A 57,168-nucleotide genomic window follows, 5' to 3' on the forward strand; every position below is an offset into this window, starting at 1 on the left:
CCAGGCGCTGGGCGGGGTAGGACGGGTCGAGCGGCACGTAGCAGCCGCCGGCCTTGAGGATGCCCAGCAGGGCGACGGTCAGGTCGAGCCCCCGGTGCAGGAAGACACCGATGCGGGACTCGGCGCCCAGGCCCAGCGAGCGCAGGTGGTGCGCGAGCTGGTTGGAGCGAGCCTCCAGCTCCGAATAGGTGAGGGTGTTGCCGTCGAACTCCACGGCCACGGCCGCGGGCGAGCGGCGGGCCTGGGCGGAGAACAGCGAGGCGATGGTGGCATCGGCCGGATAGTCGGCGCGCGTGTCATTCCAGGCCACCACGACCTGCTGGCGCTCCGCCTCGCTCATCAGCGGCAGCTCGCTGAGCCGGCACGCCGCGTTCTCCGCGGCGCCCTGGAGCAGGCGCTGGAGGTGCTCGGCCATGCGCCGCGCGGTGTCCGCGGTGAACAGGTCCAGGCTGTACTCGAGCTGCCCATCCAGGGCCCCGTTGCGCTCCGTCAGCGTCAGCGTGACGTCGAACTTCGCCGTCTCCGTGGCACTCGGGAGGAGCTCCACGCGCACACCCGACAGCGAGGGCGGCTGCATGGGCGCGTTCTGGAGCGTGAAGGCGGCCTGGAAGACCGGCGTCCGGGACAGGTCGCGCTCTCCACCGAGCGCTTCCACCAACCGGTCGAAGGGCACGTCCTGGTGCGCGAAGGCGCCCAGGGACTCCTCGCGCACGCGGTCCACCAGCGTGGTGAAGGCCGGGTCCCCGTCCAGCCGCGAGCGCAGCGCGAGCGTGTTGACGAAGATGCCAATGAGGCCTTCCAGCTCCGGACGCGTGCGGTGGGCCACGGGCGTGCCCACGCAGAAGTCCTTCTGCCCGGAGTAGCGGGACAGCAGCGCCTGCCACCCGGCCATCAGCACCATGAACAGCGTGGCGCCCTGGGCCTGGGCCACCTTCTCCAGGGAGGAGAGCAGCGCCGGAGGGAGGGTGAAGTAGTGCGTGGCCCCGTGCTGGCCGCGCACGGCCGGACGCTGCGAGTCCGTGGGCAGCTCCAGCGCGGGAGCCCCCTGGAGCCGCGAACGCCACCACTCCAACTGCGCCGTCAGCGCCTCGCTCTCCAGCGCCCGGCGCTGCCACACCGCGTAGTCGGCGTACTGCACCGGCAGGGCGGGCAGCGCGGCCTCACGGCCCTGGACCCGCGCCTCGTAGAGCGCGGCCACCTCGCGCACCAGCACGCCCATGGACCAGCCATCCGAGACGATGTGGTGCATGCACAGCACCAGCACGTACCCGTCCGCGGCCGTGCGCAGCAGCACGGTGCGAAGCAGCGGGCCGTGCTCCAGGTCGAAGACGCGGTGGGCTTCCTCGGTGAAGCGCCGCTGCACGGCGGCCTCACGCGCGGACGGCTCCAGCGCGCTCAGGTCCTCCACGGGGAGGAGCCACTCCGCCGGAGCCGGCTGGATGCTCTGCACGGGCCGGCCATCACGGGTGACGAAGGTGGTGCGCAGCGCCTCGTGGCGGCGGACCACCTCCGCGAAGGTGCGGCTCAGCACGCCCACGTCCAGGGCCCCCGTCAGCCGCAGGGCCACGGGGATGTTGTACGCAATCTGTCCCGGCTGGAGCTGCTCCAGGAACCACAGCCGCTGCTGCGCGAAGGACAGCTCCAGCGTGGCCTCGGTATCGGACCCACGCGGCAGCCGCTCCAGCGGCGGCCCCTCGGTGGTGGCCTTGGACGAAGCCCCCTGGATGCGCTCGGCGAGGAGCGCCACGGTGGGGGACTCGAAGAGGGAGCGCAGGGACAGCTCCACCTCGAGCTGGGTGCGCAGCCGCGTCACCACCTGCGTGGCCAGCAGCGAGTGTCCACCCAGGGCGAAGAAGTCGTCATTCGCGCCCACGCGCGTCTGGCCGAGCACCTCCGCGAAGATGCGGGCCACCGTCTCCTCGGCGGGAGTCCGCGGCGCGACGTACTCGTCCTCGATGACGATGCGGTCCGCCTCGGGGGCGGGCAGCGCGCTCCGGGCCACCTTGCCGCTGGGCGTCAGCGGCAGCGAGGGCAGCACCACGAAGGCGGAGGGCACCATGTGCGGCGGCAGCCTCTCCATCAGCGCCTGCCGGATGCGCGCCACCTCGCGGGCGCTCCGGGCCCCGCGCAGCGGGTCATTCGCCAGCCGGTCCAGCGGCACCGCGGACTCGCGGGCCTCCGGCATCAGGTCCACCGCCGCGATCTCACCGGGACGCGTGAAGACCACGTCCACCGAGCCGTCGGCGTACGCGGACGCCCAGCTCACCCGCGTCTCGTACCCGAGCGCCCCGCCGAGCGCGTACAGGTCCTCCGGCTCCACGCCCCGGGGACCCGGCCAGTCGCGAAGGACCTCACGCAGCGCGGCCACGGTGGGCGGCCGGCCCGTGCCGGTGAGCAGCTCGACCAGGCGCGTGTCGTCCAGCACGCGCGCGTTCGGCAGCCGCCGCACCGCCAGCATCGCGGGCCTCGACTCCAGCCGCTCGCGCAGCGCCTCCAGGGTGAGCGTGCTTCCATCCACCCACTCGGGCTGCGCGGGCTTCCGGGCGCTCTCCGCGTTCCCCACGTGGAGGATGACCTCGTAGCGGAAGCGGCTCAGCTCGTTGTCGTAGCGGGCGTGCTTGGGCAGCACCTCCACGCGGGTGATGCCGGGCACGTGCTCCACCAGCGAGGTGAAGAACGTGGGCGAGACGACCAGCTCCTCCTCGGCCAGCACGTCGCGCTGCACGCGGTACAGGAGCTGCGAGGAGGACAGGTTCGACGGCGCCCGGTGCAGGCGGATGGACGCGCGGAAGGCGTTCAGCAGCGCCAGGTTGCGCACGTCGCCCAGGAAGATGCGTCCGCCGGGGCGCAGCACCTTCACGGCCCCGCGAATCACCTGGAGCAGGTAGTCCGCGCTCGGGAAGTACTGGAGCACCGAGTTGCAGATGACGGTGTCGAACGAGCCCGGCTCGATACCGGACAGGTCGTCCACCGGCCGGTGCAGCAGCTTCACGGAGGCGAGCGACTCGCCCAGGCGCTCGCGCTGGCGCTCGATGCGGTCCAGCGCCGGCTTCGCGAAGTCGAGGGCCCAGTACGCCTCGCAGCGCGGGGCCAGCCGGTACAGGAGCAGGCCCGTGCCGCACCCCAGCTCCAGGATCCGCCGGGGCTTCAGCCCGAGGATCTGCCGCACCGTGGTGTCCACCCACTCGCGCATCTGCGCGGCCGGGAGCGCGTCACCCGTGTAGCTGTCGTTCCACCCGGAGATGTCGAACGTCGGGTCCTCGCTGCGCGAGCCCTCCGTGTACGTCTCGTCGTAGACGGCCTTCCACTGCGACAGCTGGTCCACCGGGCCCGTGTCCTTCAGGTCGCCCAGCACCAGGTACGCCGCCAGCCGCTTGTCGCCGGGCGAGTCCTCGCGCGCCATCACCACCGCCTCGCGGACGGACGGGTGCGTGGTGAGCGTGGATTCAATCTCCCCCAGCTCGATGCGGAAGCCGCGGATCTTCACCTGGTTGTCGATGCGGCCCAGGTACTCCAGGTCCCCGTTCGGCAGGCGCCGCGCCAGGTCTCCGGCGCGGTACAGCTTGCGCCCGGGCACCGGCCCGAAGCGGTCCTCCACGAAGCGGGCGGCCGTCAGGTCGGGGCGGCGCAGGTAGCCACGCGCCACGCCTTGGCCACCGACGTGAATCTCTCCGGGCACGCCCACGGGCACCGGCTGGCCGGCGGGGTCCAGCAGGTAGAGCTGCAGGTCCGGAATGGGGCAGCCGATGACGCTGGACCACGGCCGGTCCAGGTCTGCCATCCGCACCGGGCGATACGTGACGTGGACCGTCGTCTCCGTGATGCCGTACATGTTGACGAGCGTCGGGCGCTCGTCGCCGTGCCGCTCGAACCACGGACGCAGGGCGGCCAGGTCCAGCGCCTCGCCGCCGAAGATGACGTAGCGCAGCGCCAGCTCGGGCGCTTCGCCACGGGCCACGCCCTGCTGCTCGGCGTGGATGAGCTGGCGGAACGCGGTGGGCGTCTGGTTGAGGACGGTGACGGCCTCGTCGGCCAGCAGCTTGTGGAACGACTCCGGCGAGCGGCTCACCCAGTAGGGCACCACCACCAGCCGGCCGCCGTAGAGCAGCGCGCCCCACAGCTCCCAGACGGAGAAGTCGAACGCGTACGAGTGGAACAGCGTCCAGACGTCCTGGGGTCCGAAGTGGAACCAGGGGTCCGTGGCGGTGAAGAGGCGCACCACGTTGTCGTGCTGCACCATGCAGCCCTTGGGGCGGCCGGTGGAGCCGGACGTGTAGATGACGTAGGCCAGGTCCGTCGGCGCGTTGCACCGGGGCGGCCTCGGCGCCGTGACGTCGTCCGCCGACGCGAAGACCTCATCGACGCGCACGACGGCGGCGCCGCCGGACTCGGGCACCCGGTCACCGAGCGAGGACTGCGTCACCAGGACGGGGGCCTGGGCGTCCTCCAGCATGAAGGCGAGCTGCTCGCGCGGGTACGACGGGTCGATGGGCAGGTACGCGCCGCCGGCCTTGAGGATGCCGAGCAGGGTGACGACCAGGTCCAGGCTGCGCTCCAGGCACACGCCCACGAGCACGTCCGGGCCCACGCCATGGCGGAGCAGTACGTGCGCCAGCTTGTTGGCGCGCCCGTCCAGCTCCCGGTACGTCAGGTGCCGGCCCTCGTAGGTGACGGCGAGCGCGTCCGGCGTGCGGTCCACCTGCGCCTCGAAGCGTTCCACCAGGGTGCCGTCGCGCGGCGCGTCCATGCGCGGGTTCCAGGCGTGGAGGACCTGCTGGCGCTCGGCCTCGGGCATCAGCGGCAGCTCGGTGATGCGCTGGGACGGTGCCTCCACCATGCCGCCGATGACCACCTCCAGGTGGCCCAGCAGCCGGTCGATGGTCTCCGCGTCGAACAGGTCCGTGGCGTACTTGCAGCCGATGAGCAGACCGTCCGGGCCGTGCTTCGCCTCGAAGGTCAGGTCCAGCTCGGTGGTGCGGTTGTCGAGCAGCGACACGTCCACCGTCAGCCCGCCGCCCGCGGGCATGGCGTGCGGGATGTCGTAGTCATCGAGGACGAAGACGACGTTGTACAGCTCGCGCCGCTGCGAGCCGGGCGCCACGGCCGCGAGCACGTGGTCGAACGGGACGTGGCCGTGCGTCAGCGCGCCCAGCGTGCTCGCCTTCACCGCCGCGAGCAGGCCCGTCACCGTGGCCTCGGACGGCAGGCGCACGCGCAGCGGGACGAAGTTGCTGCAGTCACCCACCAGCGCGCGGGTGCCGGGCACGTCGCGGCCGGAGATGGCCGAGCCGATCACGAAGTCCGCCTGGCCGCTCCAGCGGTGCAGCACGGTGGACAGCGCGGCCACCACGCTCATGAACGGCGTGGCGCCCTCGCGCCGGCCGAGCGCGTGCAGCTTCGTCATCAGCGACGCGGGCAGCAGGCGCGAGCGCCGGGCACCGTGGAAGGAGAGCCGGGGCGGCCGGGGCCTGTCGGTGGGCAGCGCCAGCAGCGACGGCGCGTCCGAGAGCGCCTGCCGCCACCACGTCAGCTCCTTGCCCAGGGCCTTCGGGGTGAGGTGCGCGCGCTGCCACGCGGAGAAGTCCGCGTACTGGAGCTCCGGCTCGGGCAGGGGAGAGGGGCGCCCCTCGGCGAAGGCCGCGTGGAGCGTGGCCAGCTCCCGCACCAGCAGTCCCACGGACCAGCCGTCCGCGACCAGGTGGTGGACGGACATGACGAGCACATGGTCATCCGGCGCGAAGCGCAGCAGGGTGCAGCGCAGCAGCGGGCCGGTGCCCATGTCCATGGGCGTGCGCCCGTCCAGCGCGGCCTGCTCGTCCAGGACGGCCTGGCGCGACCCGGGCGGGGTGCCCGTCACGTCCACCCGGGGCAGGGGCACGGGGGCGGGCGCGTGGACGTGCTGCCGCGGCTCACCATGGTGCGAGGAGAAGGTGGTGCGCAGCACCTCGTGACGCCGCACCAGCTCAGCCAGGGCGCGCTCCAGCGCGGACACATCCAACGGCCCCTTCAGCGAGAGCGCCAGGGGGATGTGGTACGCGGTGGAGGCCGGCTCGAGCTGCTGGATGAACCACAGCCGCTGCTGGGCGAAGGACGCGGGAATCGCGCTGGCCGAATCCTGCCGGCGGCGCAGCGGCGGCAGCGCGGGAGCTCCGGCGCCACCGGAGCGGGCAATCGCTTCCGCGAGCCCCTTCAGGCTCAGGTCCTGGAGCAGCGCGGCGGCGGAGACGCGCACCCCGAGCCGCTTCTCGATGCGGCCCTGGAGGTCCGCGGCGCCGAGCGAGTCCATGCCCAGCAGGGTGAGCGGCGCGTCCGCGTCCTGGCGCGCGGCGTCCGGGCCGAGCACGGCCACCACTTCCTCGCGCAGGGCCTGGACGAGCTCCTCCGTCGCGGCCGAAGGAGCCTCCGGGGCTGCGACAGGCGCGGCCTGCATGGGCTGCATGGGCGCGGCGGGCTGTGACACCGCCGCATCGAAGCGCCACAGCACGGGCAGCTCACCCGAGGCGAGCGCGGCGCGGCAGGCGAAGCGCTGGATCTTCCCGCTCGACGTCTTGGGCACGGAGCCCGGGGGCAGCAGTGCCAGGGTGTGCGGCTGCACCTCCAGCTCGCGGGCAATGGCCTGCCGCAGGGTGTCCGCCACGGCCTCCAGCACCGACGGGTCCGCGGCCTCGGCCAGCTCGCGGCCCACCTCCGCCACCACCGCGAGCGCCTCGCCTCCCGCCGTCTCCATGGCGAAGGCCGCCACACCGCCGGGCCGCACGCGCTTGTGCGCGCGCTCCACCACGGCCTCCACGTCCTGCGGGTACAGGTTGCGGCCGCGCAGGATGATCAGGTCCTTGCGCCGGCCGGTGACGATGAGCTGCCCGTCCTCCAGCAGCAGGCCCAGGTCGCCGGTGCGCAGGTACTTCGGCCCGTCCTCCGCGCCGGCAGGAACGGCCTGGAACGTCTCCACGCTCTGCTCCGGCTTGCGCCAGTAGCCGCGCGCGACGCTCTGCCCGGACACCCAGATCTCACCCACGTGGCCGGGCGCGCACGGCACGCGCGACTCGGGGTCGACCACCAGCAGGCGCTGCTCCTGGAGCGTCGCGCCGCAGCCGACGTGCGCCCGCGTGCCCGCCGCGCCGGGCTCCGCGCGCACGGCACGGCCCTTCGACAGCGCGGCGTCCTCCAGCAGGTGCACGCGCGGGACGCGGCCCTTCTCCTCACCGGTGACGATGAGGGTTCCCTCGGCCAGCCCGTAGCACGGGTAGAAGGCCTCGCGGCGGAACCCCGCGGGAGCGAACACCTCCGCGAAGCGGTCCAGCGTGGCGGCGCGGATGGGCTCGGCGCCGGTGAAGGCCACCTCCCACGCGCTCAGGTCCAGCGCCTGGATTTCCTCGGGCGTGGTCCGGCGCGCGCACAGCTCGTACGCGAAGTTGGGGCCGCCGCTGACGGTTCCACGGAAGCGGGACACGGCCTCCAGCCAGCGCATGGGGCGCTGGAGGAAGGACATGGGAGACATGAGCGCCACGGGGAAGCCCGCGAACAGCGGCGTCAGGATGCCGCCGATGAGGCCCATGTCGTGGTACGGCGGCAGCCAGATGACGCCCACGCTGTCGTCGCGCACCTGGAACGCGTGGGAGATCAGCCCCAGGTTGTGCAGCAGGTTGGCGTGGCTGAGCATCACGCCCTTGGGCGTGCCGGTGGAGCCGGAGGTGTACTGGAGGAATGCCAGCGAGTCCGGGCCCACGTCGGGCGCGCGCCAGTGGCGCTCGTCACCCGCGGGCAGCTCGTCCGTGGCCAGCCACTGGAGCGCGCGGAAGTCCGGCGCCTGCTCGAAGACGAAGTCCGCGAGCGAGAGGATGCCGGACGTGGTGAGCACCACCGTCGCCTCGGCGTCCTGGATGATGGCGCGCAAGCGGGGCAGGGTGCGCTCCAGCCGCACCGGGTCCGGCGGATACGCGGGCACCGCGATGGCGCCCGCATAGAGGCAGCCGAAGAAGCCGGCGACGTAGTCCAGTCCCGGCGGGTACAGCAGCAGCACGCGCTGCCCCACGGCCCCGCGCGCCTGCAATGCGACGGCGATGCGTTGCGCGCGCTCGTGCAATTCGCGCGCGCTGAGCGCTGCTTCCTCGCCCTCGGACTCACCGAGGAACGTGTACTGCCGCTCGCCGGCCTTGGCTCCAGAAGCGCGGTGGATCAGGACGTCGTTGAGGGATCGGAAGGTGTCGGACATGGGGGGCCAGCGCTCTTGCGTCCAGATGAACGAGGCCGGGGCCTATATCAGGCCCCGCCGACGTTTAAAGATTGGACAGAAAGAGCGCAGAGTTACCCCTGCTCTGGATTTGCATCGAGAGCGAAGCAATCCGATTCGCTAGCAGGCGAGGAGGCTCAGGCCCGTCCGAACAAGCCCTTGAGCCAGCTCATGAAACCTTTTTGTTTCGGAGCCGTCGCGGCCGCGTCAGGCACCGCGTGTACGGGCGCCGGTGCCTGGGTGGTTCCGCGTGCGGGCGTGTGCTTCGGCGCCGTGGCATGTGCGGTGGCGACGGCGGAGGTGCCATTCGCGGCGGGCGCCCGCACCGGGGCCGCGGGGCCCGTGGCCATCGCTCCCGCATGAGCCCCCGGGGCGTGCGCGCCTTCCGCTGCGAGCTGAGACAGCTTCGCCTTCACCGCCTCGGGCGTCGCGCGCGTGGTGAAGGTGCTCGACACTTCGCGCCCGGTGGAGGTCTCGCGCGCGGTCACCTTCAACAGCGACTCGTTGTTCACCTCGAAGGTGATGGACACCTGCACGCCACCGCGCGGCCGCTTCGGCAGGCCCGCGAGCTTGATGGTGCCCAGGAACTCGTTGTCCGCTGCCTTGTCCGAGTCACCCTGGAACACCGTCAGCTCCAGCTCCGTCTGCTCATCACGGTGCGTGGAGACGGTGTAGCTCTTGGTGGAGGGCAGCGAGATGTTGCGCTCCAGCACGGGCTTGAAGCGCCCACCCGGCAGGCCCACGCCGATGGCCATGGGCAGCACGTCGATGAGCACCACGCCCTCGAGCTGTCCCAGGCTGTGCGCCAGCAGCGCCGCGCCCAGGGCCACCGCTTCATCCGGGTGCACGCCCTTGCTGGGCGGCTTGCCGAAGAACTTCGTGATCTTCTCGTGCACCAGCGGGAAGCGGCTCTGCCCACCCACGAGGATGACCTCGTCCACGTCCTTCGGGCCCAGCCCCTTCGTCTTCAGCACCTCGTCGCAGACCTGGACCGTGCGGTCCACGAGCCCCCCGGTCAGCTCGATGAGCTTCTGCCGCGTCAGCGTGACGTCCAGGTCGTACGGCTTGTCGTCGATCATCGTCACGAAGGCCACGTGCACCCGCATCTCCGAGCGCTCGGACAGCGCGCACTTGGCGCGCTCCGCCGCGTCGTTGATGCGCTGCATGGCCACGCGGTCCCCCTGGAAGGGCCGGCCCGTCTTCTTCTGGAACTCCTCCAGGAGGTACGCGACGATCGCATTGTCGAAGTCGAGGCCGCCGAGGAACGTGTCACCGCCGGTGGAGATGACCTCGTAGACGTTGTCGCTCAGCTCCAGCACCGACGCGTCGAACGTGCCGCCGCCCAGGTCGTACACCAGCACGCGCTGGTTCAGCTTGCGGCCGTAGCCGTACGCCAGCGCCGCCGCCGTGGGCTCGTTGAGGATGCGCTCCACGTACAGGCCGGCCAGCTTCCCCGCCTCGCGCACCGCCTGGCGCTGGTTGTCGTTGTAGTAGGCGGGGACGGTGATGACCGCGCGCGACACCGGCTGGCCGAGCTGGTTCTGCGCCACCTCGCGGACCTCGCGGAGGATGAGCGCGGAGATCTGCTGCAGCGTGTAGACGTGGTCTCCCAGCTTCACGCCCGCGTCGCCGTTTTCGCCGGGGATGATCTCGTAGTGGAACCGGTCCTTGATGTGCTCCACGACGGGTGACGCATAGGGCCGCCCCACCAGCCGCTTGGCGCCGTACACCGTCTGCCGCGGGTTGGTGAGCATCTGCCCCTTGGCGGGGTGGCCCACCACCAGCTTGCCGCGCGTGTTGACGGCGATGATGGAGGGCACGGTGTTGTGGCCCTCGCGGCTGGGCAGCACCCCGGGGCGTCCGCCGCGCACGTACGCCGCGCAGGAGTTCGTCGTCCCCAGGTCGATGCCGATGACCGGCCCCGCGCGCTTGGGCTCCTCCGTGCTCAGGCCCAGTGCCGCGTCCGTCATCATCACCGGCCCGGAGGCCGGAGCCGCCCGCCCCGGACCACCGCCCGGAGTCCCGGCCCCCGGAGCCGCCGCTTGGGCAAGGGAGGGCGCCGCGACGGGCGGGGCCTCGGGTGGGACGGTGTAGTCCGCTGCTCCCACCCCGTTGGGAACCGGGGGAGCGTCCGACTGGGCGTGGGGCAGGGTGACGACGGCGGAGTCGAGGAACCGGCGGGTCGGCGGGTCCACGTTCAGGAAGCGCAGGCCCATGCCCACGACGCCCTGGCCGCCCTGGCCGGTGACGAAGTGGACGACAGCAGAGGCATAGATGAGCCGCTCTCCGCCCGCCAGGCGGAGGTCCAGGGTGACGGGGGTTCCGGGGGCTTTTACCGCACGGGCGCGCAGGTAGATGCCGCCACGGGTGATGTTGGCCCCATATTTCGCCAGGAACTCCTCGGGGGTCGCGAAGGGCAGCTTCACGACCAGCCCGACCGCCCCCTGATTCGATTCCGTCAAAGCCGGTTCCCTAGACGAGAGGGTAGAGACGTCGGAAGTATCGCCCGAACTCCGAGGGAACGGGCGTCAAAAACACAACCGTTGCGCACTGGAAGCGTACCTCGTATGGAACCGCACCCGCAGGCGCTGGTGCCCGGCGGGTATTTCATGCCCCGGGAGCGCCGCTCATGCTGAACCCCGATATCCGGCTCGCCCTCACCTTCGATGACGTCCTGCTGGTGCCGTCCGAGAGCTCGGTCGTCCCCAAGGACGCCGACCTGACGACCCGGCTTACCCGCAACATCCGCCTCAACATCCCCCTGCTGTCCGCCGCGATGGACACGGTAACGGAATCCCGTACCGCCATCGCCATGGCCCAGGAAGGTGGGATTGGCGTCATCCACAAGAACATGACGCCCGAGCAGCAGGCGCTCGAGGTCCTCAAGGTCAAGAAGTTCGAGAGCGGCATGGTGGTGGATCCGGTCACCATCGATCCGGAGGCACCGCTGGGCCGCGTGCTGGAGCTGATGCGGCAGCACGGCGTGTCCGGCATCCCCGTGGTGAAGGGCCGGCGCCTGGTCGGCATCGTCACCAGCCGCGACGTGCGCTTCGAGACCAACTTCACCCAGAAGGTGGAGGCGGTGATGACGCGCAAGCTCATCACCGGCCGCGAGGGCATCACCCAGGACGAGGCCCAGAAGCTGCTCCACGAGCACCGCATCGAGAAGCTCCTCATCGTCAACGACGAGTTCGAGCTCAAGGGCCTCATCACCATCAAGGACATCGAGAAGCGCAAGACGCACCCGAACGCGGCCAAGGACGCGAAGGGCCGCCTGCTGTGCGCCGCCGCCGTGGGCGTGTCCGCGGACCGTGAGGCCCGCATCGACGCGCTCCTCCGGGCCGGCGTGGACGTCATCGTGGTGGACACCGCGCACGGCCACTCGCGTGGCGTGTTGGACGGCGTGCGCGACACGAAGAAGAACTTCCACGGCTTCGACCTCATCGCCGGCAACGTGGCCACCGCCGAGGCGACCCACGCCCTCATCGAGGCGGGTGTGGACGCGGTGAAGGTGGGCATCGGCCCCGGCTCCATCTGCACCACCCGCGTGGTGGCCGGCGTGGGCGTGCCCCAGGTGACGGCGGTGGACGACTGCGTCCGTGAGGCGGAGAAGCACGGCATCCCCGTCATCTCCGACGGCGGCATCAAGTACTCGGGCGACATCGTCAAGGCGCTCGCCGCGGGTGCCAGCACGGTGATGATCGGCTCGCTCTTCGCGGGCACCGAGGAGTCCCCCGGTGACGTCATCCTGTACCAGGGCCGCAGCTACAAGAGCTACCGCGGCATGGGCAGCCTGGGCGCCATGAAGCAGGGCGCCAAGGACCGCTACTTCCAGTCGGACGTGGAAGCCGTGAAGCTGGTGCCCGAGGGCATCGAGGGCCGCGTCCCCTACAAGGGCACGCTCGCCATGAACGTGCACCAGATGCTGGGCGGCATCCGCAGCGGCATGGGCTACGTGGGCTGCCGCACCATCGACGAGCTCCGCCACAAGGCCACCTTCGTGCGGATCACCTCGGCCGGGCTCAAGGAGAGCCACGTGCACGACGTGATCATCACCGAGGAGGCCCCGAACTACCGCGTGGAGTAGCGGCCCGGCGCGCCCGGAGCGGGGCCCGCCCCATGGGCCCGTTCCGGGCGGGACGCCTGCAGGCCAGACCGGAGGCGCCCCGGAGCCCCGAGGTCCGGCGGCACGAAAAAGGGCCCGCGCCTCGCGGCGGGGCCCTGGGAATCACGGGCGGCGGGGAGGGCGGGGAACTACCGGCTACCCCGCTTCTTGCCCCCGGAGGCCGGCTCCTCGGAGGCGGGCGCGGAGGCGGGCGCCACCTTCTTCTCCGCGTTGGCGACCCGGGTGAGGAGCGCATCCTTGTCGTCCGGCTCCAGCGTCTCGATGGCCTGGCGCAGGGTGTTGAAGTCGAGCCGGGCGATGGTGACGGTGTTGCCGCCCTTGATCTCCTGGACGGTGGGTACGTCCACCAGCTCGCGGATGTAGGTTTCGAACTCCACGCGCACGTCGGCCGTCTGCTGGACGCAGGCGTCCTTGGCGTTGACGATGTGCTGGCTGCCCTCGCGGTAGCTCAGGTCCGGGTTGCGGTTCATCGCCTCCTCGAAGGTGGCGGTGCGCTTGCGGAGCGAGGAGTACAGCTCGATGTAGTCCACCAGCCGGTCCGTCTCTGGCCGGTTCACGTTGCGCGCCTTGCCCAGCGCGTCCGTGGTGTCGTCACAGTTGAGCTTCTGGAGTTCCGCGGCACCGGGCGTGTCCTTCACCGCCAGGTTCTGGGTCTCGCGGTCCAGCCGCTCGTCCGAGGAGATCTCCTTCACGCATCCAGGAGTGCACAGCAACATCAGGGTCGCGGCAGTGGGGGCGGACAGGCGGCGAAGCATCCATACCTCGAACAATTGAGGGTACTTGGGCGTTGATTTCCGGAAGTTTGTAGCGATAAGGGCCCCCAGCCGTCAACGCCGCCCCCCCATTTGGAGACCCCCGGTGGACCTGCACGCCGAGAAGATCCTGATCCTCGATTTCGGGAGCCAGTACACCCAGCTCATCGCGCGTCGCGTGAGGGAGCTGGGTGTGTACTGCGAGATCCACCGCCCGGACCTCCCGGCGGAGGACATCCGCCGCTTCGCTCCGCGCGGCATCATCCTTTCCGGAGGCCCTGCCTCCGTGGAGGCGCCCGACTCCCCCCGCTGCGACCCGTTCGTCTTCGAGGCGGGCGTGCCGGTGCTGGGCATCTGCTACGGTCTCCAGCTCATCTCCAAGCTGCTGGGCGGGCGCATCGACCGTGGCGCGCACCGCGAGTTCGGCAACGCGGAGGTGGAGGTGCTGGACCGCCGCGGGCCCTTCGCCGAGTTCAACACGGGCGACCGGGTCCAGGTGTGGATGAGCCACGGCGACCGGGTGGACGTGCTCCCGCCCGGTTTCAAGGCCATTGGCCGCAGCGGCAACTCGCCCTTCGCGGCGGCCGCGCATGAGAGCAAGCCCTTCTACGGCCTCCAGTTCCACCCGGAGGTGGTCCACACGCCGCAGGGCAAGGCCATGCTGCGCGCCTTCCTCTTCAACGACTGCAAGGTGAGCGGCTCGTGGACGATGAAGGGCTTCATCGACGAGGCCGTGGAGACCCTCCGCCGCCAGGTGGGTGAGCACGGCCGGGTCATCTGCGCGCTGTCCGGCGGCGTGGACAGCTCCGTGGCCGCGCTGCTGCTGCACCGGGCCATCGGTCCGCGCCTGCAGTGCATCTTCGTGGACAACGGCGTGCTGCGGCAGGGCGAGCGCGCCCAGGTGGAGGCGCTCTTCGTGGACCGCTTCCACGTGCCGCTGCGGACGGTGGACGCGCGGGCGCGCTTCCTGGAGAAGCTCGCCGGCGTCACGGACCCGGAGAAGAAGCGGAAGATCATCGGCCGCGAGTTCATCGCCGTGTTCGAGGAGGCCTCCCGCGACGTGCAGGACGCCGGGTTCCTCGCGCAGGGCACGCTCTACCCGGACGTCATCGAGTCCGTCTCGTACAAGGGCCCGTCCGTCACCATCAAGAGCCACCACAACGTGGGCGGCCTGCCGGAGACGATGAAGCTCAAGCTGGTGGAGCCGCTGCGCGAGCTGTTCAAGGACGAGGTCCGCGCCCTGGGCCGCGAGCTGGGCCTGCCGGAGGAGATGGTGTCCCGGCAGCCGTTCCCCGGCCCGGGCCTGGCCATCCGCGTGCTGGGCGAGGTGACGGAGGCCCGCCTGGAGCTGGTGCGGCGCGCGGACGCCATCGTCCAGGAGGAGGTCCGCAACGCCGGCCTCTACAAGGAGGTCTGGCAGGCCTTCGCCGTGCTGCTGCCCGTGCAGAGCGTGGGCGTCATGGGCGACGAGCGCACCTACGAGTCCACCTGCGTGCTGCGCGCCGTCACCAGCGTGGACGGCATGACGGCGGACTGGGCCCGGCTGCCATTCCCCCTGCTGGAGCGCATCTCCAGCCGCATCACCAACGAGGTGCGCGGCATCAACCGCGTCGTCTACGACATCTCCTCCAAGCCGCCCGCCACCATCGAGTGGGAGTGAGGCGGTAGGGAAGGGCGGGGCCCTCCGCTTCGAGGGCCCCGTGTGTGGCGGTGACGACTACCCCGCCGGGTTGGCCTTCACGGGCGGCACCTTGGTGCTGCCGGGGCGCAGCTCCTCGAGCACGCGGGTGGCGCCGTAGATCTTCCGCAGCGACTCGATGATGGCCTCGCTGTGGACGGCCACGGTGCGGTTCACGCTCTCGTCGAAGCCGTACTCGCCGCCGAGCGACTGGATGTTGCCGTCGAACACCAGGCCGACGATCTCGCCGTCCTTGTTGATCATGGGCGAGCCGGAGTTGCCGCCGATGATGTCGTTGGTGGTGACGAAGTTCATCGGCGTGGTGCCGGTGATGACGTTCTGGGACTTCAGCCAGGACTTCGGCAGGGCGAACGGATCCTCACCCGTGTGGCGCTCGAAGGTGCCGGCCATCTGGGTGAGGGGCTCCACCTTCTTGCCGTCCTCCAGGTAGCCCTTCACCGCGCCGTAGGACAGGCGCAGGCTGAAGGTCGCGTCCGGGTACTGGTTGGTGCCGTAGACCTCGAACTTCGCCTTGGCCACCAGCTCGCTGTTCTTGCGCACGACGGACTCGATGTTCTCCTCGACGTGCTTGCGGATGGCGCGGGCGTCCGGGTCCACCAGCTTCGCCAGGGCGATCATCGGGTCCTTGGAGGCGTCCACGGCGGCCTTGCCACCGTCGAAGAGGGACTGGCGCAGCTTCACCTCGCGCAGCTTCGTGCCCTTGATGACGCGGGTGGCCAACGTCTCCGGGGACTCCTTGCCGAGGACCTTCTTCACGAACGGGTGGTCCGCGCCCAGCTCCTCACGCATCTTGGTGAGGCCGAAGGTCAGGCGGGCAATCTCCAGCTCCGGGTAGATGGGGGCCGGGCTGAAGAGCCGGGCCTTGAGGGCGGGAAGGCCCGCCTGGCTGAACTCGCGCAGGCGCTGGCCGTTCTCCTTCGGCAGCTCCTCGGCGCCGCGCACCAGCGTGCGGGCGATGCCGAACAGCTCGGAGGACTGGGCCAGGATGTGCTCCTGGAAGACGAGCTCCGTGCGGACGTTGCGGAACTCCTCCTGGGCCTTGGTGATGGCGTCCCAGGCCGCGCCGTACTTCTTCTTCATCTCCGGGTTGGACTCGACCTTCTTGCGCAGCTCCTGCTCGGCGGCGGCCTTCTGCGCGAAGAACTTCTTGTCCAGCAGCGCCTCGTGGCGGCCCTTGGAGGCCTTCAGCGCGTTCTCCACGCCGAAGAGGATGTTGTTGGAGATGCGCTTCTGCTCGGGGCCTCGCTTCTGGAACTCCGCGAGCATGCCGCGCATCTCGGAGAGCTGCATGAGCGTCTTCGGAAGGACGAAGTCGCGCTGGAACTCCAGCTCCGCGATGGTCAGCCCGCGCGAGGTGCGGCCGGGGTGGCCGGAGACGAAGGTGAGGTCGCCCTCCTTGGCGCCCTTCTCGGACCACTTGAAGTAGTTCTTCGACGTGTCCGCCGGCTTGCCGTCCACGTAGACGCGGAGGAACGTCATGTCCAGGTCGTAGCGGGGGAACTCGAAGTTGTCCGGGTCGCCGCCGAAGAAGGCGATGGCGTGCTCGGGGGCCATCACCAGGCGCACGTCCTGGAAGCGGCGGTACTTGTACAGGTTGTACTGGCCGCCCTGGTACAGGGTGACGATGTCACAGCGCACCTTGGCGTCGCCGGCGGAGCAGGCCTGCTCCAGCTCGGACATCTTCGCCTTGAGGGTGTCCGCGTACTGCTTGCCCGACAGGCCCTGCGTCGCCTTGTTCAGCTCCGCGGTGACGTCGGTGATGCTCTCGAGCTGGTTGATCTCCATGGCCGGGCACTGCGTCTCCTCGGCCTGCGTCTTGGCGTAGAAGCCGTTGGCGATGTAGTCCTTCTTCGCCGTGGAGAGCTGCTCGATGCAGCCGCGGGCGCAGTGGTGGTTGGTCATCACCAGGCCCTCGGGGGACACGAAGCTCGCCGAGCACCCGCCCGCGAGCCGCGCCGAGGACAGCCGCACCTTGTCCAGCCACTGCTGGGTCGGCTCGAAGCCGTACTTCTCCTTCACCTTGGCGGAGGGGAAGTTGTTGTACGTCCACATACCCTCATCGGCCAGCGCGGGCGCCGCACCGAGCAGGGTGGCAATCACGAACAAGCGCTTCATGAACAGGTCCTTTCCAGGGCCAGGGGATGCGCAGGGTTCTGCGGGAACCCCCTGTCTGGGTCAAGCCGCTAAAAAGCCGGGAAGAATTCCCGGCGCACGGAACATGCGAGCGGCCCTTCGATTCCTCGCCGCCGCACCGTGCTTCACGTCGTTTTCCCTCGGTAATTGCAGGTAATTGCGTGGAGTGCGGCGCGAATTCCGGACCTCGAAAAGAGGTAACGGAGGCAGGTGAAAGAAGTCGCATTACGCCGGGCCGGAAGTGCGCCGACGAGCGACCTGTCAGGGGCTGGCGCGGCGCGTCGTGAGCCGTGGAACGGGCCCCGTGATGGCGCTACCGGATTCCGGACGAACTCGGCTAACGCTCCCGGCTCACGGCTCGATCCACTGGACTGGAGACTCGCGATGGATGCGACGAAGCGCCCCTACGTCATCTGCCACATGGTTCCGTCGGTGGACGGGCGCATCGTGACGAAGCACTGGAAGCTCCCGAAGGGCGCCCTGGACGAGTACGAGCGGACGGCGGAGACCTTCGACGCGGATGCGTGGATCATCGGCCGCGTCTCCATGGAGCCGTATGCCGGGAAGTCGAAGGTGCCCGCGCGGAAGCGCCCGCAGCCGATTCCGCGGAAGGACTTCATCGCGCGGCGGGACGCGGACTCGTACGCCATCGCGTTGGACCCGTCCGGGAAGCGGCCTTCGGCATCAAGACGCTGCTGCTGGAGGGCGGCGGGCTCATCAACGGCTCGTTCCTCGCGGCCGGCCTGATTGACGAGCTGAGCCTCCTCTTCGCGCCCATTGCCGATGGCGGCACCGGGCTCCCCTCGCTGTTCGATGCGAAACCGGGCAGGGGGCCCACTCGAAATCTGAAGCTGCTTTCCGCGGAAAAGCGTAAAGGGGACCTGCTCTGGGTGCGCTACAGGGTGGCACAGGGAGGCTGAGTGGCGTTGCATGCTGTGACTCAGGAGGTGCGGCAGGCCCTGGCCGCTGCGGAGTCTCGCGCCTTCCTGCGCCGTGGCCCGGGATTTGCCCGGCGCGCCGAGGCCATCGAGTTCCTCGACACCCATGTTCTGGACCGCCTGGAGTTTCTTGGGGAAAACACGAGTCTTCCTGAGGACTTGCGGGTACTCGTGGCTCAGGCGCAGGGGTTGCGCCAGCGGCTCGAGACCGCCAACGGGCGGGTGATCCGGCGGCTCCGCGAACAGGTTGCCGCGGGCCGATACACGCCCGAAGCGCTCCGAAGCACGATGATCCGCCATGCCGGGCCGCCCGGGAGCCCCGGGAGCTACGACGGCCTGGACCTGATGATGGGTGGGCTGCTGGGGGGCAGCGCGCCGGCCGAACCGAGCGTCGAACGCGAGCCGGAGATGGTCGGGTACCAGCCGACGCCAGCCCGGGCCATCCTGGACCTGGTCGAGCGGGCGGAAATCCGCCGGGACGACGTTTTCTGCGACCTGGGCTCGGGGCTGGGCCAGGTGGTCATCCTGGTGGCGCTGCTGAGCGGGGCCCGTGGATGGGGCGTGGAGCTCGAACCGGCGTATTGCGAGTACGCGCGGCTGTCCGCGGGCCGCCTGGAGGTTCCGGGCGTCGAGTTCATCCAGGCCGATGCGCGCGTGGGGCCGCTGGCGGGGGGGAACGGTGTACTTCCTGTACACGCCGTTCCGCCGGGCGCTGCTGCGGCAGGTCCTGGGGCGGTTGGAAGCGGAGGCGAGGTCTCGGCCGAGCCGGGTCTGCACGTTGGGGCCATGTACGGCCGAGGTCGCCGGAACGCACTGGCTGGTGCAGGCGGACGGGCGCGAGCTCCACGAGCACCAGGTGGCCGTTTTCCGGAGCCGCTGAGGCCGCGCCGAGGGCAGCGGAGGAGGCCGCTGGAGGCCCAGGAACCGGGTCCGAAAACGACCCCAAAGTCCCCAGAGGTTTAGTTTACATAACGCATGTTATCGGACGTTATGTGCCCGTAATCACTAGGGATTTCGGGCGTTTGGTCGGCTGCTCGACACTGCCTGTCCGTTCACTGCGGCCAGTGCTTTCGCCTGGACCTTCCACGTTCATTCCGGCCGCCGCTGGAGCCTCCGAGCTCGCGCGCCGCTTCCGTCTCACCAGGCCCCGGGCGACAATCCGCGCGGGTCGCTCGGGCCTGTCGCGTCCCCCACGTGGTGCGCCTCCATTCAGGCGGCCACGTGGGGGCGCGGCGCAGTCCCACCCGCCGCGCGGGACCCGAGCCACGCCATGAGCCGCAAGCCCCATCGGCCCGTCCACCAGGACGGCGCCACGCAGTCCCCATCCACGCCCACGCGAGCGAACCCGCTGGAGCATGACGCCCCGTGCACGTGCGGACACTCCCCGGCTTGGCACTCGCCGACCTGGCCGGGGTCCTCGAAGTGCACGCACAACACCTGTCCCTGTGAGCGCTACAGGCCCGCCACGGGCCAGCAGGCGCCCAACCGCGCGGCCCTCGCCGTCGTGCGCTTCGCGGCCCTGCGCGCCGCTATCGCGCACGAGCGCCAGGCCGCGCTGATGTGCCTGCCCGGCGCGCGTCCGGACCTCCCCGAGGACCTCTGCCGCTCGCTCACGGCCTGCCACGGCGCCGTGGAGCGCGTGGGCCAAACCATGGCGTCTTACGCCGCGTGGCCCCGTTCGTTCGTCGCCGCGGTGGGCCATGCCATCCGGGCAGCGTTGGAGCTGCTGCCGGACGGCGCCGCCGTGGGCGTGTCGCAGGACCTCCGGGACGCGCTCCGGGGCACGCGGGATGCTCTGTCCCGCGCGGGCACGCTGCTCGCCACGGAGGGCGCCGCAATCCTCGACGGCCTCACGGGTGCTCACCCGGACCTGTCCACCGCGGCGCACCTGGGCGACGCGGTGAAGGCCCGCACGCGCAAGGCGTCGCCTCCGCCCACCTCGCACCCCCTCGCGGTCCCGTCGTTCCCCGACGTGCCGGCGGGCCTGGTTGCACAGCTCGTGTTCGCAGAGCGCGCACTCGGGCGCGCGTTGGACGCGCTGGAGCACGCTGTTTTTGAGGCGCAGGAGCTGCCCGGGCTGCCCCCGGACGTGGGGCCTCTCGCGGAACGCCTCGCCGCGCTCACTACCAAGGTCAACAGGCTTCGCCGCGAGACGCTCGCGGAGGCGCTGACCCTGGCGCCGCTGGAGCGCGCTGGCTTCTTCCGCTCGTCTGTGGCGGAGGAAGCGATTGCAGAGACGCTCGGGGGCCTGGGGGACTCCGAGGAAGCGGCGGAGGACGGGAACGCGAAGCCCGCCGGGGAGACCCTCGCGGCGCGTGGCAAGGGGGTGCACTGATGCTCGCCGCTGCTGCCTGCATGTTGGCGGCGCGGGCGTGTTCTCGCGTCATCCGCCGCGACCTGTACGAAGGAAGCCCGCTGCTCGCGTGTTCCTTCCGTGGGGAGGACCTCGCCGCCATCCGCACGTGGATGGAGCGCGTAGCCGCGGCCCTCGACGCGGTGGCCGTGGGCGCCGCGCCGCGCCTGCTGCCCGGCGCCCTGCTGGAGCGGCTGCGCGCGCTCCAGGACGCCGCGAAGCGCGGGGTGCCCCATGCGTAGGCCGTCCGTCCTGGAGTTGCCCCCGCGTGGTGCGCACCTGCCGCGTCACTGGCGGCACTTCACGCCGCGTCAACGCGAGGTGTTCGCGCAGCCGCGGACGGTGGCCACGCTGCTGGAGCTGCTGCGCGAGAGGCCCCGCGGCACGTGCGTTGTGTGCTGGCGGGACGTGCACGCGAGCAGCCTCGCCGAGTCGCTCGCGTGCAGCCGGCTCGACGTGCCCGGCCTGAAGGCGTCAGCGTGCTCCAGTTTTGTCCGCGCAATCGTCGTGAGCCGGGAGCGCAGCACGGAGAGGGCTAAGGCGTCGCTGCTCGCGGAGCTGCACGCGGCGGAGGTGCACCGTGCTGCCGCGTGACGGAATCGCGAAGGTGCGGAAGCACGTGGCGCACCTTGAGGCGGAACTCTCCCACGCAGACGAGCGGGAGCGCGCCACACGTGCGCACGTGCGGGACGCGTGGGCATCTCGCGCGGCCCGCTTGCGATACGAGCTGGCGATTGCGCGTGAGGCCCTCCGGCTCGTGCGTTTGCGCGCGGTGCACTCGCGGCTGGAGCAAATCCGCCAGCCGCGGCTGACGGCGCGGGAGCCGGTACAGGTGCCGTTGCTCGACGTGCTGCACCCAAACGCGGTGAGGTGCCAGCGCTGCGGCGGCCGCTGGTCGTCCGTGCGCTGGCTTCCGAAGCCGCGGGCGTTCCTGTGTGAAAGCTGCCTCGTGCGCTGCGGGCCCACGGTGCCCAAGGTGGGGCAGGTGCGTGTCAACCTGCGCACGCGGGCGCCGTCTGCGCGCGTGGCGGCCGCGGACCGTGAGGAGCTGACGCACGGGCCGGATGAATACCACCTGGAACCGGACGGCTTCCGCGTGGTGCTGCTCCCCCGCCCCACGTGCCCGGCGGAAACCCGGCCGCACCTGGTCGCCGCGCGAGGTGCCGCGTGACTCCGGCACAGGCGGCACAGCTCAAGGCGGCCACCCGGCACGCGACTGCTACCGTCAACCTCTGGCAGGCGCAGAGAGACGAGCTGGCGAGCAGCGAGGCGTGGGCGGGCGAGGTTGCGCGGCATGGCCCGGGCTCGCCCCACGCGGAGAGCGCGCGCGTTGCGTTCATGGCGCGCGCCTCTGACCGGGAGCTGCGCGCGAGGGAGCTGGACGAGGCGAGCCATGCCCTTTCCGCCGCTATGCTCGCCGTCCACCAGGAGGCGCGGCGATGAGCGTGCCGGCGCACCTGTTGTTGCCCGGTGGGGCTACATCCGCATGGGGCGGCCGGCCGGCTCGCACGCCGGCAGAGGTGGAGTACCTGCGCGCAGTGCTGGCGCACGCTCGGCACCGCTCGGAGCTGGGCACCGCGGCGAAAGCCGATGCGGAGGCTCGGCAAGCGCTGCTCGCGGCCACGGCGGAACACGGGCCGTGCCACCCGGTGACGGATGCTGCCTCTCGCCGCTGGGACGCGGCGCGGAAGGCCACGCAGACGGCCTCGGTGCTGGTGGCGAAAGCCGCGGAACGCCTCGCACGCGCGCACGCCGCGTGGGCGGCGGAAGCGGCGGCAGCAAGCGCGGCGGAGGCGGTTTCGCCATGAGCGCGAACCTCGACGAACACGGCGGGTGGTGCGAGAGCTGCCGTAAGAGGCGAGCCTCGGTGAGGCTGCTGTTCCGCCAGGGTCAGCCGGTTTGGCTGTGCGCCGCGGCACCGTGCCGGAGCGTGCCGGGCTGGTTTCGCGTGCAGTTGCGCCGCGAGAAGGACGCACGCGCGAGGCTGCTGGTGCCCGCCGACACCGTAGGTGGAGTGCAACCCCATGGCCTGGCCGGCGAAAATCGCCGGCTCCCTGTCATGGGCCCGTGACGGCGGCGCGGCCCGGCCGCTACCCGCGCTGTGAGCGCCTCCCCTGCCCCGCTGGCGAAACCTCCGCCAGTGCTTGGCACGGGAGGCGTGCGCGTTTCGCCATTGCGCCCACGGGGGCCGCCGCGCCGCCCGCGGTGCGCGAAACCCGCGCGGCGGAACGGAGCTGCGGCAGGTGGCGAGGAAGCCGAAGGCGGAGGAGCAAGGCACGCACGCGGTGCGCGTGCTCCGGGGGCAGTTGGACGGCGAGGGCTACCGGCTGCGGGCTGACGAGTTGCAGCGCGCGGTTGTCGCGGCCTCCCCGGGCCTGTGGGCCCCTGGAGTGCGGCGGGACTTGGCGCAAGCGGTGTTGTTGCTGCACCAGCTCGCAGACCTGCTCGACGGGTCCGCGGAGTGGCTCGACGCGGAGCCTCGCAACGGCTGACCTTTCGCCCGGGGGCGCGAAACCGGAGGCCCCCCACGGTGCGGCCGGCACGGCGGAACGTCGCCAGAGGCCCGCCCGCGCGGCTGTATCGCGCGAGGACGGGCCGATGCGGGGCACCACTGCCCCGGCCGGCAGGCGGCAGCAGCAGAGGGCTCGGCCGGAGCTGGTGCGCGCGGTGCCGGGGGCCTGGCGCCAGGCCCCCGCCGGCAATGTGGGTGGAAGTGCGCAACCCTTCCCCTCCGGTGGCCCCGAGGGCACGGCCCTGCGGGCTGCTGCTCGGCCCCGTGGGCGTGGTGGCGCTGGGGGTGGCCGGTGAGGGCTGCCCCCGTGAAACAGGCGCCAGAGGCCAAGGGCGCGCGTCCTGGAGGCCACGCCGAAACCGGGCACGGCGCGAGGGGTCCAGGGGGCGTCAGCCCCCGGCTTGTCTGGAGTAACGTTAAGTCGGACAACGGGGGGGCAGGCACGGCCCCCCCAGGCCCTGCGGCGCCGCGTCCCTACACCCCCCGTAGCTGTCAGGCGTGCGAGGCCCGGGAATGGCGGATTGCGCTGTGGCCGAAAGCGTCGCCAGGGGAGCGGAAGTTCCAGCGGTACGAGTGCCGAAACTGGCGCCACGCGGGGGAGTGCGCGCGGTTCGTTTCGCAGCGGGATTACGCGCGCATCTCGAAGGCGCTGGAGCCGTGCGCGCTGGATGACCTGGTGCTCATGGTGTTGACGCTGGACCCGGAGACGGCACCAGCGGGGCTGGACGACCAATATCGGCACATAGAGCCGCTATGGGGCGTGCTCCAGAAGTACCTCGTGCGGGGCTGGGTAGAGGGCAACGTACCGCCCATGCGCCGCTTTGATTACGTGACGGTGCTGGAGCAGCACGCGACGGGGAGGCCCCACGTCAACGTCATCGTGCACAGCCCCGCGCTTGCGGACCATCTGCGCTGCAACCCACCTACGGAAAACGACGTGCGGCGCGGGTGGGGCCCGCGGTGGTTCCGAACCCTCGTAGCTCACGTGGGATGGGGCCCCATGAGCTACATCGGCCACGCCAAGAGCAAAGATGACGTGGCCTCGTACGTGACGAAGTTCGACAAGGGCCGCGTGTCACACCCAACGCTCGTGGGCGAGGTGGTGAAATCGGCTCAGCTCCCCATCATGGCGCCGCGGCGCACGCGGAGGTTGCGCAGCTCCAAGAGATTCTTGCCCCCTGCGCGGCTGCCCACCCACCCGGACTGGACCGGGACCATGGAGCAGCTCCCCACGCCAGAGGACATGAAGGCGGTACAGGGCGAGCGACACGCGGAACTTGAGGCCCACTTGGGGGAGCCGTTGCCGGTGCGCCCCGTGGAATACGAGTGGCTCGGCCGGAGAGAGGTGAGGCTCTCTCACGTGGAGCGGCGAACGCTGCGGCGTGGCGTGCTCGGCTGGGCGGAAGAGACAACGACGCATCGCGCGGGCACGTGGCACGGGTGGCAGACGGCGAAGCGCAATGCAGCCGTGGCGCGCCCCTGGCGCGGCCGCGAACTACAGGCATACGCGCGTGCCCTGGGGCGACTGCGCGCGCACGAGTGGCGGCGCGCAGTCGCAGAGGAGAAACCGGAGTTGCGCGCGTGGCGCGAGGCGTGGTGCACGTGGCCTCACTTGCCGGCGCCTGAGTGGATGCGTCCCGTGCGGCAGCTTGACGGGCTCGCTTCACTGGAGCCGGTGACGTTGAGCACGGAGGACCGCTTCCAGCTCGCGCGATACCTTGCCGCGAAACGACGCGCGGAGACGCCGGAAGCGTGGGCCGCGGCGGACGCACTCCGCCCGAGTGCGGAGGTGCTGGAGCTGTGGCACGCGGAGGAGGACGACAGGGAGCGCGCCGAAGCTGCCGCGGGGCTGCCTGCGGTAGACGTGGGGACGGCGCAGTACCAGCCGCCGGAGCCACCGCGCACGAGCGACGATGACGGGCGTTACCTCTTCGGGAAGGACCTCACCGCGCGGTTTGAATACTTCCAGGCCGTTTCGGAGGCGATGGCGCGCGGTGAGGACCCGGCCAAGGTGAAGGCGCCGCGCGGCTGGCGTCTGCGAATGCCGCTGGCGTGAATCTCAGGCGTGTTGCGCGTCCGGCCTGAAAGGCTTTAACGAAATCGGCTTGGAGTGGGCGTTCAGGGCAATCAACCACTGCCCCACTCCAGACGCGAGCCGGTCCCCGAGAATGAGCCCCTCTTGCGCCCACCGGCTCAGCGTGCGTGCGGGAATCCCTGTCTTGAACGCAGCCTCTTTGATGCTCAGCCACTCCACCGCGGGGCCCGCGGTGGGAAGCGAATCAGCGAAGGGCGAGGCAGGAGGGCGCGGCGGTGGAGGGCAGCTCATCGCAGGAGATCGTAGAGCCAGGGCCTGACGGATTGCACGGCGTGGCGAGTCGTGGCGAGGCCCCCGGGGTGTTTGGCGAGGGGGCAGGGTCGAACCGCACCGCGTGGCGCAACCCCTACGTGTCGCGCGCCGCGTGGCGGGTGCTGGCGGCGGACCCCGATGCATGGCGGGCCCGAAAGCGTGACAACCACTCGCGTTGACGGCGGCGCGCATCCTGGAGCGAGCCACCAGCGCAAGGGCACCGTGCAAGGTAAGTCCGGCAGGAGCACCGCCGGCCCCCATAGACCGGCCTAGTGGACCCCGGATGCCCGATGCGCGCCGCCGTCTCAGTAGTTCTCGCAGCACCTGGTGAGTGAGGCCCGCGTGTCCCTGAGTGCCGACCATCCGAGCGTGGACGAGGCCCCCGTGGACGAGCTGCGCGACGACAGCAGCGAGGCACTCAGACCCGGCAATGCGCGCAAGGCGGGACGTGCGCGGAAGCCCGGAAGGAGGCGCGAGGCGGGCCGCGGCGCGAAGGGCGGCAGGCCCGCGACGAACCCGGGCCGCTGGCCCCGCACCTACCGGGAAATGCTCCGAAAGGCAGGCAGCGACGTGGCAGCCATCGTGAAGGCCAACGCATGGGGCCGCGCGCACGGCGTGGCGCTGGAGGGCGCGGCGGAGCTGGTGGAGCGCAACGCGCCCCACGCGCTGACCCCGGCCGCGGACGAGGACCCGGCCGCGACTGGCCCCGTGGTGGACGTGCCCTTCTCCCGCGTCGATGCCCCTCCGGCGGAGGACGGCACGCCCCCCACGCCCCCGGCGGATGCGGGGGCACCTGGTGCCGCGGCCCCGGAGCTGGTGGAGGTGGTTGACCCCAGCGTGTTCCCCGACCTCGCGCCGCCGGGCTCCCCTCCCCCGGACGTTGGCGCCGGCACCAGCTCCAGCACGAGCGAGGCCCCGGCCGCGAGCGAGGCGCCGCCGAAGCCGGCGGACAGCTTCATGGGCGAGCCGGCGGACCTCGTAGAGGGGTGCGCGAGGGGCCCGCTGTTCATCCTGGGGGCCATCGCGGAGATGACCCGAGGCTCCGTCATCGACCTGACGCGCCCCGTGGAACGCACGCTGTTCAAGGGCACGCCGGTTGAACGCACCGTGACGGCGGACCCGGTAACGCGAATGGGCGAGCTTGCCGGAGTGGCCATCGCCCGGCGCGTGCAGGCGGCCGCCGCGCTCGCCGCGGAGAAGGGAGACGCCGCCGGCGGCAAGCCCTCCGTCACGTGGGAGCTGGTGCCGCTCGGCCTCGCGTTCGGCGCGGCCGTCGTGGTGCCCTCCGCCGGCAAGCTCAAGGGGGCGGCCGCCGCGGTGGGCGGGTGGTTCATGCGCGGCGCCGCTGGCGCGGCCGCGGGCGTGTCGCGGCTGGTGAGGAGGGGCGCGCGGTGAGCGAGGCCACGTGTTGCCGCACCTGTCACAGGCCCTTCCCGCGCGGCGTGGCGCGGTTCGTCCGTCCGTGGCTCCCGAGGCCCTACGAGGTCCTCATGTTGCTGGGCATGACGGGGAGCGGGAAGTCTTTCCTCTTCAAGCAGTGGCTCGCGATGCTGATGGGGGCAAACCGCGCGGTGTTCGTCCTCGACGTGGGAGACGAGTACGCGGCCACGGGGAACAACCGCGGCGGCACGCTCCAGCTCGGCCCGCTCCGGACGCGCCTCACGGTGCCGGAATTCCTCGCGCAGTGGCGCAAGTCGAGCGCTTTCATTCGAGACCCGCGCGCCGCGGTGGCCATCGTCCCCACCGTGACGGACGCTGGCGAGGCCCTCGCCGAGCACATCCGCCCCGTGCTGCGCGTCCTCTACGGCCGCGGCCGGTGCGTCATCGGCTTTGACGAGCTCCAGAAGTACGGCGCTTGGCTGGAGTCGGACCTGTACCGCGCCGCGGGCGAGCTGGGGAAGGACGGGGTGACTCCCTTCTTCCTCTCGCAGTACCCGGGAGGCGTGCCCGAAATCGTGCGCAAGCAGGTGTCCACGTGCCTGTGTGCGGACATGGGGAAGGCGTCTGACCGCCGAATGCTCGCGTCGGACTTCGGCGAGGACTTCGGGCGCTCGCTCCAGGACCTCCCCGCGCGCACCTTCCACATTGGTTTCTCCCGCTCGCAGTTCGCGAGCATCCCCACGCGGTGACACCGCGGACAGAAAGGCGGCAGCACATGAGCGGCAGCGACAACCCCGAGAAGGACGGCAAGAGCTGGGGGCGCGACCTGGCCATCTTCGGCGCGGGCATGGTGACGGGCGCCGTGGGCACCGTGGTGGCCGGCCACTTCTTCCCGGCCGTGCCGGTGCCGAAGGTGGCGGCGGACGTGCTCAACGGCCCGGGGAACGACCCCGCGGCGAAGAAGTAGTCCGCGGCCCTCCCCCCTTCAACCACCACACGACAGAGGCAACCACGTGGCCACCGAATCGACCCTCAACACCCTCGTGCCCTTCAAGAAGGGTAAGCAGACCCTGGAGCGTGACGCCGGCTTCATCCAGGGCCAGATGATTGCGCCGGCCGGCACCGTCACGGATGCCATCGTGATGGAGGTGGAGTGCACCATCTCCAGCACGGGAGCAATCGGAGCCCTGACGCTCGCTCAGCGGCTCTCGGTGCTCGGGCTCTTCTCCGCGAGCCTGAAGCAGTACGCGGGGGAGAACGGAGCGGTCATCTTCGAGAGCTACCAGGATGTTTCGCTCGACAAGGTGCGGCTCGACGCGCTGCGGCTCCTGGAGCAGGAGGTGGAGGGCCTCGACGACGCCACGACGGGCCTGGCCCGCTCCTACGTCCTCGGAAACAACCAGGTGGTGTTCCGGGCGTACCTGCCCACGGGCCACATCGCGAAGGTGCGCGAGTCGGTGCTCTTCACGGGTCTCAGCCCGGAGCAGCTGCTTGACTGCGAATTCACACTCAAGAGGGGAGAGGGAGACCCGTTCACGACGGCGAATGTCGGCCTGGCGCTCGGCACCGTCAAGGTGACGTTCTCGCCGGGCACGAAGAAGGCGGAGGCGCGGCGCATCGGCATTCCGCCCTTCACCCGTCGAGTGGTGAACGCGGAAAGCGATACCATCACCACCCCCCAGGGGCTGGTGTTCGACCTCAGTCACGAGGGGCCGCTGCTGGGGACCGCGCTCGGCATCCTCACCGTCAAGGCGGGCGGCATCACCGTGACGGACGACCCGAGCACGCCGGCCAAGGTCTACGCGGACTTCCTGCGCAAGTACCCGTCCGCGAGCGACGCGGAGAAGACCATCACCTCGCACCGGACGCCCGTCTACCTGGCCGCGCCCAATGCGCTGACCCGGCACTTCTCCGGCGCGGTGGAGGCGAAGCAGAAGGACAGGACGGTGGAGTGGGCCGGGCGCGTGCTCTACCTGCCGCTGCTCAAGCACGAGGAAATCCTCGCGTTGGTGGAGGCGTACGCCGCGCGCATCGAGCCGGGGCGCCAGCTCCTGGCCGTCAATACCGCGCTCTACGAGGGCATGAACCTGGATGACAGGCTCCTGCCCTACGCGGGCATCACCGTGCTGCTCGACAACGAGGAAGGATTCGCGGACTACCCCGGCCTGTTCTGCGAGCGGAACGGGCGCGCGTACGTCCACATCCCCGAGCACCGCCAGCGCCAGGTCGTGGCGAAGGTGGCGGAGGCGATGCGCCCGGGGCAACGCCAGTTCCCGAGCGGCAACCTTCGCCTGGTGCGGTCCGCGGTGCTGGATGAGGTGCGCTGGATTCCGGGCGCGGTGACGGACCCGTCCGGGTTCCGCGTCATGTCCAAGGTCCGCCAGGACGCGACCACCATCCTGCGCGACGCGGCGCACGCCCTGCGGCCGGAGCTGGCGGCCGCGTTCTGACGCACCGGAAGCGGGGGCGCCACCGTGCGCCCCTCCCCTCCATCAACAGGTGACACCGTGATTGAGCTGCTTCTCTTTCTCGCAGTGCCCGCGGGCGCGGCGGCCGTTGGCCGGCGCGTGGTGCGCGCTTCCCCGCGGGGCACCACGCCGAAGGCGCAGGACGAGGAAGCCGCGGCCGGTGCTCACCAGGGGCCCGCGGCGGCCGAAAAGCCGCGGCCGCCCGACGAGGCGCCCCCGCTTCCACCCCCAGCACCAACCCCGGAGCCGGAGCCGGCCGCGCCACCTCCTGCGCAAGAGCCGGCGCTACCAGCTCCACCACCTCCGCCCCCTCCCCCGCCCCCACCAGCTCCACCGAAGCCGGCGCCGCCCGCGGCCGCGTCTGCGGTGGCCAACGGCGGCAAGCTGCTCGCGGCGGCACTCGCGGCCACGCCGGCCGCGCCTCTGGCGCCATTCGTGGGCCTCCTGTCGTCCATCTTCGGCGGGTGGATGACTGACCATGAGATGGCGAAGGTGGCGCAGCGCTACCTGCGCGACACGCGGAACGGGGCCCTGGCGCAGGGTTATTACGAGGCGTACACCGCGCTCTATAACCAGGGCGTCAACATCCACAACGCGGGCGGTGACGCGCAATGGCCTGCGCGCCTCAAGGCCGCGGACGAGGCCGGCAAGGCCGCGCGCCACAAGGTTGCCGAGCACCTCGACAACCTGGAGCGCGACTCGTACCGCGCATGGATGGCCAAGGGGCGCGGCCTCATGGGCAACGATGACGACCACCTCTGGGAAGGGTGGTTGCTCGGTAAGGCCGGCATCACCGGCCACCCGAAGACTTCCGAGTTCAACGACGGTAGCCCCGGCGGCTGGCTCCAGATTCGCGCCACGGACGGAATGTGTGTGCGGTGGAACTGGAAGCAGGGCCACCCGGACTATGAGGGCACCGTCCTCCCTCCAGTCTCCGATGACTATGCAGCGATGGTGGCCGCGCGCGCGGAGCAGCGGAACCGCGACAGGGTGCTCGACGAGCAGCTCGGGCGCGGCCCGGGACAGCGCAACGCGGCCATCAAGGACGACAAGCGCACGGGGACCCACTTCGAAGATGACTTTGACGGGATTCCCGAGCCTCCGCCGCGGCCGCGCGAGACGCCTCCGCCTGCCCCTCCGCCTGCCCCGCCGCCGCCGCCAACACCGCCGCCGTCTCTCCCCTTGCCGGCGCCGGACACCGCGCCGAAGCCCCCTCCCGTGGAGAAGGTGCCGCGCGGCGTCCCACCTGGCCGTAAGGGACGCAATTTCGAAGTCTGACAGGAGCCGCACGGATGAATTTCTCTCTCGTGATGACCGGCGCCGCGTCCCTCGTGCTGGGCGCGGGGCTTGCGCTGGCCGTGGACGCGCGCCGCGCACGCAACGGCCAGTGTGCGGCGCACGCGCCGCGGGCAGCCGCGCAGCCCCCGGCGCCCCCTCCGGCCCCGAGCACTCCGCAGCTCCCCGCGGTGGAGCCGCGCGCCTCGCTCCCCCCGCCCGGGGCTCCCGTGCTGTGGCGTGGCGGGCTCGCCGTGGAGGAAATCGAGGCGGCAACGCCGCGGAGCCCCCCGCCCGCGCCGCCGCTGGAGCTGGAGCGAGAAACACACCTCGCGCGGCTGGGCGCGCCGCCCGTGCGCGCGGCCCGGGACGTGGACCGTCCCCCCGCGCGCCCCTTCGACCTGAGAGAGCAGGACGCGCCCATTCTCGTCGCACTGCCCGAGTGGAGCTGAACCGACATGAGCGAGACGAAACAGACGAATTGGCTTCCGTGGGTGGTGGGCTTGGGGGGCGCGGCCGCGGTGGCCGTCACTGGCGGACTGCTCTGGAAGGGCGCCGCGGACAAGGCGGAAGCCGCGGAGAAGCAGCTGGAGGAGGAGAAGGCCGCCCGGTACGAGGAGCAGCTCCGGAAGCTCGACGAGGCGCGGAGGGAGGCGGAAGCCTCGCGCAACGCGGACGCCGCGCGGCGCGCGGAAGAGGAAGCCGCGGCGCTGCGGGACTACTTGCGCCAGCTCCAACAGGGGCAGGCGGCCGCGAAGCCCGCCGCGCAGCAGCCGCCCGCGCAGTACGCGCCGCCCGCTCCCCAGGCGCAGCCCCCCGCGCAGCAGCAGGGCGGCGGCATCTGGGACGACGTGAACGGGTTCCTGGGTGTCCTGGGGACGGGTATCGGCATCTATCAGTCGCTGTGGGAGTGAGGCCCGCGCCATGGCAGTGACGCGAGAGCAACAGCGGGTGATGGACGGGCTCCAAGCCAAGGTGCGCGCACTCGTGGCGCGTGCTGAGGCCGCGGCTCGGCCCGTGGAAGCGGCACAGAAATACCTCGGGTGGGTGCCGGACTGGAGCGGCACCATCGGCAACCCGGTGCTTGGAGTGCTATCCGCCGCGCGTGAGCTGCTCGGCAACGAAGAGCAGCAGAAGATTGCGGGCGCCCTGCGCGGCGTGGCCGACCTGGTGCCCCGGTGGATGGGGCCTGATGGTGCCCACTACCGCTGGGTGCAGCAGGGCAAGAGTGACGACGGCTCGGATTACACGCTGGCTGGGTGGCTGGACGAGGGCAACGCGATTGCCTCGGGGCTCGCGTATGTGCTCGGAGAGGTACACGAGGCGTCCACGGTGGCCGTCCTCGCCGACACACTTGACGCGACCTCGGAGGAATTGGCGGCGGCCGGCCGCGCCGTTGCGGAGGCGGCCGCGTCCATCCCCGAAGCCGTCACGGGCCCGTGGAGCTGGAAGGTCAAGGCGGCGCTGTGGGTCGGCGGGGGAATCGTCGGGCTCGGGGCGGCCTCCCTTGCGTGGCAGGCCGTGAGAGCTACGCCGGTGGGCCTCGCGCTGCGCGGTGTCGCCGTCGCGGCCAAGGTGGGCGCGCGTCCGTTGGGCGCGGCCGCGGAGAAGGTGGGCACGTCCCTGCGCGAGGGAATCGAGCGAGCGGAGAAGGGCACCACGCGCAAGGCCACGAGGCCGGCTCGGGGGAAAGCGTGAAGCCCGCGCGTCTACTCGGCGCGGTGCTGCTCACCGGCGGGGCCACTGCGGGCGCCGTGGCGCTTGCACGGCGAGCGGCGCGGCCTCCCCAGGTTGTCACGCTCCCGGAGCTGCGGCAGCTCACCCCGCGACTCACGGAGGCGCAACGCGCGCAGTACCTGCCGCACCTCAACGCGGCACTCTGGCGGTGGGACATCACCACGTTGCCCCGCGTGGCGGCGGCGCTCGGGCAGTGGTTGCATGAGTCGTGGCAGTTCTCCGCGCTCGTGGAGATTGCTCCCAACGTGGACGCCTACGCGGCGAACGCGCGCCTGGGGAACGTGGGCGCCACGGACGCGGCCCGCTACGTCGGACGTGGCGTTACACAGCTCACCGGGGCGTACAACTACAAGCGCGCCGCGGAAGCCCTCGGGATTGACCTGGTGAGCCGCCCGGAGCTGGCGGCCGACCCGCGCCACACCTTCGAGGTTGCCGCGTGGTTCTGGCGCAAGGGCACGTCTGCGGACCTCAACACGCTGGCAGACGGAAGCGACTTCGACGGCATCACCCGACGCATCAACGGCGGCATGAACGGCGCCGAGGATAGGCGGAAGTACCACGCGCAGGCGCTGGCCGTGCTCGGCCCCCGCCTGGGGAAAGGCACCACGTGAACCCGGAGACGATGAAGGCCCTCGAAATCCTCGTGACGGCGATTGCGAGCGGCGCCGCGGCCGCGCTGGGCAACAGCCGCGCCGCGCGCCGCGCCCTGCGCAAGCTCCGCGCGCGGGTGGCCACGCTGGAGAAGGGGCACCGTGAGTTGTCGGTGCGCACCGCGGCGAGCGAGACGCAGCACGCGAGGACGCGCGGCGCGCTCGCCCACCTCGCCGGCGCCGTCCACATCGTGGGCCAGCAGCTCGGCCTGAAGTTTGGCGCGCGCAACCGCGCGGCCACCGCGAAGGCCCCCTGAGGGGGAGAAAGAGAAAGTAAGGTGCCCATCTACACAAAGGAAGTAACGGCAAGCACGGCACAGCCGGTGCCCGCTGGAAGCGCCGGAGCGGGATTTCGAGTGAGGCCGGACCCTGCTGGGTTCAAGACGTGGCCGCCTGCAAACTACCCCGTCACGATTCGCGCCTTTCTGGATGACGTGACGTATCGCGACCACCTCATTCTGGATTCAGGCTGCCGATTCCCGTCGGAAGGATTCATGCGCCTGGAGCTGCTCGGCGCCACTGGCGCGATGTGGCTGGTCACGACCTTTTCGACCGTGAACGACTGGGAGGAGCCGACCGCGCCGCCCCACGCGACCTATGCAGACGGAGGCAGTTTCCCCGGCAACGGGCGAGTGCCCATCGTCCTGCCCACAATGGTGCCCTCGAACGCGGACGGCTCGACTGTGCCCGGGGTGCGTGTGCCCCTGTGCACGCTGACGAACGTCCCGAAGCTCGCGGAGAGCAGCGCCGGGTTTCCGTCGCCTCTGGCGCTCGACTCTGGCGGGCGTCTCCGCGTGGCGGTGGAGTCAACGTCGGGGACCGCGCAAAGCGTGTACGTGGCGACAACAGGAGTCGGGACCTCCCTGCTGCGACTCGACAGCAATCAGCGCCTGCGCGTGACGGAAGAGAGCGGCCTCGTGAAGCTCGCGAGTGGAACGCTGACGAGGGAGAGCGGGGGGCTGTCTGAGGAGCTGCTGGGGGCCGCGCTCGATACGTCGGCCTACCGCTTCCTGTGTCTGCGCATCGGGAACGTGACCTTCACGGGCGGCACGGGCCCCACCGCGACGCCGGCCCTCCGGAGCGTCACGCCGTCCACGCTGGGTGGGGCCGCGGGGGACCTGACTCTGCACTCGTACCTGGGGGGCACCAGCTCTGCCGGCGGCGCGGCGGAGGTGATGGTGGGACAGTGGCTCATCAACACCGCTGTCACGGGCTCGACGCGGGGCTACTGCGGCCGCATCCTCCGCGCGCAGTGCGTGGTGACGTTCGGCGGGACGCCCACGGGCTACAGCGTGCCGTGGGAGCTGTGGGGCGAGCCGTGAGCGGCCTTTCGCGCGTGGCTGCCTTCCTGTGTGGCCTGGTGCTGCTCGCGGTGGGGGCGGACCTCATGGCGACGGGCCTTGTCCCCGAGCCTGCTACGCCGGACTGCGACAGGTGCGGCCGGAGGCGGTGTTCCCGGCTTCGCGTCGCGGAGCTGTGTGTCTCGTGCTGCCTCACGCACGCGGACAACGCGGGCGCGGCGGAGCTGCACGAGCACGCGCTCCCGGGCACGTGCGCCGGCTGCGGCAAGGTCGCGGAGGTGGTGCCGGTGCGAATGCAGGCGTGTGACTCCTGCGCGGTGGACGTGCGCGAGGAAATGCGCGCGCACGCGGCGGCGAAGGACGCCGCGGAGAAGCCGCCGGAGAAGCCGGCGGAGAGCTGACGGAGTGCGCGGCGCGCGGTGGACGGCCGCGCGTCGCACTCCCCTCCCCTTCAACGAATGCAGTGGTGTCCCCCGCGCTGGCGTGCACGTGCACGCGGTGACGGGGGACGTGTTGCCGCAAACAGCCCGACTCCACCGCGGGGCGTGGAGAGCGGGCCCTCACGAGCCCCGGACGAAGGACACAGCGACATGGCGAGCAGAAACGGAATCGTGGCGTGGGTGCTGGCGGGCGTGTGCGCGGTGGCGGGCACGCTGGCGACGTACCTCCCCGAGGGCCAGGTGCAGCAGGGCGCGGACACGGCCGCGCAGGTGTGCGAGGCCAGCGGCTTCACGGCGTACCCGCGCCAGCCGGACGGCGGCATCGTTCCGCGCCCCGAGGCGGAGGACGACGGCCGGCGCGTGGGCCTCGTGCGCCAGGGCAACGGCTTCGCCCCGGTGCTGGTGCCCGCCGGCAGCGGCCCGCGGGCGTCCTCCACCGTGGAGGACGTGGGCGAGGCGCAGTGAGTGACGCGCACGCGGCCGGTGCCCTCGTCCTGCTCGTGTGGGCCGCGGGCCTGGCCGCGTTGCGCTGGTGGCCGGTGCGCGAGGACCTCGAAGAGCGCAGGTGAGGAAGAGCGGAGCCACGCGCCCCCGTGCTACGTAGGCGTCATGTCCACGCACGCCGCACCCTGGGGACTCTGGTTTGAGTGGTTCCGCGCCTCCGAGCGAGTTGGCGCGGCCCGCATTGCGATGACGGATTTTGTCATGCAGCCGCGCACGGTGTGCGTGGTGCTGGAGCCCCTCCCCGTCCCCTGTCCCCATTGCGCGGTTGGCTGGGCATGGCTCGCGGCGCGGTTGGCGGCGGCCCGCACCGCGGAGAGGTTCGCCCGCTGGCGGCTGGAGCGCAGCAGCGCCGCCGCGTGAGGTAGCGTCTCCATGACCTGCCCCCAGCCACCACGCCGGCCGTATCGCCCCCAGCGCGAGGACCTCGACGCGCACCCGCCCGCGCGGAAGCTGCGGCGCGGCGCGGTGCTGCGCGACCTGGCCAGCAGGCCCGGCCCGTGGGGCGCGCTGCTCGCGCTGGTGATGCTGCTCGCCGGCACCGCACTGCTACACGTGGAGCCCTCCCCGGAGCTGGAGCACGCCGCGGTGGAGCTGCTCGACGCGGGCGAGCCTGACGCGGGCGTGGTGGTGGACGTGCACCAGGACCAGGCCGGCAGCTTGCGAGCCCAACGCATCCCGGAGAAGCCTGACCCACGCTGGGAGCGGGCCCCCTGCCCGGGCGGCTACGTGGAGGTACGCGGGACGTGCTGGGCGCGGCTCGACAACCGGCCCCCCTGCCCCGTTGCGACGTACGAGCACGCGGGCCGCTGCTACGTGCCGCTGCTCAAGGCACCGAAGCTGCCCAACTCCATCAGCGAGTGACCCGCTGGTGCCCGCTCATGGCGGGCAGGGACACGCCGGCCGCTGGATGACGCTTCCCTTGGCACGGCGGAACCGCTCCCCGCACCGCCGACAACGCAGCACGTCCGGGGAGGGCGCGACCTCCGCCAGGTGCCCGGCGGAGTGCCCCTCTTCACCAGGACGCGGGACGACGTAGAGCCCCGCGGCGCGGCGCTCTTCACGGTCCGCGTCGCGGGCCTCGCGGACCATCGCGGCGAGCTGCTCAGCGGGGCACGTGAGGCACCGCCAGAGGTGCCCGCTTCCGGCCCGGTGCGAGCGGCACACCGGGCGAAAGCACACCGCGCAGTGGCGCCAGCACCAGGCGCCGCACGCATCGAACCGGCAACGGCGAGCCTGGGGACGCGGGCAGTAGGCCACGGGGTCAGAGGGGACACAGGCGGGGCGGGATTGCGCCGCTTGCAGAGGAGTGGGCAGGCGCCTTACTCTCACCTCCGCTCGCCCGCAAAAAGGGCGGGCCCGGTGAGTGTTGGAGCACTCGCCCGGGCCCTAGGCACGTCAGGTGTTCTCAGGCACCTGCGGCATGTCGGTGGTTCCGCGTTTCTCAGCGTGGGCCGCGCGGCAGAGGCCCCGGAACCGGAAGCTTTGAGTGTCGCCGCTCCAAGGGCGCGTTGTAGCGACTCGGCCTGACGGCCGGGGCGAAACGGGTGCGCCGTGCGAGTGCGAAACGGACAGCGACGCTACTGCATAAGGCGACAGAACACAACCGTTATCGGACATTCCGACAGAGGGAGGCCAGGGGAGTTCGGGCCACCGCCGGCTCGGTTCCGGAGCTGCTCCTGGCGTGGCCTGCGGAGCCCCACGGCGGCGGTTCGCGGGACCGGACTCCCCTGATGCTGGAACCCTGCTGATGGCTGCCCGCGTTTCGTGCTGGGCAGTTCGCCTGAGGCTCGGTTGCCTGCATGGCAGTCCGTGCTTTCCGGAGCCCCTTCCGGCGCATACCGTGGCCGCCCCATGCGTTTCGTTCGCTTTGGATTCGCCGTGGTCGTCTGCTGTGGAGCCCTCGTCCTGACCGGCTGTCCCGACAAGCCCGCGGCCACGACCGACGCCGGCACGGCCGAGACCGCCCAGGCCCCTACGATGCCTCCGCCCGCGCGGTTCTCGCTCAGTTACCAGGCCCCCGATGCGGGCCTGGTCGAGATCTCACTCGCCCCCGACGAAAAGCCGCTCATCGAGGCTACGTCGGTGCTTGAGCTCCGCAGTACTCCCGGGCTCCGGAACTACCGGGTCCGGCTGTTCGATGAGGCCGAACGCGCGATGGTCTCCGACGATGACGTCGAGGAATCCGAGTCCGGGCTCGTCTACCGCATCAACCTTCCTCAGCCGCTCAAGACCGGCTTCGAATACACCCTGGTCGTCGACGCCCAGACCGGCTCGGCCTTTACCGACTCCTTGGGCCGCGAGGTCGAGGAACTCCGGACCACGTTCCAGATCGCCGGCGAGAAGGAAAAGCCGGCTCCGCCGCCTCCGCCCGCCAAGAAGAAAAAGCGTAAGTAGCTGGCCGGATGCGCCCCTCTGGGCCATTCAGCCGGACTCCCCGCGCGAGTCATCAGAGCGCCCGGGCTCGGGCGACGCCCTCTGGTAAGTCCCCGAAAACGGCCTGCGGACATTCATGAATGTTCCTGGGCGCACTGCTGGGGCCACGGGAATGTTCTTTGGAGGGAAAAGAATATTCTCGGATGTTGGTTGGTCGTGCCGGAATATTCCTGTGTGCCTCCGCAGTCTCCGGAAATGTTCTTTTGATCATGAGAATGTTCTTTGGGGCGAAAAGAATGTTCTTGGGCGCCCTTCCGGATCAGCCCAGGTCTCCTGTGGGCCCTGGGGCATCTATAGCCTGTCGAGCCACGCCCTTTGCGCCAGGGTATCCGGAACGGGGCAACCGCGGACCTTCTCGATCTGGCGCCAGGCCTCATCAGAGGGCACTCCGCTCAGCCGCAGCAACGAGGCGGCGAACAGGCAGGAGCGGCCAATTCCCATCCTGCAATGTGCCGCTACCGCCGCCCCGTCCTCGACACGCTTGGCGAGCCGGGCCAGTACAGGGCGCACCTGCTCCACGTCCGGCACGTCTCGGTCAGGAACCGGGAGTGAGACGAACTCCAGACCGACGCGGGCCGCTGTTTCCGCCTCCCGAGTGAGCTCGAGCGCCTCCTCTTCATCCGCGCAGAGCATCGACGCCAGGACATCGAAGCCGTCTGCGCGGAGGGCGGCGAGTTCATCCGCCAGCCAGTCTCCGCCGCGGGGCCTGCCGACGACAGCAACGCGCCCCCGCCCGATCGGGACGGGGAAGATGCGACGCAACATATGAATTCCCCCTTCGAAGTTGCGCGTCTCCGTGACGCGCTGAAGTCTCTGTCGCGGTAGTGCCATGGCGCCCGCGTCCGCCTCCGAAGGGGCCGCGCTGTCAGCGCTCCGCCACGGGCGGCAGCCCCAGGGCGCTCTGCAGCTCCCGGAGCTTGCCCTGGATGATTCGCATGTTCTGCGGCCCCATGCGCAGCAGGTGCTTCTGGGCGGCGCTCAAGCCCTCCAGTTCCGGCGAGGCATAGGCGTACAGCGCCCCCCGGGGCTCCACCTCCACCGCCCCCTCCTGAACCGGAACGGCCAGCAGGTGCTGGATGGCCCGGCTGAACGTCCCGTCGAACGTCTGTGCCGGCGGCGCAATCTCCCGGTGGGCCTGGTCGATCAGCGGCTTCAGCTCGCGGTACACGCTGCCCGCCGCCTGGGCATCCAGCGACCCGAACACCCGCGCCACCGTGTCGTACCGCGCGTAGCTCCGCGGTTCGATGGTCGTCTTGCCCTTTGCCCCGGCCACCTCGAAGCCCCCGGCCGGAGCCAGGAAACCCAGGACCATTCGCGGGCTGGCGCCTTCCGCGACGTTGTTCACCGCCGCCGTGAAGCGCCGGACCAGGTCCTTCTCCTGCAGCCACTTCGCGAACTCGGGCTCACTCGATAGCCGGCCCACCGAATCCCGCACCCGGCCATCGCTCTCCGGGAGAGAAACCTCCGGCGGCGGCGCCTCGGCCAGTCCCGCGTCCACCACGGGCGTGGCGGTGACCTCGGGCGGACGCGCCTCCTCCTGCCGCCGGAGTCCGAAGTACGAGGCAATCAGGGCCAGTCCCGCGAGGCCCAGGACCACGATCAGCGTCTTCGCGCGGTTGCCTCCCGGAGACGGCGGCGTCGGCGGGACACCTGGGGACGGCGGGTTCATCGGTTCGCTCATGCGTTCCTCCGGTCGTGAACGCTACAAGCTACAAACGGACCCTCGACGCATTCCATGGGCTCACCGCGGATCGGCCCCACGGGTGTTCAACGTCGGAACCCCAGCGCCCTACCCGCTCCTCAGGCGTCCTGCTCCATGGCCCGCACCCTCGCGAGCGTCTCCAAATCCCTCTCGGTGGGGCCCAGCTCCAGGATGATCCGGCTCACGTCGTAGAGCACGTCACCGCGCTCGAACACGGGCAGCCGGGGGACGTCCTGATTCAAATCGTCCGCGCCCCGGTTGTACGCCACGTCCATCAGCGTCCGGAGCTGGAAGGAGTCGTAGAGGTTGTACTCCACCAGGAACCTCAGCGCCTCCACGTCCCCGCGGCGCTGGTAGGCCCGCCACAGCAGCACCGCGTCGTACCCGTTGACGCCCTTCAGGTGCGGCGGCCGCTCGGCGCCAATCTTCGCTTCAATCTCCTTCAGCCCGCCGCCCATCCCCAGCCGCCGCGTCACGAAGCGCAGGTCGATGTGCGCGTCCGGCAGCGGGAAGCGCCCCGGCCCGAAGTAGTCCCGCAGCACCGGTACATCGAAGACCGAGCCGTTGAACGTCACCCACAGCCGCCGCGCCGCCATCGCCTCCGGCAGCGCGTCCATGTTCCGGCCCTGGATGAACACCTGCAGCCCGCCAGCCTGGTCGAACAGGCTCACCACCGTGGGCGCCTGCGCGTCCCTCCCGTCCGTCTCGATGTCGAAGTAGACGGCGTCGTTCTGGAACTCGGGGTACAGCCGCCAGTGCTCCCGGGGCGGAAGCAGCTCCGTCAGCTTGCGCAGATCCCTCCGCGCCAGCGCGTCACGGGCCTGGGCGATGCGCTCGCGGGCGATGTCGTCCGTCTTCTTGCTGATGGCCACCCCGGTGCCGGCGGCCGGGAAGTCGTCCCAGGTCTTGATGCCCCGCGCCCACAGGTCCTTCTCCCTCCAGGGGCCCACGCCGGGGATGTGCTGGAACGTGCGCTGCAGCATCAATCGAGCGAGCCCAGCCTTCCCGCCACCAGGTCGTCCAGCAGCGGGATGTCCGCCTCGCAGAACGGCAGGGCCTGCATCTCCGCCGGCGTGTGGAACGCCAGCGCATTCGCTCCCAGGGGCCTGGGCTCACCGGACACCAGCCGCGCCGCGTAGAGCACCAGCTCCACCGTGAGGTCCGGGTACCTGTGCCGGCCTTCCCACAGCCGCTTGCCCACGGCGAGCTCCACGTCCAGCTCCTCGCGGCACTCGCGGGCCAGGGCGGCCTCGTCCGTCTCGCCCTTCTCCACCTTGCCGCCGGGGAACTCCCACAGCAGGGCCCGGCTTCCGCCGGGGAGCCGCTGCTGCACCAGGAACCGGTTGCCGTCCTCGGGCTTCGGAATCAGTGCCGCGACGACGCGGACCGTTCGGGTCGCCACCACCGTCACCCGCGAATCCCGTTCACGTCCAGGGCGTACAGGTAGCCGTTGTTGGACAGCACGAACACCTGCTTGCCCCGCACGAAGGGCGTGGCGGTGATGCCGTCGCCCGGGTTCCACGCCACCCGGGACTTGCCCGTCTTCGGGTCCAGGAACAGCAGCGAGCGCTGGATGGGCACGAGCAGCATTCCCTGGGCGAACACGGGGGCGAAGGCCGCCCGTTCCCCCAGGGGGAGCGACCAGAGGAGCCGCCCGCTGTCGCTCAGGTAGGCGTCCACCCGGCCATCACCCGAGGCGAAGAGCAACTGCCCCCGCGAGAGCAGCGACGTCACGCCGCCCACGGCCGTGTTCCACACCATGTCGCCCGTCTCCGCCTCCAGGGCGAAGATGCCGCTCTTGTACGAGGCCACGTACAGCCGCCCGGCCTCGTCGATGGCCGGCTGGGTGTCCACGTCCAGGAACTCGGTGCCGCCGCCAGACAGCGACTTCTCCCAGGTGACGCTGCCATCCGACAGGCTCAGCGCCACCACGAAGCCGTCCGAGAAGCCGACGTAGGCGGCGTCCTCGCGCACCAGCGGCGTGGAGGCGCCACGGACGGTGAAGCCCGGCGGCGGGTCCCTCCGGTACTGCCAGGCCCACACGCCATCCGCGGCCTTCACGGCGAAGAGCGTGTCGCTCTCCGAGGCTACCAGCACCAGGCCGTTGGCCAGCACGGGCACCGTCGCCAGCGACTCGCCCGCCGTGTACTTCCACTTCACGTCACCCGTGGCCGAGTCCAGCGCGTACAGCACGCCGTCACCGCCCGGCACGTAGGCGATGCCCTCGCTCACCCGGGCTCCCGCGTTGAAGCGGATGGCCGTGCGGAAGGACCACTTCACCTTGCCGTCCGCCCCCACGGCGCGGACATAGCCGTCCCGCGTGAGCGCGATGACGTGCTTGTTGTCCGCGTCGTAGGCCGGAGTCGCGACCTCGCGCGGCGCGTACTCCAGCAGGCCCGGCGGGGCCAGCGGCGCCCACCAGTTCACCGAGAAGTAGTCCACCGGCGGGTGCGTGGGGCCCCGGGGAATCTCCGGGTTCGTGTAGTACTGCGTCCTACCGCAGCCGCCCAGAAGCCCCACCGACGCGGCGCCGACCAGCCAACGCTTCCAGCTCACGAGCCCCTTCTTCATAACGTGCGTGCCTACCCCGCGTCCTGGCCGGTGGTGGCCGCCGCGGGCTGCGCCGGGGCGGGAACCTTCACGCCCTCGGAGGCGAGCACCGCCAGCCGCTCACTGGCCATCCGCGCCGCCGCGGTGTTGGGATGGTCCGTGGAGATCTTCGAGAGGACCTGCGCCGCCTCCTCCTTCTTGCCCTGGAGGATGAGCATGCGGCCCTTGTGGTAGGCGCCCATGCCGGCCAGGAACTCGCCGCCGCTGGCCGCGTCCATCTGCTCGAAGGCCTTGATGGCGCCGTCGTAGTTCTTCTGGGCCTCGAGCGCGTAGCCCTGCCCCTCCAGCGCGCCGGCGCGGAGCGGCTCGTTCTGGGGCGCGTCCTTCAGGAAGGCCGCGAAGGAAGCCTCGGCCTCCGGGTGCTGGCCGAGCCGGAACTGGGCCTCGCCCAGCGTCAGGGCCGCCGTCGCGGCCGAGCGGGTGCCGCCGTGCTCCTTGCGGAAGTCGGTGAGCGCCTTCACCAGCGCCTCGTCACGCTCCTTCACCGTCTTGAAGGGGGGCTCGGTGTCTCCGGGCTGCGCGGGCTCCACGCCCTCCACCGGGCGCTCCAGGACGGTGAGCGCCTGGCCCAGCGCCTGGGCGGCCTTCTCCTCGCCACGCTTGGACACCTCGTTGGCGATGGCCACGCCCAGGCCGCCGACGATCACCACGGCCACGCCGATGCCGATGATCTTCTGCCGCTGGGCGAGCCAGTCGCTCGCCTCCGCGCCAACCTTCTGGAAGCTGTCCGGCGCACGGAGCTCCTGCTGGCGCATCTTCTCGGTCTTGGTTCCGGCCACGTCTGGCAACCTCTCTCGTCGCTTCGGTGCTGTACCCCGACAAAGGGGGAAAGAGCGGCGCACTGTATGGAGCGCACGCCGCGAGTGTCAACGCACGGACGCTTCAGCGCTTCCCCTGGAGGTGCGGCTTCTTGCGGGCCTCCCGCTTGGCCTTTCCGGGGCGCTCCCGGAAGTGGAGGCGGATGGGCACCCGCAGGTCGAAGGTCTTCCGGATCTGGTTGGTGATGTACCGCTTGTACATGTCCGGGACCTCCTCGGGGTGGTTGCACATCAGCGCGAAGGTCGGAGGCGCCGCGGCCACCTGGGAGATGTAGTACAGGCGCAGGGGCTTGCCCCGGACGATGGGGGCCGGGTGGTTGTCCACCATGTGCTCCAGCAGCCGGTTGAGCTGGGGGGTGGGCGCCCGGAAGCGGAACTGCTGGGCCAGCTCCACCGCCACGTCCACCACCTTCTCCACCTTGGAGCCCGTCAGCGCGGACGTGAAGAGGATGGGCGCGTAGCCCACGAACTTCAGCGCGTACTTGAGGGACTCGCGGTACGTCTCCTGCCGGCGCTGGTCCGCGCCCACCAGGTCCCACTTGTTCACCACGATGACCAGGGCCCGGCCGCGCTCCTCCGCGAGCCCCGCCAGCTTGGCGTCCTGGTCCACCGCCGGCTCCGTGGCGTCCATCAGCAGCACCGCCACGTCGCTGCGCTCCATCACCTTCAGCGCCGCCACCACCGAGTACTGCTCCACGCGGTGGGCAATGGTCTTCTTGCGCCGGATGCCCGCCGTGTCCGTGAGGATCAGCTTGTGGTCCTTGTACGTCAGCGGCGAGTCCACCGGATCCCGCGTGGTGCCCGCCACCTCGCTGGCCACCACCCGCTTCTCCTTCAGGATGGCGTTGACCAGGGTGCTCTTGCCCACGTTGGGCCGGCCGATGATGGCCACGCGGATGACGCCGTCGTCCGGAGGCGCCTCGGCGCCCTCGTCCTCCTCCTTCGGAGGGAGCTTCGCCACGACTTCGTCGAACAGGCCGGGCACGCCCAGGCCGTGCTCGGCGGACATGGGCTGCACCTCGCCCAGGCCCATCTTGTAGAACTCGGCGGCAAGCGCCTGCATCTGCCCGGACGTGTTGTCCAGCTTGTTGGCGGCCACCACCACGGGCTTGCCGCTCTTGCGCAGGTAGGACGCCACCGCGTCGTCCGCGGGGGTGATGCCCTCGCGCCCGTCGACGACGAAGATGATGACGTCGCACTCCTCCACCGCGAGCTGGGCCTGCTCCCTCACCTGCTGGAGCAGCGTGTCCTTCTCGCCGGGGACGAAGCCGCCGGTGTCGATGAACGTGAAGGTCCGGCCCTCCCACTGCGCGTCCGCGTAGTGGCGATCCCGCGTCACGCCCGGCAGGTCCTCCACCAGCGCGAGGCGCTTGCCGACCAGCCGGTTGAACAGCGTGCTCTTGCCCACGTTGGGGCGTCCGACAATCGCTACGAGGGGCTTCATCTCAGTCGTATCCCAGCTTCTTGAGGCCTTCGGGGCGCTCGCTCCAGCGCGGCTCCACGCGCACCCGCAGGTCCAGGTACACGTGCGCGCCCAGCAGGCGTTGCACGGACTTGCGCGCGTCCGTGCCAATGGTCTTCAGCATCTGCCCCTGCTTGCCAATGATGATGGCCTTCTGGCTGTCGCGCTCCACGTAGATGGACGCCGCGATGCGGATGAGCCCGCCCAGCTGGTTCGGCGGCGTGCCCGGCCGGGGCTCCCGCTCGGACTCGTCGAAGATGTCCACCAGCACCGCCGTGGAATAGGGGATTTCCTGGCGGCAGTGACGCAGCACCTGCTCCCGGATGTACTCGGCCACCAGCGCGCGCTCCTGCTGGTCGGTGAGCATGTCCTCGTCGAAGACGTTCTCCCCTTCCGGCAGGTGTCCGAGCACCGCGTGGAACAGCCGCTCCACCCCGTCCTTCTCCCGCGCGGAGATGGGGACCACCTCCGCGAAGGGGAACTCCTTGCGGTACAGGTCGATGAGCGGCAGCAGCGCCGCCTTGGGGATGGAGTCGATCTTGTTGATGACCAGGAAGGTCGGCTTGCCGATCTTCTGCAGCCGCTCGAGGATGGTGCGGTTGCCCGGGCTCACCTCGAGCTTCTCGCCCGCCGGCGGCTCGATGAGGAAGAGGACCAGGTCCACCTCCTCGGCCGCCTGGAGCGCGACCTCGACCATGTAGCGGTTGAGCTCGCCCTTGGCCTGGTGGATGCCCGGCGTGTCGATGAACGCCACCTGCCCCTCCGGGCGGGTGACGACACCGAGGATTCGGTTGCGGGTCGTCTGCGGCTTGGGCGAGACGATGGCGATCTTCTCGCCCGTCAGCGCGTTGAGCAGCGTGCTCTTGCCGACATTGGGGCGCCCGATGAGCGCGGCGAAGCCGCTGCGGTGTGTCTTGGGGGAGGCCATGTGCTTCGAAGGTGATCTGGGAGCCCCAGGAAGTGGGCGCCCCGAAGGAGAAACGTCTGGAATGCCCTATAACAACCCGCCGCCCCGCCATTCAGCATGGCCGGGCGGCGGGCGGGCAGACTACGGCTGGGTCGTCGAGATGGTCAGCTTGTTGATGCGCACTTCCGTGCGGGGGCGGTCGCTGGCGTCGCGCGCCACGTTGCCGATCTTCTCCACCACGTCGTAGCCGCTCACCACCTCGCCGAAGATGGTGTGCTTGTTGTTGAGGTACGTCGGCTTGGACGTGGTGATGAAGAACTGGCTGCCGTTGGTGCCCGGGCCCGCGTTGGCCATGGCCAGCAGGCCGACCTTGTCGAAACCACGGCCGCTCTGGAACTCGTCCTCGAAGCGGTAGCCGGGGCCGCCACGGCCCGTGCCGGTGGGGTCACCGCCCTGAATCATGAAGCCCGGAATCACGCGGTGGAAGATGACACCGTCGTAGAAGGGCCGGCCCTTCACCTTCTCCCGGGTCCGAGCGTCCTCGTACTCCCGCTCACCCGTCGCCAGGCCCACGAAGTTCGCCACCGTCTTCGGCGCGTCCTTCGAGAACAGGCGCACGACAATCTGCCCCTGCGTGGTGTCGAAGGTGGCGTACAGCTCCTTGCCCGCCTGGGCCTCGTCCATCATTCCCATGCTGCCCTCCCGTCTGCTGGGGGCCCGGCCGGATGGACGGGCCCGTGTCAGGTCCTCTGCCCCACGTGCGCGGGGCTCACGGCTTCGGTGTAGCCGGCGCCTTCGCGCCCGTGTCCTTCTTCGTCGCGCCCGGGGCCGTCACGCCCGCGGGGGCCTTGTCGCTCAGCACCACCTGGTTGAGCACCACCGCCGTCCGCGGCCGGTCGCGGTTGTCGCGCGGCACGTTGCCAATCTTCTCCACCACGTCGTAGCCCTTCACCACCTCGCCGAAGATGGTGTGCCGGTTGTTGAGGTGCGCCGGCGCGGAGGTGGTGATGAAGAACTGGCTGCCGTTGGTGTTGGGCCCGGCGTTGGCCATGGCCAGCAGGCCCGGCTTGTCGAAGGCGCGGCCGCTCTGGAACTCGTCCTCGAAGCGGTAGCCCGGGTCACCCATGCCGGTGCCGGTGGGGTCGCCGCCCTGAATCATGAAGCCCGGAATCACGCGGTGGAAGACGGTGCCGGCGTACAGCGGCTTCTTGGACGTCTTCCCCGACTTGGGGTCCCTCCACTCCTTCTCGCCCGTGGCCAGACCCACGAAGTTGGCCACCGTCCTGGGGGCGTCCTTGGAGAAGAGGCGGACGACGATGTCGCCCTCGCTCGTCTTGAGGGTGGCGTAGAGGTCCTTGCCGGCCTCGACCTTCTGGGTCCACTTGCCGGAAGCGGCGGAGGCGGTGCCCGCCAGGAGGCAGGCCACCAGCGCGAACGTCATTCGGAGGGTGGAGGGGCGCATATCGGCCGGGCACCTTATGCGTCACCCCTCCTGCCTCCAAGGGGTTTCACGCCGGGGTGTCGTCCCGGGACGTTTCGGGCGGCGGGGGCGTGTCGGACGTGGGGGCCGCCGGGGCCGGTGTGGGAGCGGCGGCCTGGGCCAGCCGCTGATGGAGCATGTCGAGCGTCATCCGGGCGGCGGCCTGCTCCGCCTCCTTCTTGCTGCGGCCGGTGGCGCGCGCGTAGGCCTCCTCGCCGATGATGACCTCCACCTCGAAGATCTTCGAGTGCTCCGGGCCGGACTCCGACACCACCCGGTAGCGCGGCGGCATCTTCAGCCGCTCGTGGACGAGCTGCCCCAGGGCCGTCTTGTAGTCCTTGTCCAGGCTGGAGGCCGCCTCGTCGATGAGCTCCACGAAGAAGCGGTCCACCAGCTGGAGCACCGGCTCCATGCCCGAGCTCAGGTACACGGCCCCGAAGACGGCCTCCAGGGCATCCGCCAGCAGCGAGTTCTTCTCGCGCCCCTTGTACTTGTCCTCACCCCGCCCCAGCAGGAGCAGGTCCCCGAGCGGAATCCGCCGGGCCACCAGGGCCAGCCCCTCTTCGTGGACGAGGCGGGCGCGGACCTTGGTGAGGAAGCCTTCCGGCACGTCCGGGAAGCGCCGCCACAGCCGGTCGGCGACGCCCAGGTTCACCACCGCGTCGCCGAAGAACTCCAGGCGCTGGTTGTCCTTGAGGCGCAGATCCGGGTTTTCGTTGACGTACGTCTTGTGGGTGAGCGCTTCAATCGCCAGGTCCTGCCGGGAGATGGTGACTCCCAGGCGGGACTCGAGGAGCTGCACGCGCTCGGCGAGGGTGGGCTTCTCCACGGCGTTACTCCCGGAGCTGGCTCGCGAGCTCCTCGGCCAGCGCGTACGGGTCCGCCTGCCGGTCCGCGATGCGGCCGGCCACCTCGTCCAGCCGCCCGCGCTCCCGCTCCAGCCGCTCCAGGGCGCTGCGCAGGAGCCGCTCGCGCAGCAGGGCCACGAACTGCATGGCCGCCCGCGCCCGCTCCTTCTCCTTGCGCTGTCCCGTCTTGTCCAGGAAGGCCTGGTGGTCCTCCACGGCCTTCACCAGCGCGTCCACGCCCTGGTCCTTCGCAGCCACCACCTTGAGGATGGGCGGCTCCCACTCCTGGGGGGCCGGGGCGGTTTCCTCGTGGCGCCCTTCCGCCTTGGCCCGCACCATGCGGTGGTGCGCGTCGTGGTCCATGGGGGGCGCCTTCACCGCGTGGCGCAGCTCCAGCATCATCCGCAGCTCACGCACCGTGCGGTCCGCGCCGTCCAGGTCCGCCTTGTTCACCACGAAGACGTCCGCCACCTCCAGGATGCCCGCCTTGATGGCCTGGATGTCGTCCCCCATGCCGGGCACGGTGACGACGAGCGTGGTGTGCGCCATCTGCGCGATGTCGATCTCGTCCTGCCCCACGCCCACCGTCTCCACGAGGATGACGTCCTGCCCCATGGCGTCCATGACGCGGATGCAGTCGCCGGTGGCGCGGGACAGGCCGCCCAGGTTGCCGCGCGTGGCGAGCGAGCGGATGAAGACGCCCGGGTCCGTCGCGTGGTCCTGCATGCGGATGCGGTCGCCCAGAATCGCGCCGCCGGTGAAGGGACTGGTGGGGTCCACCGCGATGACGCCCACCTTCTTCCCCTGCTTGCGGAACGCGGCGATGAGCCGGTCCGTCAGGGTGGACTTGCCCGCGCCCGGCGAGCCGGTGATGCCGATGATGTAGGCCCGCCCCGTCTTCGGGAACAGCGCGCGCAGGTCCTGGGTGGCGCTCTCCGCGCCGTCGTCGATGTTGCGCATGAGGCGCGACGCGCTGCGCACGTCACCCTCGAGCACCTTCTTGGAAAGACTGCTCACCGTCGTTCACTCCTGTGGCGCGTCCGGACCCACCAGCCTCACGGCCTCGGGGGGGACCTTCAGCAGGTCCGCCACCATCCGGACGATGCCGGGAAATTCATCCAGCTCGAACCGCCCCGCCCACACCTTGCCCCGAGGCCCCGCCAGCAGGCCCCGGAACGTGCGTCCCGCCACCCTCGCGGCGGCGAAGCGGTACGGCCTGCCGTCCACCTGGAGCTGCGCCAGCAGCTCCAGTCCGCTGCGGGGCGGCACCAGGGCCTCCGCCCCGAACTTCTCCACGATGTCCGCGAAGCGCACCAGCCCGGCCCCCACGGGCGCGGGCTGCGGCCGGGCGGCCGGCTCGCCGAACAGCGCCGCCAGGTAGCCCGTGAGCGCCGCCCGCTCGCGGAACTCCGACAGCTCCAGCGTGTGCCCGCCGTTGGTCGGCAGCTCCTCGCGGCCCCGCACCACGCGGGCCACCCGGAAGTTGCCCAGCCGGTCCGCCACCAGCGTGACGGCCAGGTCCCCGTCCACCACCTCGGTGGACAGCTCCAGCGTCTGCGGGTCCACGCGGGGCGTCAGGCCGAGCACCTGCAGCTCCGCGGAGCGCCGCTGCACGTGGAAGATGTGCTCGTTGAACGCGTCCGACAGCAGCGCCTCGATGTCCGAGACGTCGCTGAGCGCGCCCACCAGGATGGGGGCCAGCCCCACCACCGCCGCCGGGGCGATGGGGATGAGCCGATCTCCCATCACCTGGAAGGTCACCTCGGGGATGAAGGCCCGGGTGACGGGATTCACCAGCGGGGACGACTCCAGGTCCAGCACCGCTTCGGTGCCGGCCGCGTCTTCCCTCACCTGCAGCCCGAGTCCCTCCAGCCTCGCGGTGTCCATCACGCCCCTTTGAAGATCTCGCGGGCGATGATCGTGCGCTGGATCTCGCTCGTACCCTCGCCAATCTCGCAGAGCTTGGCGTCGCGGAGGTAGCGCTCGACGGGGAACTCACGGGTGTAGCCGTAGCCGCCGTGGATCTGCACCGCCTTGTTGCAGGCGCGCATGGCCGCCTCGGAGGCATAGAGCTTCGCCATGGAGGCTTCCTTCGAGTACGGCTTGCCCTCGTCCGCGAGCCGGGCCGCGCGGTGCACCAGCAGCCGCGCCGCGTCCATCTCCGTCTTCATGTCCGCCATCATCCAGCGCAGGCCCTGGAACTCGCTGATGGGCTGGCCGAACGCGGTGCGCTCGCGCGAGTAGCGGATGGACTCCTCCAGCGCGCCCCGGCCCAGGCCCACCGCCAGCGCGCCGATGGTGATGCGGCCCTTGTCGAGGATCTTCATCGTGTCGATGAAGCCGTGGTCCACCTCGCCCACGCGGTTGGCGTCGGGCACCTCCACGTTCTCCATCACCAGCTCGGCCGTGTCCGACGAGCGCATGCCCAGCTTGCCGTGGATGGCGCGCTGGCTGAACCCCGGCATCCCCTTCTCCAGCAGGAAGGCGGTGATGCCCTTCTGCCGCTTCTCCGGGGACGTCACCGCCAGCACCACGAAGACGTCGCCCACGGTGCCCTGGGTGATGAACATCTTGGAGCCGTTGAGCACCCACTTGTCGCCGTGGCGCACGGCCGTGGTCTTCATGCCGGAGGCGTCCGAGCCGGAGCCCGGCTCGGTGAGGCCCCAGGCTCCGAGGTACTCGCCGGTGGCCAGCCTGGGCAGGTACTTCTTGCGCTGGGCGTCGTTGCCGAACACGCGCAGGTGGCTGGTACCCAGGCCGTTGTGGCTGGCCACCGTCAGCGCCAGCGAGCCGTCATAGCGGGCGATCTCCTCCACGGCGACCGCCACCGCGAGTGAGTCCATGGCGGCCCCGCCGTACTCCTCGGTGACCAGCATGCCCATGACGCCCAGTTGCCCCAGCTCCCGCACGACCTCCATCGGGAACTTCTCCTCCTTGTCCCACTCGCGGGCATGCGGCTTCACCCGGCGTTCGCAGAAGTCTCGGAGGGAGGACTGGAGGGCGCGGTGGCTTTCAGGAAGTTCGAAATCCATGGTGTCGGCAGGATCTATAGCAGAGCGACCCGGCGCGGGCCGGGCCTTACGAAAGGAGGAAGTTTTCCTACTCAGACGGGATAGACACCGTGCTTCTTCTCGGCACGGGGGGCGTTGCGCTGGGAGTACAGCTTGTAACGCTGGGCCAGCTCCTGACGCAGGCGGTCACCGGGGACGATCTCGTCGATGACCAGCTCGCTGGCCAGCTTGTAGATGTCCACGTCGGCCTTGTACTCGTCGCGGAGCTTCTGGACGAAGGCCGGCCGCTCGGCCTCCGGCAGCTCCTGGATCTTGTTGTAGTAGACGGCATTGACGGCCGCCTCCGGGCCCATGACGGCGATCATCGCCCCCGGCAGGGCCAGGGTGGCGTCCGGGGCGAAGCCCGGGCCGCTCATGGCGTACAGGCCGGCGCCGTACGCCTTGCGCACCACCACGCAGATCCTGGGCACGCTGGCCTCGGACACCGCGGAGATCATCTTCGCGCCGGCGCGGATGATGCCGGCCCGCTCCACCTTGGTGCCGATCATGAAGCCCGGCACGTCCGCCAGGTAGAGCAGCGGGATGTTGAACGCGTCACACAGCCAGATGAAGCGCGCCGCCTTGTCCGCGCTGTCCACGAACAGCACGCCGCCCTTGTACTTGGGCTGGTTGGCGACGATGCCCACCGGCATGCCGTCGATGCGGGCGAGGCCCGTGATGAGCTCCTGGGCGAAGAGCTTCTTCACCTCGAACCAGCTGTCCTCGTCGATGAGCTCCTTGATGAGCGCATGCATGTCGAAGGGCTTGTTCTGGTCCGCGGGGACGATCTCGTCCACGCGCTTGCCGCTGGCCCTGGGCGCGAGCGCGGGCGCCTCGGGGGGGCGCTGGCTGAAGTTCTCCGGGAAGAAGCCGATGTACTTCTTCGCCGCGGCGATGGCCTCCTCCTCCGTCTTCACCAGCACGTCGCCGACGCCGGAGATGGAGCAGTGCATCTTCGCGCCGCCCATCTCCTCCAGCGTCACCTTCTCGCCAATCACCATCTCCGCCATGCGCGGGCTGCCCAGGTACATGGAGGCGTTGCCGTCCACCATGATGACCAGGTCGCAGAACGCGGGGATGTACGCGCCACCGGCGGCGGAGGGCCCGAAGAGCAGGCACACCTGGGGCACGAAGCCGGACATGTGCACTTCGTTGTAGAAGATGCGGCCGGCGCCACGGCGGCCGGGGAACATCTCCACCTGGTCGGTGATGCGGGCCCCGGCGGAGTCCACCAGGTAGAGGAGCGGGCAGCGGAGCGAGCGGGCCGTCTCCTGGATGCGGAGGATCTTCTCCACCGTGCGGGCGCCCCAGCTTCCGGCCTTCACCGTGGAGTCGTTGGCCATGATGGCCACGGTGCGGCCGGCCACCTTGCCGAGGCCGATGATGACGCCGTCCGAGGGCAGCTCGGGGTCCTGGTTGTTGGCGAGCTTCGCGTCCTCGACGAAGGAGCCCTCATCCACCAGCAGGCGGATGCGCTCGCGGGCGAACAGCTTGCCCGCCTCCTTGTTCTTCGCGTGGTACTTCTCCGCACCACCCTTCTCTACCTGGGCGATCTTCTCCAGCAGCTTCGAGTCTTGGGACATGGCCCGGGCGACATAGCAGAAAGGTCCCCGCCTGGCTGCCATCTCGCCGAGGGCGCACCGCGGCATGACGTCCAGCTTACGACGCAGTGTGTGAACGAGGGGGCGCGGGGGGTGCCGCTGATGGCTCCCCTGCCTACCTTGGAGCCTCACGGGGGCGTCACACGCGAGCGAAAACGCCTCCGGCAATCATCTGGCCCTGGAGGGACGCATGTTCGCAGCGAAGAAGACCACGTGGATGGCGAAGGGGTTGGCCAAGAGCGACCTCGCCCGGAAGTTGGTGGCACGGAAGCTGATCAGTGACCTGCCCCGCGCGGCGAAGGAGCGGTGGGAGGACATGGACGCGGATGACGTGCTGCGTCTGGTGGGGCTCACCACCTACAAGCCCGCGCGCGTCGGCCTGGGCGGCATCGGCGTCTTCCTCATCGGAGTGGCCGCCGGCGGCGTGGCCGCGCTGCTCCTGGCCCCGAAGACGGGCACCGAGCTGCGCACCACCGTCAAGGACAAGGCGATGGGCTACATGAGCAAGCAGAACATCGGCATCGGCGGCGAGAAGACCGCCAACGCCTGAGGCGCCTGGAGCTTCCGGCCAAAAGCCTGACGTCAGTGCTTCGGGGCGGGGCCTGGGTCAACCGGGCCACCGCCCCGGGTGTTTTTCCTACCGGCCCTTGTAGACGGGAGGCCGCTTCTCCGCGAAGGCGCGCAGGCCCTCCAGCCGGTCCTCCGTCTTGAGGACCTCCTCGTACTTGCGCAGCTCCAGCGCGAGCGCGTCGTCCAGCTCCAGGCCGGTGCCCTCGTCGATGGAGTGCTTGGCCGTGGCCACGGCGACGGGGGCATTCTCCACCACCGCCTCGGCGAGCCCGAAGGCCACCTCCAGCAGGTGCCCCTCCGGCGCCAGCCGGTTGACCAGCCCCACGCTGAAGGCCTCCGCCGCGTTGATGCGGCGCGCGGTGAGGATGAGGTCCTTGGCCCGGCCCGGGCCAATCAGCCGCGCCAGCCGCTGCGTCCCTCCGCCACCGGGAATGATGCCCAGCTTCACCTCGGTGAGCCCCAGCTCGGCCGCCGGGGCCGCCACGCGCAAGTCACAGGACAGCGCCAGCTCCGTGCCGCCGCCGAAGGCCGCGCCGTTGATGGCGGCGATGAAGACACAGTCGCTCTTCTCGATGGCGCGGAAGGTGCGGCGCAGGCCGTCCAGGAAGGCCCGGACCTCGTCCTCGGCCATGCCGGCGCGCTCCTTCAGGTCCGCGCCCGCGCAGAAGGCCTTGTCGCCCGCGCCGGTGATGATGACGGCGCGCACCTGACGGCCCGAGGACACGCGCGCCACCAGCTCGCCCAGCTCCTTGAGCATGGCCCGGCTGATGGCATTGCGGCGGCCCTCGCCGTCGATGGTCCAGATCTCGATGGCTCCCCGTGCGTCGACCTTGAATTCCGGCATGTGCGCTCCCCTCTCCGGGCCCGTCCGGCGGGCCGCCCTGGGACGCGGCAGAGTGCGGCGGGAAGCCCGGTCTGGCAAGGCGGAAACGGTTACGATTGGGGACATGCTTTCGCGCACCGCGCACCTTCGGCTCTCCCGGTGGACCCCCTGGCTGCCCACCGCCCTCGCCCTGCTGGCCCTGGCCGCTCCCCTGGACGCCCTGGCCCGGGGTGGTGGCGGCGAGCACTACACCCGCCCCTCGTCCGACGACGGGGACGGCGGTGGGGGCCTCCCCCTCTGGCTCATCCACGAGCTGTTCATGCTGGTCATCCGCTACCCGAAGGTGATGCTGCCGCTGATCGCCATCGGCTTCGTGGCGTACTGGCTCTACAAGCGCAACCTGCACCCGGACGCCACCACCCGCCGCGCCCTCGAGCAGCGAGAGGCGGAGCGTCGCACCCAGGTCTCCCAGGGGGACGTGACGGGCTGGGTGAATGCCCTGAAGCTGAGGGACCCCGCGTTCGAGCTCCAGCCGATGCTGGACAAGTCCCGGTGGCTCTTCCTGGAGCTGCAGAAGGCGTGGTTCCAGCGCGACATGACGCCGGTGCGGCCCTTCCTGTCGGACGCCACCTGGCAGCGCTTCAACGTGCAGCTCCAGCTCCTCGCGGCCCAGGGCGTGCGTGACGCGATTGCGGACTTCCAGGTGCTCGACGTCCAGCTCATCGGGCTGGAGCAGAGCCAGTGGTTCGACAGCATCCACGTGCGCATCCACGCGCGGATGCGCGACACCGACGTGCCCGCGTCCTACAGCGATGCGCAGGCCACGGAGGCGGCCCGCCAGGCGCGGCCGGAGTCCTTCACGGAGGTGTGGACCTTCGTGCGCAAGCCCGGCGCGCAGACGCGCGTGGGCGCGGACCTGTACCAGGGCAAGTGCCCCAACTGCGGCGCCCCGTACGCGGGCGGCGCGGCCAACCGCTGCGAGTACTGCGGCGCGGTGGTGAACTCCGGCAACTACGACTGGACGCTGTCCGAGATTACCCAGGGCGTGGAGCACGAGCACTTCCTCAAGCCGGTGGACGGCCTGCTCCAGGCGCGCGAGGCGGACCCCGCGCTCAACCTGGAGATGCTCGAGGACCGCGCCTCGCTGCTGTTCTGGAGGTGGATTGACGCGCAGAGCCGCGGGGACACGAAGCCCCTGGCCAAGGTGGCCAACGCGGAGGCCCTCCAGCGGCTGGGTGGCGAGCTGGAGGACCTGCGCCGCAAGGGCCGTCGCCGCGTGTTCCTGGAGTGCGCCGTGGGCTCGGTGGACGTCCGCACCTTCGAGGTGGACCCGGCGGGCCATGACAGGGCGCACGTGGAGATCCGCTGGAGCGCACGCATGGGCGTGGGGCCCGCCAACGAGAGGCCGCCACAACTGCCCACGGTGCCGCAGCGCTTCGTCTTCACCCTGACGCGCAAGCATGGCGCGCGGACGAACACCGACAACGGCATGTCCACCGACCGCTGCCCGCAGTGCAACGCCACGCTGACCGACAGCGCGGCGAGCACCTGCGACTTCTGCGGCACGCAGCTCGGCAGTGGTGAGCGGGACTGGGTGCTGGAGTCCGCCCTCCCCTACGAGGCGTGGAGCGTGGCGCGAGACCAGCGGTACCAGGCCGTCGTGCTCCGCGAGGCCGTGGCCGCGGAGAAGGCCCTGGAGCATGCCGCCGCCCCTCGCGCCGACGTGGTGATGGACGTGCAGGAGCGCCAGCGGCTGCTCTACATGATGGCCGCCATCGCCGCCGCGGACGGACAGGTCAGCGGCGGCGAGCGCAAGCTGCTCAAGCTGTGCGCGGAGCGCTGGGGCGTGGAGTGGGCCAACGTGGAGATGGCCCTGGGCGCCGGCCCGCAGCTCTTCGAGCGGCTGGTGCCGCGCGGCACCCCCGAGGCCGAGGTCTTCCTCCGCAACATCGTGGAGATGGCCATGGTGGACGGCCGCATCGACCGCAAGGAGCGGCGCATGCTGGAGTCCGCCGCCAGCCACCTGGGCATGCGGGAGCGGCTGGACTCGATGCTGAGTGGGCAGTAGGCCCACTCAGGGGGCGTTGCCCTCTCCCGCCCCATGCGCCGCGAGCTCCAGCGTGAGCTGGGGCCTCTCCTGGCCGAGCAGTGACAGCCGCTCGAGCAACTGGCCGCGGCTCGTCTCGGTGAGGTCCAGGTGCAGGTAGAGCAGGTGCAGCCCCGGGCGGATGGCGTCCTCCACCGTGCGGTCGACGCTGAAGCCCAGGCGTGTGTAGAAGCCCACCGTGTCGCTGCTGGTGTTCAGGTGCACCTCGCGCGCATCGGGAACCTCACACGCCTGGCGGAGCCGGAAGGCGGTGAGGGCCAGTCCAATGCCCTGACGGTGCAGCGCCTGCTCCACCATGCCCCAGCACAGGTCCACCCGCCCGTCCTTCCAGGCGATGCCGCCGCAGGCCACCACGCGCCCCGCCTCCTCGACCACCCAGTACGGACCGGGGGCCGTGTCCACGAAGCGGAGGAACTCCGGCTCCTCGTGCGGCTCGAAGGAGCCGGGGATGTTGCTGCGGAAGACGGCGAGGACCGCGTCACGGTCCTCACGGGTGTAGGGGCGCAGCTTCATGGGGGCTCCTGAAACATCCAGCGCGGTATTCCAGGGCCCCCACGTAACGCGGCGCTCAGGTCCGAGCGCCGCGGGAGGCCTTCTTCTCCCGCTCGCCGAGCGCGGCCTGCAGGTACTTGCCGGCCAGCTTCCGGCCAATGAGCTCCTGGGCGATCTCCCCGGCCTCCACCAGCTTGTCCAGGTTGATGCCCGTCTCCACGCCCATGCCGTGCAGCATGAAGACCGCGTCCTCGGTGGCCAGGTTGCCCGCCGCGCCCGGGGCGTAGGGGCAGCCGCCCAGCCCGCCGATGCTCGCGTCGAAGGTCGTCACCCCGGCGGACAGGCCCACCAGCGCGTTGGCCAGCGCGGTGCCACGCGTGTCGTGCAGGTGCAGCGCCAGCTTCTCCACGGGGATGTGCCGCAGCAGCGCCTCGAGGATCTCCTCCGTCTGGCGCGGAGTGCCCACGCCAATCGTGTCCCCCAGGCTGAGCTGGTAGATGCCCGCGTCCACGAGCTGGCGGCAGATGTCCACCACCCGCTCCACCGGCACGTGGCCCTCGTACGGGCATCCCCACACCGTGGACAGGTAGCCGCGCACGCGCATGCCGGCCTGGAGGGCCGCCGCCGTCACCTCGCGCGCGCCCGCCAGGGCCTCGGCGATGCTCTTGTTGATGTTCTTCTTCGAGTGGGCCTCGGACGCGGAGATGAAGATCGCCGCCTCCTCCAGGCCCGCCTCCCGGGCGCGCTGCAAGCCCTTCAGGTTGGGCACGAGCGCGGAGAACACGACGCCCTCCCGCCGTCCCACCAGACGCAGCAGCTCCTCCGCGTCCGCGAGCTGGGGAATCCACTTCGGGGACACGAAGGACGTGACTTCGATGCGCTTCTCGCCCGCGGCGACCAGCGCGTCGATCAGCCGAGCCTTGTCCCGGGTGGGCAGCGTGCGCAGCTCGTTCTGCAAGCCGTCCCGGGGGCCGACCTCATACACGTCGACCCGCTTCGGGAGCTGGCCCAGCCAGCCTAGACGCGCTCGGGGATGTTGGTTCGGATCCACTGGACGATGTCCTGCGTCGAGCTTCCGGGCGTGAAGATCTCCGTCACGCCCATGCCCTTGAGCTTGGGGATGTCGTCGTCCGGGATGATGCCTCCGCCGAACACGCGGATGTCGTCCGCCTTGTTCGTCTTCAGCAGATCAATCACCGCCGGGAAGAGCGTCATGTGCGCGCCGGACATGATGCTCATGCCGATCGCGTCGACGTCCTCCTGGATGGCGGCGTTGACGATCATCTCGGGCGTCTGATGCAGCCCCGTGTAGATGACCTCCATGCCCGCATCGCGCAAGGCCCGGGCGATGATCTTCGCCCCGCGGTCGTGCCCGTCCAGGCCAGGCTTGGCCACCAGAATCCGCAGCTTCCTCTCAGCC

The 57,168-nt window shown here is 70.7% G+C and carries 53 protein-coding genes and 1 pseudogene (2 of these 54 cut by a window edge); 30 read left to right on the plus strand and 24 right to left on the minus strand.

The features are described 5' to 3' along the window. Together K8638_RS36960 and K8638_RS36965 are read right to left on the minus strand one after the other, a co-directional pair. Positions 1-8,212 (minus strand): non-ribosomal peptide synthetase (locus K8638_RS36960; protein WP_223759431.1); only part of this gene is annotated, 8,212 nt, incomplete at its 3' end. A 155-nt stretch (positions 8,213-8,367) separates the two neighbouring features. Further along, entirely contained in the window at positions 8,368-10,692 is a 2,325-nt protein-coding gene (locus tag K8638_RS36965) for a TIGR02266 family protein (RefSeq protein WP_223759432.1), read from the minus strand. A 167-nt stretch (positions 10,693-10,859) separates the two neighbouring features. Here K8638_RS36965 and guaB point away from each other — a divergent pair, with 167 nt between their 5' ends. Next, on the plus strand, positions 10,860-12,317 hold the full coding sequence (gene guaB / locus K8638_RS36970) for an IMP dehydrogenase (RefSeq protein ID WP_223759433.1): 1,458 nt from the start codon (positions 10,860-10,862) through the stop codon (positions 12,315-12,317). A gap of 167 nt (positions 12,318-12,484) precedes the next feature. Here guaB and K8638_RS36975 read toward each other — a convergent pair whose 3' ends face one another. Beyond that, positions 12,485-13,111, minus strand: coding sequence for a hypothetical protein (locus K8638_RS36975; protein ID WP_223759434.1), 627 nt, complete (start codon positions 13,109-13,111; stop codon positions 12,485-12,487). Positions 13,112-13,214: 103 nt separating this feature from the next. Here K8638_RS36975 and guaA point away from each other — a divergent pair, with 103 nt between their 5' ends. After that, positions 13,215-14,768, plus strand: a complete 1,554-nt coding sequence (guaA, locus tag K8638_RS36980; protein ID WP_223759435.1) for a glutamine-hydrolyzing GMP synthase — start codon at positions 13,215-13,217, stop codon at positions 14,766-14,768. Between the two features lie 57 nt (positions 14,769-14,825). On the opposite strand, the gene K8638_RS36985 is transcribed toward guaA, so the two are convergent. Then, positions 14,826-16,922, minus strand: a complete 2,097-nt coding sequence (locus tag K8638_RS36985) for a S46 family peptidase (protein ID WP_223759436.1) — start codon at positions 16,920-16,922, stop codon at positions 14,826-14,828. Between the two features lie 402 nt (positions 16,923-17,324). Here K8638_RS36985 and K8638_RS36990 point away from each other — a divergent pair. From K8638_RS36990 to K8638_RS37115, 26 genes and pseudogenes are all read left to right on the plus strand, one after another. Continuing rightward, a pseudogene (locus K8638_RS36990) lies at positions 17,325-17,860 on the plus strand (dihydrofolate reductase family protein). Beyond that, positions 17,861-18,841, plus strand: a complete 981-nt coding sequence (locus K8638_RS36995) for a hypothetical protein (protein WP_223759437.1) — start codon at positions 17,861-17,863, stop codon at positions 18,839-18,841. 307 nt (positions 18,842-19,148) lie between these two features. Then, complete coding sequence (locus K8638_RS37000) at positions 19,149-20,213, plus strand: hypothetical protein (protein WP_223759438.1); 1,065 nt, start codon at positions 19,149-19,151, stop codon at positions 20,211-20,213. Further along, complete coding sequence (locus K8638_RS37005) at positions 20,213-20,473, plus strand: hypothetical protein (protein ID WP_223759439.1); 261 nt, start codon at positions 20,213-20,215, stop codon at positions 20,471-20,473. Before K8638_RS37000 ends, K8638_RS37005 begins: the two co-directional genes overlap by 1 nt. Next, entirely contained in the window at positions 20,466-20,825 is a 360-nt protein-coding gene (locus K8638_RS37010) for a hypothetical protein (RefSeq protein ID WP_223759440.1), read from the plus strand. Before K8638_RS37005 ends, K8638_RS37010 begins: the two co-directional genes overlap by 8 nt. Then, on the plus strand, positions 20,812-21,402 hold the full coding sequence (locus K8638_RS37015; RefSeq protein WP_223759441.1) for a hypothetical protein: 591 nt from the start codon (positions 20,812-20,814) through the stop codon (positions 21,400-21,402). Before K8638_RS37010 ends, K8638_RS37015 begins: the two co-directional genes overlap by 14 nt. After that, on the plus strand, positions 21,399-21,674 hold the full coding sequence (locus K8638_RS37020) for a hypothetical protein (RefSeq protein WP_223759442.1): 276 nt from the start codon (positions 21,399-21,401) through the stop codon (positions 21,672-21,674). The genes K8638_RS37015 and K8638_RS37020 overlap by 4 nt, the downstream gene beginning before the upstream one ends. Then, entirely contained in the window at positions 21,671-22,039 is a 369-nt protein-coding gene (locus tag K8638_RS37025; protein WP_223759443.1) for a hypothetical protein, read from the plus strand. The genes K8638_RS37020 and K8638_RS37025 overlap by 4 nt, the downstream gene beginning before the upstream one ends. Before the next feature lie 435 nt (positions 22,040-22,474). Further along, a complete protein-coding gene (locus K8638_RS37030; protein WP_223759444.1) occupies positions 22,475-22,723 on the plus strand; it encodes a hypothetical protein in 249 nt (82 codons plus the stop codon). 708 nt (positions 22,724-23,431) lie between these two features. Beyond that, the gene (locus K8638_RS37035; protein WP_223759445.1) at positions 23,432-24,799 is read left to right on the plus strand and encodes a hypothetical protein; all 1,368 of its coding nucleotides are present in this window, start codon (positions 23,432-23,434) and stop codon (positions 24,797-24,799) included. A gap of 633 nt (positions 24,800-25,432) precedes the next feature. Continuing rightward, positions 25,433-26,485: a hypothetical protein gene (locus K8638_RS37040; protein ID WP_223759446.1), complete on the plus strand. Its 1,053-nt coding sequence runs from the start codon at positions 25,433-25,435 to the stop codon at positions 26,483-26,485. Further along, entirely contained in the window at positions 26,482-27,219 is a 738-nt protein-coding gene (locus K8638_RS37045) for a hypothetical protein (RefSeq protein WP_223759447.1), read from the plus strand. The genes K8638_RS37040 and K8638_RS37045 overlap by 4 nt, the downstream gene beginning before the upstream one ends. Positions 27,220-27,245: 26 nt before the next feature. Further along, the gene (locus K8638_RS37050; RefSeq protein WP_223759448.1) at positions 27,246-27,437 is read left to right on the plus strand and encodes a hypothetical protein; all 192 of its coding nucleotides are present in this window, start codon (positions 27,246-27,248) and stop codon (positions 27,435-27,437) included. A gap of 46 nt (positions 27,438-27,483) precedes the next feature. After that, complete coding sequence (locus K8638_RS37055) at positions 27,484-28,920, plus strand: hypothetical protein (protein ID WP_223759449.1); 1,437 nt, start codon at positions 27,484-27,486, stop codon at positions 28,918-28,920. Positions 28,921-29,304: 384 nt separating this feature from the next. Then, positions 29,305-30,216, plus strand: a complete 912-nt coding sequence (locus tag K8638_RS37060; protein WP_223759526.1) for a hypothetical protein — start codon at positions 29,305-29,307, stop codon at positions 30,214-30,216. 14 nt (positions 30,217-30,230) lie between these two features. Then, a complete protein-coding gene (locus K8638_RS37065; RefSeq protein WP_223759450.1) occupies positions 30,231-30,665 on the plus strand; it encodes a hypothetical protein in 435 nt (144 codons plus the stop codon). A gap of 6 nt (positions 30,666-30,671) precedes the next feature. After that, positions 30,672-31,127, plus strand: a complete 456-nt coding sequence (locus K8638_RS37070) for a hypothetical protein (RefSeq protein WP_223759451.1) — start codon at positions 30,672-30,674, stop codon at positions 31,125-31,127. Between the two features lie 10 nt (positions 31,128-31,137). Beyond that, entirely contained in the window at positions 31,138-31,911 is a 774-nt protein-coding gene (locus K8638_RS37075; RefSeq protein WP_223759452.1) for a hypothetical protein, read from the plus strand. Further along, positions 31,908-32,561: a glycoside hydrolase family 19 protein gene (locus K8638_RS45425; RefSeq protein ID WP_223759453.1), complete on the plus strand. Its 654-nt coding sequence runs from the start codon at positions 31,908-31,910 to the stop codon at positions 32,559-32,561. Before K8638_RS37075 ends, K8638_RS45425 begins: the two co-directional genes overlap by 4 nt. After that, entirely contained in the window at positions 32,558-32,857 is a 300-nt protein-coding gene (locus tag K8638_RS37085; RefSeq protein WP_223759454.1) for a hypothetical protein, read from the plus strand. Before K8638_RS45425 ends, K8638_RS37085 begins: the two co-directional genes overlap by 4 nt. Positions 32,858-33,094: 237 nt before the next feature. Next, the gene (locus K8638_RS37090) at positions 33,095-33,922 is read left to right on the plus strand and encodes a hypothetical protein (protein WP_223759455.1); all 828 of its coding nucleotides are present in this window, start codon (positions 33,095-33,097) and stop codon (positions 33,920-33,922) included. Then, entirely contained in the window at positions 33,919-34,302 is a 384-nt protein-coding gene (locus K8638_RS37095; RefSeq protein WP_223759456.1) for a hypothetical protein, read from the plus strand. Before K8638_RS37090 ends, K8638_RS37095 begins: the two co-directional genes overlap by 4 nt. Before the next feature lie 189 nt (positions 34,303-34,491). After that, positions 34,492-34,806 (plus strand): hypothetical protein, encoded by a 315-nt coding sequence (locus K8638_RS37100; RefSeq protein WP_223759457.1) that lies wholly within the window; start codon positions 34,492-34,494, stop codon positions 34,804-34,806. Positions 34,807-35,046: 240 nt separating this feature from the next. Beyond that, positions 35,047-35,205: a hypothetical protein gene (locus K8638_RS37105; RefSeq protein ID WP_223759458.1), complete on the plus strand. Its 159-nt coding sequence runs from the start codon at positions 35,047-35,049 to the stop codon at positions 35,203-35,205. 12 nt (positions 35,206-35,217) lie between these two features. Next, positions 35,218-35,706 carry a hypothetical protein gene (locus tag K8638_RS37110; protein WP_223759459.1) on the plus strand — a complete coding sequence of 163 codons (489 nt, stop codon included), beginning with the start codon at positions 35,218-35,220 and terminating at the stop codon, positions 35,704-35,706. 990 nt (positions 35,707-36,696) lie between these two features. Continuing rightward, positions 36,697-37,239 carry a hypothetical protein gene (locus tag K8638_RS37115; RefSeq protein WP_223759460.1) on the plus strand — a complete coding sequence of 181 codons (543 nt, stop codon included), beginning with the start codon at positions 36,697-36,699 and terminating at the stop codon, positions 37,237-37,239. Between the two features lie 330 nt (positions 37,240-37,569). Here the strand turns inward: K8638_RS37115 and K8638_RS37120 are convergent, their stop codons facing one another. The 15 genes from K8638_RS37120 to K8638_RS37190 all read right to left on the minus strand — a co-directional run bounded on the left by K8638_RS37120 (position 37,570) and on the right by K8638_RS37190 (position 51,738). After that, the gene (locus tag K8638_RS37120; RefSeq protein WP_223759461.1) at positions 37,570-38,043 is read right to left on the minus strand and encodes a hypothetical protein; all 474 of its coding nucleotides are present in this window, start codon (positions 38,041-38,043) and stop codon (positions 37,570-37,572) included. Between the two features lie 100 nt (positions 38,044-38,143). Then, positions 38,144-38,959: a DUF3014 domain-containing protein gene (locus K8638_RS37125; RefSeq protein ID WP_223759462.1), complete on the minus strand. Its 816-nt coding sequence runs from the start codon at positions 38,957-38,959 to the stop codon at positions 38,144-38,146. Positions 38,960-39,078: 119 nt separating this feature from the next. Next, on the minus strand, positions 39,079-39,963 hold the full coding sequence (locus K8638_RS37130) for a ribonuclease H-like domain-containing protein (protein WP_223759463.1): 885 nt from the start codon (positions 39,961-39,963) through the stop codon (positions 39,079-39,081). Then, on the minus strand, positions 39,963-40,391 hold the full coding sequence (locus K8638_RS37135; RefSeq protein ID WP_223759464.1) for a (deoxy)nucleoside triphosphate pyrophosphohydrolase: 429 nt from the start codon (positions 40,389-40,391) through the stop codon (positions 39,963-39,965). The genes K8638_RS37130 and K8638_RS37135 overlap by 1 nt, the downstream gene beginning before the upstream one ends. After that, positions 40,388-41,551 (minus strand): PQQ-binding-like beta-propeller repeat protein, encoded by a 1,164-nt coding sequence (locus K8638_RS37140; RefSeq protein WP_223759465.1) that lies wholly within the window; start codon positions 41,549-41,551, stop codon positions 40,388-40,390. The genes K8638_RS37135 and K8638_RS37140 overlap by 4 nt, the downstream gene beginning before the upstream one ends. 11 nt (positions 41,552-41,562) lie before the next feature. Beyond that, complete coding sequence (locus tag K8638_RS37145; protein ID WP_223759466.1) at positions 41,563-42,369, minus strand: tetratricopeptide repeat protein; 807 nt, start codon at positions 42,367-42,369, stop codon at positions 41,563-41,565. Between the two features lie 103 nt (positions 42,370-42,472). Continuing rightward, entirely contained in the window at positions 42,473-43,852 is a 1,380-nt protein-coding gene (gene der, locus K8638_RS37150) for a ribosome biogenesis GTPase Der (protein ID WP_223759467.1), read from the minus strand. Between the two features lies 1 nt (position 43,853). Continuing rightward, positions 43,854-44,798 (minus strand): GTPase Era, encoded by a 945-nt coding sequence (era, locus tag K8638_RS37155; protein WP_223759468.1) that lies wholly within the window; start codon positions 44,796-44,798, stop codon positions 43,854-43,856. Positions 44,799-44,918: 120 nt separating this feature from the next. Continuing rightward, positions 44,919-45,470 (minus strand): peptidylprolyl isomerase, encoded by a 552-nt coding sequence (locus K8638_RS37160; protein ID WP_223759469.1) that lies wholly within the window; start codon positions 45,468-45,470, stop codon positions 44,919-44,921. Positions 45,471-45,546: 76 nt separating this feature from the next. Beyond that, positions 45,547-46,239, minus strand: coding sequence for a peptidylprolyl isomerase (locus K8638_RS37165; protein WP_223759470.1), 693 nt, complete (start codon positions 46,237-46,239; stop codon positions 45,547-45,549). Positions 46,240-46,285: 46 nt separating this feature from the next. Next, the gene (rnc, locus tag K8638_RS37170) at positions 46,286-47,086 is read right to left on the minus strand and encodes a ribonuclease III (RefSeq protein WP_223759471.1); all 801 of its coding nucleotides are present in this window, start codon (positions 47,084-47,086) and stop codon (positions 46,286-46,288) included. 4 nt (positions 47,087-47,090) lie between these two features. Beyond that, a complete protein-coding gene (gene meaB / locus K8638_RS37175) occupies positions 47,091-48,122 on the minus strand; it encodes a methylmalonyl Co-A mutase-associated GTPase MeaB (protein WP_223759472.1) in 1,032 nt (343 codons plus the stop codon). A 6-nt stretch (positions 48,123-48,128) separates the two neighbouring features. After that, on the minus strand, positions 48,129-48,992 hold the full coding sequence (locus tag K8638_RS37180; RefSeq protein WP_223759473.1) for a hypothetical protein: 864 nt from the start codon (positions 48,990-48,992) through the stop codon (positions 48,129-48,131). After that, positions 48,992-50,137 (minus strand): acyl-CoA dehydrogenase family protein, encoded by a 1,146-nt coding sequence (locus K8638_RS37185; RefSeq protein WP_223759474.1) that lies wholly within the window; start codon positions 50,135-50,137, stop codon positions 48,992-48,994. The genes K8638_RS37180 and K8638_RS37185 overlap by 1 nt, the downstream gene beginning before the upstream one ends. A 71-nt stretch (positions 50,138-50,208) precedes the next feature. Next, positions 50,209-51,738 carry an acyl-CoA carboxylase subunit beta gene (locus tag K8638_RS37190; protein WP_223759475.1) on the minus strand — a complete coding sequence of 510 codons (1,530 nt, stop codon included), beginning with the start codon at positions 51,736-51,738 and terminating at the stop codon, positions 50,209-50,211. A 208-nt stretch (positions 51,739-51,946) separates the two neighbouring features. Between K8638_RS37190 and K8638_RS37195 the strand changes: the two genes are divergently transcribed. Next, positions 51,947-52,306 (plus strand): YtxH domain-containing protein, encoded by a 360-nt coding sequence (locus K8638_RS37195; protein WP_223759476.1) that lies wholly within the window; start codon positions 51,947-51,949, stop codon positions 52,304-52,306. Positions 52,307-52,393: 87 nt separating this feature from the next. Here the strand turns inward: K8638_RS37195 and K8638_RS37200 are convergent, their stop codons facing one another. Then, on the minus strand, positions 52,394-53,170 hold the full coding sequence (locus K8638_RS37200) for an enoyl-CoA hydratase-related protein (RefSeq protein ID WP_223759477.1): 777 nt from the start codon (positions 53,168-53,170) through the stop codon (positions 52,394-52,396). 103 nt (positions 53,171-53,273) lie between these two features. On the opposite strand from K8638_RS37200, the gene K8638_RS37205 reads away from it, so the two are divergent. Further along, positions 53,274-55,217: a TIM44-like domain-containing protein gene (locus K8638_RS37205; protein WP_223759478.1), complete on the plus strand. Its 1,944-nt coding sequence runs from the start codon at positions 53,274-53,276 to the stop codon at positions 55,215-55,217. A 6-nt stretch (positions 55,218-55,223) separates the two neighbouring features. Here K8638_RS37205 and K8638_RS37210 read toward each other — a convergent pair whose 3' ends face one another. Beyond that, positions 55,224-55,769 carry a GNAT family N-acetyltransferase gene (locus tag K8638_RS37210; RefSeq protein WP_223759479.1) on the minus strand — a complete coding sequence of 182 codons (546 nt, stop codon included), beginning with the start codon at positions 55,767-55,769 and terminating at the stop codon, positions 55,224-55,226. Positions 55,770-55,824: 55 nt separating this feature from the next. Continuing rightward, positions 55,825-56,799 (minus strand): hydroxymethylglutaryl-CoA lyase, encoded by a 975-nt coding sequence (locus tag K8638_RS37215; RefSeq protein ID WP_223759480.1) that lies wholly within the window; start codon positions 56,797-56,799, stop codon positions 55,825-55,827. Next, positions 56,766-57,168: the 3' portion of a cobalamin B12-binding domain-containing protein gene (locus tag K8638_RS37220; RefSeq protein ID WP_223759481.1), read on the minus strand. It continues 2 nt past the right edge of the window; only the last 403 of its 405 coding nucleotides appear in the window; the start codon is cut by the window's right edge — 1 of its three bases falls inside, at position 57,168; the stop codon is at positions 56,766-56,768. The genes K8638_RS37215 and K8638_RS37220 overlap by 34 nt, the downstream gene beginning before the upstream one ends. Beyond that, positions 57,163-57,168, minus strand: the 3' end of a protein-coding gene (locus K8638_RS37225) for a class I SAM-dependent methyltransferase (RefSeq protein ID WP_223759482.1). It continues 723 nt past the right edge of the window; only the last 6 of its 729 coding nucleotides appear in the window; its start codon lies beyond the right edge, outside the window; it ends in the stop codon at positions 57,163-57,165. The genes K8638_RS37220 and K8638_RS37225 overlap by 8 nt, the downstream gene beginning before the upstream one ends.

The sequence above is a fragment of the Myxococcus sp. RHSTA-1-4 genome (assembly GCF_020037125.1).
Taxonomy (GTDB): domain Bacteria; phylum Myxococcota; class Myxococcia; order Myxococcales; family Myxococcaceae; genus Myxococcus.

Bases quoted from the DNA above. Each gene is read 5' to 3' on its own strand.
- K8638_RS37100 (WP_223759457.1), top strand. From the start codon at position 34,492: ATGGCGAGCAGAAACGGAATCGTGGCGTGGGTGCTGGCGGGCGTGTGC.
- K8638_RS37075 (WP_223759452.1), top strand. From the start codon at position 31,138: ATGGCAGTGACGCGAGAGCAACAGCGGGTGATGGACGGGCTCCAAGCC.
- era (WP_223759468.1), bottom strand. From the start codon at position 44,798: ATGGCCTCCCCCAAGACACACCGCAGCGGCTTCGCCGCGCTCATCGGG.
- K8638_RS37050 (WP_223759448.1), top strand. From the start codon at position 27,246: ATGAGCGGCAGCGACAACCCCGAGAAGGACGGCAAGAGCTGGGGGCGC.
- K8638_RS37120 (WP_223759461.1), bottom strand. From the start codon at position 38,043: ATGTTGCGTCGCATCTTCCCCGTCCCGATCGGGCGGGGGCGCGTTGCT.
- K8638_RS37185 (WP_223759474.1), bottom strand. From the start codon at position 50,137: ATGGATTTCGAACTTCCTGAAAGCCACCGCGCCCTCCAGTCCTCCCTC.
- K8638_RS37200 (WP_223759477.1), bottom strand. From the start codon at position 53,170: ATGCCGGAATTCAAGGTCGACGCACGGGGAGCCATCGAGATCTGGACC.
- K8638_RS37000 (WP_223759438.1), top strand. From the start codon at position 19,149: ATGAGCCGCAAGCCCCATCGGCCCGTCCACCAGGACGGCGCCACGCAG.
- K8638_RS37090 (WP_223759455.1), top strand. From the start codon at position 33,095: ATGCGCCTGGAGCTGCTCGGCGCCACTGGCGCGATGTGGCTGGTCACG.
- K8638_RS37110 (WP_223759459.1), top strand. From the start codon at position 35,218: ATGACCTGCCCCCAGCCACCACGCCGGCCGTATCGCCCCCAGCGCGAG.
- K8638_RS37070 (WP_223759451.1), top strand. From the start codon at position 30,672: ATGAGCGAGACGAAACAGACGAATTGGCTTCCGTGGGTGGTGGGCTTG.
- K8638_RS37180 (WP_223759473.1), bottom strand. From the start codon at position 48,992: ATGGACACCGCGAGGCTGGAGGGACTCGGGCTGCAGGTGAGGGAAGAC.
- K8638_RS37025 (WP_223759443.1), top strand. From the start codon at position 21,671: ATGAGCGTGCCGGCGCACCTGTTGTTGCCCGGTGGGGCTACATCCGCA.
- K8638_RS37160 (WP_223759469.1), bottom strand. From the start codon at position 45,470: ATGGGAATGATGGACGAGGCCCAGGCGGGCAAGGAGCTGTACGCCACC.
- guaB (WP_223759433.1), top strand. From the start codon at position 10,860: ATGCTGAACCCCGATATCCGGCTCGCCCTCACCTTCGATGACGTCCTG.
- K8638_RS37140 (WP_223759465.1), bottom strand. From the start codon at position 41,551: ATGAAGAAGGGGCTCGTGAGCTGGAAGCGTTGGCTGGTCGGCGCCGCG.
- K8638_RS37130 (WP_223759463.1), bottom strand. From the start codon at position 39,963: ATGCTGCAGCGCACGTTCCAGCACATCCCCGGCGTGGGCCCCTGGAGG.
- K8638_RS37205 (WP_223759478.1), top strand. From the start codon at position 53,274: ATGCTTTCGCGCACCGCGCACCTTCGGCTCTCCCGGTGGACCCCCTGG.
- K8638_RS37125 (WP_223759462.1), bottom strand. From the start codon at position 38,959: ATGAGCGAACCGATGAACCCGCCGTCCCCAGGTGTCCCGCCGACGCCG.
- K8638_RS37065 (WP_223759450.1), top strand. From the start codon at position 30,231: ATGAATTTCTCTCTCGTGATGACCGGCGCCGCGTCCCTCGTGCTGGGC.
- K8638_RS37010 (WP_223759440.1), top strand. From the start codon at position 20,466: ATGCGTAGGCCGTCCGTCCTGGAGTTGCCCCCGCGTGGTGCGCACCTG.
- K8638_RS37005 (WP_223759439.1), top strand. From the start codon at position 20,213: ATGCTCGCCGCTGCTGCCTGCATGTTGGCGGCGCGGGCGTGTTCTCGC.
- K8638_RS37210 (WP_223759479.1), bottom strand. From the start codon at position 55,769: ATGAAGCTGCGCCCCTACACCCGTGAGGACCGTGACGCGGTCCTCGCC.
- K8638_RS37190 (WP_223759475.1), bottom strand. From the start codon at position 51,738: ATGTCCCAAGACTCGAAGCTGCTGGAGAAGATCGCCCAGGTAGAGAAG.
- K8638_RS37115 (WP_223759460.1), top strand. From the start codon at position 36,697: ATGCGTTTCGTTCGCTTTGGATTCGCCGTGGTCGTCTGCTGTGGAGCC.
- K8638_RS36975 (WP_223759434.1), bottom strand. From the start codon at position 13,111: ATGCTTCGCCGCCTGTCCGCCCCCACTGCCGCGACCCTGATGTTGCTG.
- K8638_RS37195 (WP_223759476.1), top strand. From the start codon at position 51,947: ATGTTCGCAGCGAAGAAGACCACGTGGATGGCGAAGGGGTTGGCCAAG.
- K8638_RS36985 (WP_223759436.1), bottom strand. From the start codon at position 16,922: ATGAAGCGCTTGTTCGTGATTGCCACCCTGCTCGGTGCGGCGCCCGCG.
- der (WP_223759467.1), bottom strand. From the start codon at position 43,852: ATGAAGCCCCTCGTAGCGATTGTCGGACGCCCCAACGTGGGCAAGAGC.
- K8638_RS37165 (WP_223759470.1), bottom strand. From the start codon at position 46,239: ATGCGCCCCTCCACCCTCCGAATGACGTTCGCGCTGGTGGCCTGCCTC.
- K8638_RS37105 (WP_223759458.1), top strand. From the start codon at position 35,047: ATGCAGCCGCGCACGGTGTGCGTGGTGCTGGAGCCCCTCCCCGTCCCC.